Here is a 44353-nt window from a genome sequence, read left to right as displayed (position 1 = left end):
GCGAGATCCAGTGCCTGAGCGCCGGCGGCGACGTGCGCGCGGGCAATGCCGGCGCCGGCATGAGCGTCACCGCCGGCGGCGACATCGCCATCAAGGGCCGCAACATCACCATCGAAGGCCAGAACGTCAACATCAAGGGCGGCAACATCGGCAACAACTGAACACCCCGGTCACGAAAGCACACGGAGAACGCAGGCCCATGAAAAGCGCCATCAGACAGATCAAGCCGCAGGCGGATGCAGCAACCGTAACCCTCGCCACGGTGACCGCCGCGCACGAGGGCGAGGCCACCGCCGTGCAACCCCACGGCACGGAGGCCCCCCTGCCCGTGGCGGCCCACGCCAGCCATGTGCCGCCGCTGGAGCCCGGCGATCAGGTCATTGTGGCGTCCACTGCCGAAGGCCTTGTGATGATCTCGCGCCTGCGCCGCCCCGGCGAACGCCCGTCCCAGGGTTTCAGCGTCAATGAAGACGGCAGCCTCAGCGTCGCCAGCGACCGCGGCATCACCATCCGCACCGCGCGTGCCGCCATTGAACTGCGCGCGGACGGCCGGCTGTGCGTGGACGGGCGGGAGATCTACGCCGTCGCCGACGGCCTGCATCGGCTTCAGGGCGCCACCATCGAGCTGAACTGACATCCCATGGATCTGCCCTGCCGCGAAACCCATCTGCAGAGCGCCAAGGCCCTCTACCGCCAGCGTCTTGGCTGGCTGGATCTGCCCGTGGTGGCCATGCCCGCGATGCTCGATCTGGAGCATCGCCTGCGGGTGCACCTGCACGTGCTGTCCCGGTCGGTGGATCCGGACGAGGGCGAGCCCGGCGAGGCACCGGATCTGTTCGTGCATCTGGCCGCCCGTCTGGCGGCGCCGGATGAGGCCCTGCGCAAGGCGGCGGTGGAACTGGCCTGCGAGAAACTGGCCGAGCCGGGGCCGATGGCCGAGGCGGCCCGGGATGCGCTGGTGCTGTTCCCCCGTGCCGAGTCGCAGGAGATCCTGCAGGCGGCGTTTCGCGAGGCGGGCGAGGCACGGCTGGCGCTGCTGGACATCATGTGGGCGCACGGCATGTCGTTGCCGCCGCGCTTCTTCGAGCCCGCCAACCTCACCGCACTCCCGCCCGACGTGCACGCGGCGGCGTTGCATCATGCGGCCCGAAACCCCGAGACGAGGCGCTCCCTGTTTCAGCCCTACTATCTGCTGGTAGCCCTCGACGACGGGGCCGACCGCACGCCGCCCGACGTGTTGCGGGCCGCGCTCCAGGCGGGGCTTGTGCTGGGCGATCCGGACGCCCCCGATGCCGCGCGCACAACGCTCGAGCGCGAAACCGACCTCGGGGCGCGGGGCGCACTGCTGCGCCTGCTGGCGCTCGCCGGCGATCCGGGCGTCGTGGGTCTGCTGAAAGACCATATCGACTTTGACCCCCCCGAGGCACTCGCGCTGCTCGCGTTGCACGGCGGCCGCAGAGCGGTGCAACGGATCGTCGATGCGCTGGACGATCCGCGCTGCGCACAAGCCGCAGCCGAAGCCTGGACACGGGTCTCCGGGGAGACGCTGCCGCGCAAGCCGCGCCTGAGCGTGGTGGGTGCGCCGGCTGCCGACGGCGGATCCGCGGGCGAGCTGCCCGAGGCGGGGCCCGCGCGAGCCTCGTGGCGGCTCAAGGCGCCGGGGCTTGCGGGCGCGGATCGCTGGCATGGCGGTGAGCGGCTCAGCGTACAGGGCCTCGTGGATCGCCTGCAGGCGGAGGCGGGCGCGCAGAGTCTCGACCGCCTCGACTTGCTCGCCGTGCTGCTTGGCCGTCCGGTGGACCTGCATCCGCGCGCCTGGCATGCGNNCCGGATTGACGCCGCGCGCCTGGCATGCGCAGCGTATCGAGGTGCTCCGGCGTCTGCAGTCTTCGGACGAACCGGCGCGCGGCGTCAATCCGGGGGCCCGCGCCCATGCTTGAGCTGGCCAACCAGTCGCTCTGGGCCGCCGGCCTCTACCCGGGCTGGAGCGCCGCGCGCGAGGCGCAGCTGACCGTGGTGTTCAAGGCCGTCCACCGCTTCGACACCGACGGCACCCTCACGCCGGTGCTGCCCACGCCGCCGCTGATCGAGGCGGACAGCCACCACGGCGACCCGGAGACCACCAGCCTGTGCGAGGCCTCCGAGATCGCGCCGTTCAAGGAAGGCGCGGAGCTCTATCTCTACGGCACCGCCTACCCGCCCCGCGCCGATCTCAACGCCATGGAGGTGCGGGTCGGGCTGCGCCTTCGCGATGGCACGCAGTGGCAAAAGTCCGTGCGCGTGTTCGGCCCCCGGCACTGGTCGCGCTTTCTGCTGCACCACAACCTCAAGGTCACCGGCCCCGTGGTGCCCACACCGCTTCGCTACGAGTACGCCTTCGGCGGATCCAACCCGCGCGACGAGGACCAGGTCTGCGCCGCCAATCCGGCGGGCACGGGTTTCAACGTCCACGGCGGGCGCCTGATCAGCGACACGTTGCCGCGCGTGGAGATCGGCCCGCCGTTCATCGACGCGCCCACGCAGCAGGTTCCCCCGGCCGGCTTCGGGCCGTTGCCGCCCTTCTGGGAGCCGCGCGTGAGCGACGCGGGCGAACCGGTGGAGGACCCCGAGGCCTTCGGCGGTTGCCCCTGGGGCGAGGACCTGCGGCCCGGCGTGCACAACGCGGCGCCTGCGGACCAGCGTTTCCCGAAACCGTTTACTGGCGGCGAACTGCTCTCGCTGCGGGGCCTGTTCCAGGGTCAGCCGCCGCGCCACGACGTGCTGATCGAACTGCCCGCCCATCGGGCGCAGCTCTTCACCGTGATCGACGGGCGCACCGAGGCGCTGGAGCCCGTGTGCGACACCCTGGTGATCAACACCGACGAGCGCTGGCTTGCCATGATCTACCGCGCCGCCGTGCCCTGGCGGCTCGAGGACACGCGCCGGGGCTGGGTGATTCTGAAGGACCCCGACACCGGGGCGGATGTGCCGGTGCCTGGGAGAAAGGAGCGGCCGCCGCAGACGGCGGCCGGAGCATAGAGGCCTTAAGACCTAAGGAGAGAACCATGTTCGGAAAACACAAAGAACAAGTATCCGGCAACGCCATGGACAAGGTGGTGGGAAAGATCGGGACTCCGCTGGAACGTCATCTGCGGGAGATCCAGTCCTTCAGGCCCGAGGAGATCCGGGACGATGGCCTCTTCGAGGCCAAGGTCGTCAAGCCCGCCCTGCTGGCCGTCGTGGCCGCCACCAGCGGCGCCAACAAGCTCGTATCCGGTTTTGACGAACGCTTTTCGGCCGCACTGCGCCACGTGCGCGACGAACTGGTGCGCATCGACGGCGAACAGGTCAGCCTCGCGGACGACTACGCCGAGCGGCTCCCGGAAGTGCTCAAGGCGGGCTTCGCCCGGCCGGTGGCCTGAGCGGTGTCCGGCGCGGTCTCAAAATTGCCCGAAGGGCAAACCGCCGATGCCTTCGCGCTCGCGCCGGCCGGTGTCGCCATCACCGCCGTCGGTCTGCACTGCGGAGCGGGAGATCAGCCTTTCGGGCTGTTCGGTGTCGTGGCGGCCGGCCACTCACTGGCACGCGCCGACGAAAATCTGACGGCGCCCTTGCCCGGCGACGACGGCGACGCTGCCGTGATGCTGGCGCGAAGTCACCTGCCGGCGATGGATCCCGACGAACGAATGTTCAGTGCTCTGGCGCTCGCGCTGGACGGTGCGCTTGCACGCTGGCCGGCGCCCGTCGGGGAGGGCCGAAAGGTCCTTGTCCAGGTGCTTGTGCCCGGCCCGGATTCGGAGCGCGGCAGCATCCTGCATACCGATCGGTGGGCGCACAGGCTCCGGACCCGTGACGCCGGGCGCGAGTCTCTCGACGTTCGTATCGCACCGCTCCGGGGCTGTGCGACGCGCGCGCTGCTTCGTACGCTCGAAGCCTGGGACGAGGAGGGCTGGGACGCGGTGATCTTCGGGGCAGTCGACTCGCTGGTGGATGAGCTGACCTGCCGGGCGCTGGCGCGCGCGGGCCGCGCGCAGACGGTGAGAAGCGACGGCGTGGTGCCCGGCGAGGCGGCCTGCTGCCTGGTCCTGGAGCGCAAGCTCGAGGACGATGGGTCTGTGATGGCCTGGCTCGATGCCCTGGCCGTGTCCGACGAGCCCCACGCCGGCGCGCCCCACAGGCACCGGCTCGAAGGGCTCGGCCGCGCCATGCGTGAAGCGCTCGGCCACGCAAAGCGCCCGCTCGAGGATCTGGGTGCGCTGGTGCTCACGCTGGGATCGGACGCGTCCGCCCTGCTGGAGTGGTACCAGACCGAAAGCCGGCTGTGGCCCACGGAGTTGCCCGAGGCGGAGCGGGTGGCCGTGGCGCTCGGCGAAGCCGACGCCGTGCCTGCCCCGGAGCCCGCCGTTCCGGAGCGCCTCAACCTCAATCTCAGCCTTGGCGACATCGGCGCGGCCTCGCTGCCCGTGGCGCTCGCACTCGCCTGTGCGCGCCTGGAGTTCGAGCATCCCGTGGTCGACAACTGCATGGCCACGGAAGCGGGCGGATCGCCTCAGCGGGGCGCGGTGCTGCTCCGGCGGCCCCACGGCGCTCAGACCGGCGCCCGGGCCGCATGAACACGGAGCGCCGCGAAGCGGTGGATCGGCAGACAACGGCACGCTAAGGGAGGGGGAGGACCCATGTTCACATCAGCCATGAGCGGATCGGGCGGCGTGCAGTATCACGACGAAAGCCCCAACGTCTCGCTCTACAAGCAGGGCAGCAAGGCCTGGCGCACCAGCAACCGCGGCCTGATCAAGGCCGACCTCACCGCTTGGCAGAACGGCGCCATCGGCAGCGCCGAGGGTGTGGCCGTCTTTGCCGATGCCGGCGCCTCCGAGCGGGCGCTGCGCGCCTCGGTCAACGAGTTCATCGCGAGCGGCGGTCCGAGCGTCGAGGACGTGCTCAAGGCCTACGTGCCCGGCTACGTACCCGCACCGCCGCCGGACGATGAAGGGGGCGTGCGCATCGAGCCCCACACCGGCCTGCCTGCCGAGGATCCGGCCGCCGGCAAGGCGGACAATCTCGCCGCCACCATCGCCGACCTGATCGAATACACCCCCGGCATCATCGAGGTGCTCAGCCTGGAGGAACTGGCCGCGGCCGACACCTCCGGCAGCAACGTGGTCATCAACGGCCGCACCGCCGTGCACGCCGACTCCGGCGGCACGCTCAACACCGTCGACATCTGCAAGACCAAGCGCGGCAAGAAATGCCGCGCGGTGGTCTACAACAACGTGGCCAAGTCTGGCGACACGGCCAACGCGGCCGGTACCGTATTCATCGAAGGCAACCCCGCCTGCCACAAGTCCGCGGACTTTGCCAGGAGCAAGGGCGACGAGCCCGCCAAGTGCGGCGGCGGAGTGCGTTCCGGCACCATCAAGCAGAAGGCCGAGTTCATCACCGCATCCAACAACGTCTTCATCGAAGGCAAGCCCGCGGTGCGCCAGATGGACCTGATGGTCTCCAACAACCGCAACACCCCGCCCATGCCGCTCATGCAGGCCGGCGCGGGCAAGCCGCCGGAGGTGAATCTGATCGACAGCCAGGGTGTCGACGAGGGAGAGATGCCTGATGGTTCCGACTGGGACGTGGCGGGCGATGATCTGTACATGACGCGAGGCCGTTTCGGCCGGCAGGAGGCATGAGGGCCATGGGGGCACAAGGTGCAAGACATCATGAACTGGCCGCAGGCGATCACCCGACGAAATCAATACGCGGCGGCGGGGAGCAAAAGGACGGTCACCTGGAGCTGACCCTTCCTGCCCGATCCGGCCGCGGCCAGGCATTCCTCAAGCTCGCCGACGACCAGCACGGCCCCTATCTCATCCCGCTCGGCGAGACCCAAAGCCGCCCGATGGACGCACGGCGCATGACCGGGCGCAACGTCCTTGTCCCTGTCCTGCCCCGCTGCCACACCACTCCCGATCGCGACCCCGCTCACTGCGATCTGCCGCGCAAGGACGGCTACCTGTACATCTTCCGCGACGGCCATCTGTGGCGTGAGATAAGGGTGCTTGAGCGAGGCTACTTCTCCGACGTGAACCTCGCGTACCAGTCCGGAACAGACTGTCGCCCCGCCACCACGGAATCCGACACCGTCGTGCTGCTGCCCTACCGGGTGGACGGCGAGGTCGTATCCATCGAGATGTGCTACTCGGAGATCCAGTGGAGCTGGGCGCGCATCAACGCCATGGGCGGCATGGACCCGGAGGACTTCCGCCTGGACCCCGACAACATGCCCCCCATGCCCGGGGATCAGGGCATCAGCGAAACCGACGCTGCCGAGAACCGCCGCCTGCGCATGCAGCGCATCGACCTCACGGGCTATGAAAGCGCTTTCCCCGTCCGGGAGGCCGACGAAACCCACGCCCGCGTCGAGAACGTCGCCCACGCCAACCAGGAGCTTTTCCATATCCTGTTACACAAGGGCTGCAACATCCCGGTGGTGTATCTGGACGACCCCTTGGGCGTGGCGCGGCAGCAGGTGGCCAACTACTACCTCAAGGAGGCCGAGTTGCGCGTCCTCGTCGAGGAGATGGGCGAACACCCGGACTACGCCAGCGCGGTCATTGCCTATGCGACCTTCTTCGATCCCCTGCTCGCCGAGCGCGACATCGAGGACCCCGGTTACCTGACCGTTGGAACAGGGACCGAGAAGACCCCCATCGGCAGGGCGGCCGCCCACCTGGATCGTGCGCTGCTGGAGAACATCCTCAAGGTGGCGGAGCGGCGCGCGCTGCGCACGGCCCTGCGCGATCTCAAGGTTGACTACGTGCGCTGGCTCGATGAGCATGCGGAAGCGCTCAAGGCCGCGCTCATCGACTACGCTACCCGCGAGGGCCCCGAGTACATCGACCTCTGGGAGCTGACGGACACGCTCTTCTACAAGCCGCTCAGCTACGACCCGGCCGCCATCGACGCCGGCCACGATCTGCCCCAAGATTACGACGTGCCGGTTAACGACCCGGGGGCGGACTATCTGGCCCGGGCGCTGGACCCGGATCATCCGCACCACGGTTTGCTCTTCCCGAGTCGTGAGCAGGTGGACGAGACGCGCCCCGAGACGCCGGAAATTGCCGAAGCCGAACCCCCGCCCCCGGATGGCGCCTTTCGCCCCGCCGCCTTCGCGCTCGGCGTCGCGGCCAGCTCGCGTATGGCCGTCGCCCTGGCCGACGGCAGCCGTCAGGTCGTGCAACTGGGCGAAGCCGTCGTGGCCGATTTCGTCCGGGACTTCACCAAATGGCGCAAGCTGATGGACAGTGCCGAAACCCATCGCATCAGTACGCTGGTGCGGCTGGCCAAGGCCGCCAACATGCCGGATCTCAGAGGATTGCATCTGGTCGACCCCGGCGGTCCGCTGGACGGCAAGGTGGTTATCGGTGGCACTTGGGGCTCCGCGAAACGCCTGAACCGCAACGAACGGCGAGTGGCAAACGATCGCAGAGCGATGCGGGCGAATGCCAACGTCTTGCAGATTGTAGATCTGGAGAGAAACACCATCGTTGGCAGTCTCAACATCCGCGACATCGCATCGAACCGGGGCGGTGAACCCACGGTTATCGGAGCGGACCTCAGAAACCGAATCTGGTCCGACATGGACACGAACGGGGTGGCGCGAGCCAGGGCCCACGTGGCCGTGGTGGATGCCGCGGCGGCCAAACGTCAGCGCTTCTTCCGCCCCGATAACACGGCGTCTGATGCGCAAATGGGTCGGGGTTTGCGGGGAGCGGGCATGGCCTTGCCGCCGCTGGTGGCGGTGTTGCAGGGGGTAAACACGGGAATCTTGCTGCACACAGTTTTTGATGCTGAGAAGGAGTTAGGTGACCGCGCAGGAGCCGTGATTGGAGCCCTTATCGGCAGCGTTGCTACTGCTCACGCCAGTCTGGATGCAGTCGTCAAGATCAAGAGTCTCACCAATCACCGGCCCACCGGACTCTTGGAAAGAGTTGTGCGTCATCACGTCGCGCTGCGTCCTGATCTGCACCTGCAATCCTTCGCGGCTACCGGTGCGGGGATCGCCGCCGCCTTCTCGCTGCTTGCGATCTGGGAGACCGTGGAGCTCCATCGCAAGGGCGAGGGCCGGGCCGCCCTCGCCATGGGCATATCCGCCACTTCGGCGTTGGGGTACTCAGGCATTCTGATGGCCGGCGCCGTCAAGCAGACCGGGCGAGTGGCTGCCGGCACCGCTGCATCTGCCCTGCTCCGGGTGGGCGCCCTGGCGGGAGGCCCGGTGGGCTGGGCATTGCTGGGGGTCAGCGTGGTGGCGCTGGTGGCCTCCGCGATGCTCACGTACTCGCCGTTGGAGCGCTGGGCACGGTATGGCCCCTTTGCGGCACGAACGGACAACCGGCATACCCATGAGTACGAGAACCTGTCCCCCGAAGAGATGCACCAGGCGGCCATGAGCCTGCTCATGTCGCCCTCGGTGGTCATCCGCCGCGACAACGCCCACGGCTTTCAGGGCCCCGGCGGCTTCGTGGCGGATGTCGTGGTGGAGGCCTATGCCCCGGGCTTCGAGGTGGGCAGCAGCGCACTGGACATTCGCCTGACCGCTGCCAGTATGTTTGTGCGGCGGGAGGTGGGTCGCCAGCAGGCCGTCCGGCCGTACCTGGTCTCTCATTTGAAGGACCCGCGCAGCGGCGCGGTAATCGGGCTGCGCTACCATTACCAGGGCGATGGCAGCGGCACGCCACACCGCTACCGGGCCCGGGTGCACCATACGACGACCGATGGCCTGATCCTGCCGACGGTGCCCGGGCGGCGGGATGTTCAGGATGACGAGGTGATCATCAACACCGAAGTGCCCGGCTGGGCCTATGCCGAACAGCAGACCTATCGCGGATGACCATGACGAACAACGTCCACTACGCCGACACCGCCTACGACTCGACTCGCCCTCAGGAGGACCTGCCCGGCCAGAAGGGCGGTCCGCAGCTGAGCGGTACCCAGCGGCAGTTGCGTCGCCAGCCACTGCCCCACGGCGTGCATTGCGGGGAGTTTCTGGCGGTCTCGACTATGCCCCGGGGGCTAAAGGGTCACAAAAGGCCGGGCCCGGAGGCCCTCCATGAGCGCTATGTGGTCAAAGGGCCGAATAATCCGGCCATCCTGATTGAAATGATCACCAGGGTGGCAGCATTCTTTGGGGTCTTCGGAGGGGGGGGGGTAATAGTTATTAGTTTCGCGCCAGATGTATTTGGTTCGGTCGTGTGGTACGTCGCGACTACCTTGTTTCTTATCCTCCCCGGACTCTTATATTTCATTGGCAAGCTCATCCTCCGCCATAACCTCGTTGGCGATAAGAACAACACCCACTACAACCGCCGCACCGGCTTCGTCACGCGCACGTGGGACAAGGCACCCATGCACCTGCCGTTCGCGGAGTTTGACGGTTACATGTATATGATCCCCACCGGGGTGGGCAGCACGGGGTATGTGCTGAACGTGGCCCATCGCTACAGCGACGACGGGGACGAGAGCCTGAAGTTCTTTCTGCCATGGCAGGCGTCGCTGTGGTGGGAGTTCCTCCAGCAGTACATGGACATTTCCAAACCCCTGCCGGACATCCCGGAGATGGAGCCGTACCGCGCGCTTGATCCGGTGACGGCGGAACACGACCGGCGTACCGGGCGCCCACCGGACTACTGGGCCAGGATGAGCCCGGACGAGGTGGACCGGCGACATGCGGCGGCCTTCGCGGCGGCATCGAGCTACCCCTGGGGCAGGACCCGCGAACAGGCACTGGCCTCCGGCTGGCGTCCGTCGAGCGCCGTGCTGGAGGAAGAGAGGCGCATCGAGGGGGAGCGCCATGACTTCGCGTCCGTGCTGGCGGGACTGACCGCGGTGTTGTCCGAGCATCCGCCCGTGGCGCAGGCCCGCTGGCAATCGGACTTGGATCAAAACTCCGGTGCACTGCACTACCGGATCAGCCTCTTGCCCGCCCATGGCGTGGTCGGTGGCGCAAACGGGCTGGACCAGGCCAGGGAGGCCGTTCGGGAAGCTCTGCCACCCGAGGTGCAGTCCGTGGTGGAGATCCGCATTGACGAGACCCCCGACGGCGAGTTGTTTTACCGCCGGGCATCGTGAGCTCTCTGCGTCAAGCAGGTTTCCGGCGCGTTTGCCGAACGCGGTCCGGGGCACGATACTGCCCGCATATCTCGCCAGTTGGACACCAGCCGGCGAGCAGCTCGATCCCTAGCTGTGATCTCTCAATACGTTGTTCATCCGGGCTGAGCTGCTGGCAGGCCGGACCGGTTGTAGGAGCCCAGCCCTCTGGGCGAACGCAGCACTGGTACAACACCGGTTCGTTCGCCCAGAGGGCTGGGCTCCTACGACAAGCATCGCAGGACATGCTTCGCTCCTTCCCGAGAGCCTCCCACGCTTTACCTGTGAACAACCTGTTGGGGTGACACACCTAGAATATGAAGGGGTTTCCTTCGCGGGCTTCGCGCCTTTGCGAGAGAACATTTTCTTTTCTTCGTGCACTTCCGCGGGCTTACAGTGGTCCCGGAAGCGCTCCCGGCGTAGAATTCCAGCCCTTTTCCTGTGAAAACGGTCCGGTTGGATGGGATTCGAAGCAAGCTATGACGTGATCGTGGTCGGCGGCGGCCACGCGGGGACCGAGGCGGCGCTCGCCTCGGCGCGCTTCGGTGCGCGCACGCTGCTGCTCACTCACAACATCGAGACCATCGGCCAGATGAGCTGCAACCCGGCCATCGGCGGGATCGGCAAGGGGCATCTGGTCAAGGAGATCGATGCGCTCGGCGGGCTCATGGCCCGGGCGGCTGACCGGGGCGGGATCCATTTCCGCACGCTCAACAGCCGCAAGGGGCCGGCGGTGCGCGCCACCCGCGCCCAGGCGGACCGGGTCCGCTACAAGGCCGCGGTGCGCGCCGTGGTCGAGAACACCCCGAACCTCTTCATCTTTCAGCAGGCCGTGGATGACCTGATCGTCGAGGGCGGGCGTGTCGCCGGCGTGGTCACCCAGGCCGGTCTGCGCTTTCGCGCGCCGGCCGTGGTGCTCACGGTGGGGACGTTTCTGGGCGGGCGCATCCACGTGGGTGAGACCCAGCAAAGCGGCGGGCGTGCGGGCGACCCGCCGTCCATCGCGCTGGCCGCGCGCCTGCGCGAACTGGCGCCGCGCGTCGGGCGGCTCAAGACCGGCACGCCGCCGCGCATCGACGGCAAGAGCATCGACTTCACGCAACTGGCCGAGCAGCCCGGCGACGATCCGCGGCCGGTGTTCTCCTTCATCGGGTCCGTTGACGAGCATCCGCCGCAGACCAGTTGCTGGATCGCGCGCACGACGCAACGCACCCATGACATCATCCGCGGCGCGCTGCACCGCTCGCCCATGTACAGCGGCGCCATCGAAGGCGTGGGGCCGCGCTACTGCCCGTCCATCGAGGACAAGGTGGTGCGCTTCGCCGACAAGGACAGCCACCAGGTGTTCATCGAGCCCGAAGGACTCGACACCCGCGAGGTCTATCCCAACGGCATCTCCACCAGCCTGCCTTTCGACGTTCAGGTGGAACTGGTGCAGAGCATCCCCGGTTTCGAGCACGCGCACATCACGCGCCCGGGCTACGCCATCGAGTACGACTACTTCGATCCCCGGGACCTGAAGCCCAGCCTCGAGACGCGCTGCCTGTCCGGCCTCTACTTTGCCGGACAGATCAACGGCACCACCGGCTACGAGGAGGCCGCGGCGCAGGGGCTGGTGGCGGGGCTCAATGCCGCGCGCGGCGTGCGCGACCTGGAGCCCTGGTGCCCGCGCCGGGACGAGGCCTACATCGGCGTCCTCATCGACGACCTCATCACCCGCGGCACGTCCGAGCCCTACCGCATGTTCACTAGCCGCGCCGAGTACCGGCTCATGCTGCGCGAGGACAACGCCGATCTGCGCCTCACGCCGCTGGGGCGCGACATGGGGCTGGTGGATGATGCGCGCTGGGCGGCATTCAGCGCCAAGCGCGAGGCGGTGGAGCAGGAAACCGCGCGGCTCGCGCGCACGCGTCTCGACCCGGTCCGGATCGACGTGGCCGAGGTCGAGCGACTCATCGGCGGCCCGTTCAGCCGCGAACACACCTTGCTGGAACTGTTGCGCCGGCCCGATGTGAGCTATGCGGCGCTCATGGACCTCGAGTCCGCGGGGCCGGGCGTGGTCGACCCCCGGGTGGCGGAGCAGGTGGAGATCCAGGCCAAGTATGCCGGCTACATCCAGCGCCAGCAGGATGAGGTGGCGCGCCAGCGCCGCCACGAGGATCTGGCCCTGCCAGAGGACCTGGACTACGCTGCCATCCGCGGCCTGTCCATGGAAGTGCGCCAGAAGCTCGCCGCCCATCGCCCGCACACCCTGGGGCAGGCGGCGCGCATCCCCGGCGTGACGCCGGCGGCGGTGTCCCTGTTGCTGGTGCACGTGAAGCGACAGGGCCCCGAGCGCGCCCGGGCGTGAAGGACCTGCCCGCGCCGGCCCGGGATGCGCTCGCCCGCGGCCTCGAAGCCCTGCAATTGCCCCCCGATCTCCAGGGGCCGCTGACGGCCTACCTGGAACTGTTGCTGCACTGGAACCGGGCCTACAACCTGACGTCGCTCACGGACCCGACGCAGATGGTCACGCATCATCTGCTCGACAGCTTGGCCATGAAACCCTGGATTCATGGTTCGCGGATCGCAGATATCGGCAGCGGGGCAGGGTTGCCGGGCATTCCGTTGGCCATCGCCGACCCGGCGCTCGAAGTGGTGCTGGTCGAGGCGGTGGGCAAGAAGGTGCGCTTCCAGAAGCAGGTGATCCTGGAGCTGGGGCTTAAGCGGGTCGAGGCGGTGCAGACGCGTGTGGAAAACTACCGCCCGGAGAGGGCCTTTGATACAGTCATCAGCCGCGCCTTTGCCGCGACGCGGGACTTTGTCGCCCTGGCCGGGCATCTTGCCAAGCCCGACGGACGCCTGCTGGCCATGAAGGGCCGGGATCCGAAGGCGGAGCTGGCCGACCTGCCGGCACCGTGGACGGTGGAGGCGGTCCACGCGATCAGCGTGCCCGGCCTGAGCGCCGCGCGCCACCTCGTGCAGCTTCGCCGGACCCGCGACAGCCAGCAAGGTCAAAAGCCTTGACGCAAAGCCGCGATGACGCAAAGAAACGCTCTTTCAGGAAAGACCTTTGCGAACCTCTGCGTCTTTGCGTCAAGGCTTTTGATTTTTGCCAGGCATCATTCGTCGTAGGTCGGCCTTCAGGCCGACAGCGGTGGCTGCGTTGGGCAGCGGCGTCGGGCTGAAGCCCGACCTACCACATTGCGTGCGGTAACGGTTATCCGGGGGAACCCCATGGGCAAGATTCTGACCATCGCCAACCAGAAGGGCGGGGTGGGCAAGACAACTACCAGCGTCAACCTGGCCGCCTCCCTGGCGGCCACGCGGCGCAATGTCCTGCTCATCGACCTGGACCCCCAGGGCAACGCCACCATGGGCAGCGCCGTGGACAAGCACGACCTCGAGTTCACCAGCGGCGACGTGCTCCTCGGGCGGGTCTCCATTCGCGAGGCCATCCAGTACGTGGAGGCGGTGGGCTACAGTCTGCTGCCAGCCAACGATGATCTCACGGAAGCCGAGGTGGCCCTGATGCAGGCCGAACGGCGGGAGTTCCGACTGCGGGACGCCCTGGCGCCGGTGGTGGACGAGTTCGACTACATCATCGTCGACTGTCCGCCGGCCCTGAACATGCTCACGGTGAACGCGCTGACCGCCGCCCACGGCGTGGTGATCCCCATGCAGTGCGAGTACTACGCGCTGGAAGGGCTCTCGGCGCTGACCGGCACCATCGAGAGCATCCGTCGCTCGGTGAACCCGGGGCTGCAGATCGAGGGCGTGCTGCGCACCATGTACGACCCGCGCAACAACCTGGCCACCGACGTCTCCGCGCAACTGGAGCAGCACTTTGGCGAGCGTCTGTATCGCACCATCATCCCGCGCAACGTGCGCCTGGCGGAGGCGCCGAGCTACGGCCTGCCGGTTCTCCTGTATGATAAGCCCTCCCGTGGCGCCATGGCCTACCTGGCCCTGGCCGGCGAGATCCTGCGTCGCGACCGGGGCGAGTCCCCGGTACCCGCGGCCACGGGCAGCATCTGATACTGACAACCGACGGTGTGCGCGGCGCACCGCAAGAGCCGGGAATTCAACGAGCATGGCAAGACGCAGAAGCGGACTGGGACGCGGGCTGGATGCGCTGTTGAGCAGCGCGGGCGCCGCCCAGCGCGAGGAAGAGGAGGCCAACCTGCGCCAGATCCCGGTGGACCAGATCCGCCGCGGCAAGTACCAGCCCCGCGTGCACATCAGGCAGGAGGCCCTGGAGGAACTGGCCGCCTCCATCCGTGCCCAGGGGGTCGTCCAGCCCGTGGTGGTGCGTCCCATGGGTCAGGGCTACGAGCTGATCGCCGGCGAGCGCCGCTGGCGCGCCGCACAGCTGGCGGGGCTGCACGAATTGCCGGCGGTGGTGCGCGACATCCCGGACCAGGCCGCCGCGGCCATGGCGCTCATCGAGAACATCCAGCGCGAGAACCTCAACCCCATCGAGGAGGCCCGCGCGCTGCACCGCCTCATCCAGGAATTCGAGATGACCCATCAGCAGGCAGCGGAATCCGTGGGCCGCTCGCGCACGGGCGTCACCAACCTGCTGCGCCTGCTGGACCTGGGCGAGACCGCCCGCACCCTGCTGGACGAAGGCCGCATCGAGATGGGCCATGCGCGCGCGCTTCTGGCGCTCCCGGGCAACGCCCAGGACGAGGCCGCACGCAAAGTGGTGGCCAAAGGGCTGTCGGTGCGTGAGACCGAGCGGCTCGTCCAGCAGCTGCTCAAGACCAACGGCAGCAAGCCGTCGGCAAAGGCCCCCGCCAAGAATCCCGACGTGCGCCGGCTGGAGGAGGAGCTCTCCGGCAAGCTGGGCGCGCCGGTGACCATCGAATACAACACCAAGGGCAAGGGCCGCCTCGTGGTCCAGTACAACAGCCTGGACGAGCTGGACGGCATCCTCGCCCACCTCAAGTAGGAGGCCAGCCCCCGGGGCTGAATGGGGTGTTGCCCTGGCCGCGGCGGTTCGCGGCGGGGTCGCCGCTCCTACGGGGGGGTGTGGCGGGAGGCCCGCACTCGGGCCATCCGGGCATGATCCATTGACCGCAAACCACCCTCCGGCCCTTGATTTACGGGCTTTCCACGCCTTACCCGGTTTGACCGGGTCTTGGGCTCAACGTATAATCCCGCGCCTCCGTATTAGGAATTCCTGATGCCCTAAAATAAGGGTTTCAGACACGGCGAAGCCCCGGGCCACGGCGCCTGTGGGCACGGCGTGAAGGCATTGGGCGTGGATCTGACCAAGCGCACCGTTGGACGTCTGCTGACCCTGCAGTTCGCCGTGGCCGTGGCCGGTCTGGCGGTGTTTGCCGGCATGTATGGACCCTATGCCGGCTGGTCGGCATTCGCTGGCGGGGGAATCGGCTTCATCACCACCGCGTTCTTTGCGCTGCGCGTATTCGGCCGTGGCCCGGACCGCCCCCCCAAGGACATCGTGAGGACGTTTTACGTCGGCGAATCCCAGAAGATCCTGCTGACGGTGGTCCTGTTTGTTGCTGCGATCGCGTGGCTGGAACTGAGCTTCCTGCCCCTGTTCCTGACCTACATGGTCAGCCTCGCGGCATTCTGGATCGTCCTGTTGCCGGCATTGTCCGGCACGCAAGAATAGAAAAAACTCGAGGCTCGAGCGCACCATGGCTGTGGAATACGAGAACGCATCGGAGTACATCAAGCACCACCTGGGGCACCTTACGCTGGGAGAGAAGGGCTCGTTCTGGTCGATCCACGTGGACACGATGTTCTTCTCCATCCTGCTCGGCAGCATCTTCCTCTTCATCTTCATTAGCGCGGCGCGCAGAGTGACCTCCGGCGTGCCGGGCGGTCTGCAGAATTTCGTCGAGATCCTGGTGGGGTTCGTGGACCAGCAGGTCAAGGACTCCTTCCACGGCCGCAGCAAACTGATCGCCCCCCTGGCGCTGACCCTGTTCGTGTGGATCTTCCTCATGAACATCGTCAAGCTGCTGCCCTACGACCTGTTCCCCTACGTGGCCCACTTCATCGGGCTCGAATACCTGCGCATCAACCCGACGTCCGACGTGAACGCCACGCTCGGCATGTCCATCGCGGTGTTCTTCCTCATTATCTTCTACAGCGTGTACATCAAGGGCGCCGGCGGATTCTCCAAGGAGATGTTCCTCAAGCCCTTCGGCGTGTGGTTCCTGCCCTTCAACTTCGTGCTGAAGGTGGTCGAGGAGATCGCCAAGCCCGTTTCGCTGGCACTGCGACTTTTCGGAAACATGTACGCCGGCGGCCTCATCTTCACCCTGATCGCGCTGCTGCCCTGGTGGATCCAGTGGACGCTGGGTCTGCCCTGGTCCCTGTTCAAGCTGCTGATCATCACGCTGCAGGCGTTCATTTTCATGGTGCTGACCATCGTCTATCTCAGCATGGCGCACGAGGATCACTAGATTTCATGCCGGGCCGGCACATCCGGCGCGGGTATTTGACGACTGTTTTCTGAAACCTTGACTTGAACTTTCTCTGGAGGAAGTTATGGAACTCGCTCTCGCTATCTCTAACGTGCAGGGTATGACCGCCATCGCCGTGGGTCTGATCCTCGGCATGGGCGCGCTCGGTACCGCCATCGGCTTCGGCCTGCTGGGCGGCCGATTCCTGGAAGGCGCTGCGCGCCAGCCCGAGATGGTGCCGATGCTGCAGGTGAAGATGTTCATCGTGGCCGGTCTGCTCGACGCCGTGACCATGATCGGCGTGGGCCTGGCCCTGTTCTTCACCTTCGCCAACCCCTTCCTGGGCGCAGTGACCGGCTGACGAACCCGACAAGAGCCGCATCACCATTGCGTTTTGAACCGATTTCCCAGGGGGTAGCAACGTGAATATCAATCTCACGCTGCTCGGCCAGATGATCACCTTCGCCCTGCTGGTGTGGGTCACCATGAAGTACGTGTGGCCCCCCATCATCAAGGCGATGCAGGAACGCCAGCAGAAGATCGCTGACGGCCTTGCGGCGGCCGAGCGCGGCAAGCACGAGCAGGAGCTTGCCGAGGAGCGGGCCAAGAAGGTCCTCCAGGAAGCCAAGCAGCAGGCCAACGAGATCATCTCCCAGGCCCAGAAGCGCGCCAATGAGGTCGTCGAGGCCTCCAAGGACACGGCGCGCCAGGAGGCCGAGCGCATCAAGGCGTCCGCCGAGAAGGAGATCGAGCAGGAACTCAACCGTGCCCGCGAGGAGCTGCGCAGGCAGGTGGGCGTGATCGCCGTGGCCGGCGCCGAGCGCATCCTGAAAAAGGAAGTGGACGCCAAGGCACACGACGACGCCATCCGCGATCTGGCCGCGCAGCTCTAGGTGACCGCTCATGTCTGAACTCACCACGCTTGCACGGCCCTACGCCAAGGCGGTCTTCGAGGCGGCGCAGGCCGCCGGGAACCTGGCCGGCTGGTCCGACCAGCTCGGGTTCATGGCCGCCGTGGCCCACGATCCGGCCATGCGCGTTTATCTCGACAACCCCAGGCTCACCCGCGAGTCTGCCGCGCAGACCTTCATCTCCGTTTGCGAGGGCCACATCGACGGCCAGGGAAAAAACCTGGTGCGCATGCTGGCCGACAACGGGCGCATCGGCCTGTTGCCGGAAATCGCCGCGCTGTTCGAGGTGATGCGTGCCGGCGCCGAAGGCAAGGTGGAAGCGAAAGTCGTCTCCGCCCGGCCCGTGGCCGACGAGCAGAAGGCCGAGATCGCCGCGGCGCTCAGGAAGCGCCTGGGCCGCGACGTGGAACTCGTCTGCGAGATCGACGAGAACCTGATCGGCGGCGCCGTGATCCGTGCGGGCGACCTGGTTATCGATGGTTCAATGCGCGGGCGCCTGGAACGCCTGGCCGCCAGCCTGAGCCGCTAAGAGGATTCATTCCATGCAACTCAATCCGACCGAAATCAGTGAACTGATCAAGAAGCGCATTGCCGACTACGAGGCGGCCGCCGAAGCCCGCACCGAGGGCACCGTGGTCAGCCTCTCCGACGGCATCGTCCGCCTGCACGGCCTGGCCGACGTCATGCAGGGCGAGATGATCGAGTTCCCCGGCAACACCTTCGGCCTGGCGCTCAACCTGGAGCGTGACTCCGTGGGCGCCGTGGTGCTCGGCGACTACAAGCACATCAAGGAAGGCGACACGGCGCGCTGCACCGGCCGCATCCTGGAAGTGCCCGTGGGCGAGGCCCTGCTGGGGCGCGTGGTCAACTCCCTCGGCATGCCGGTGGACGGCAAGGGCGTCATCGACACGAACCAGAGTTCGCCCATCGAGAAGATCGCGCCGGGCGTGATCGAGCGCCAGTCTGTGAGCCAGCCGGTGCAGACCGGACTGAAGTCCATCGACGCCATGGTGCCCATCGGCCGCGGTCAGCGCGAGCTGATCATCGGCGACCGTCAGACAGGCAAGACCGCTGTCGCGGTGGACACCATCATCAACCAGAAGGGCACGGGCGTTAAGTGCATCTACGTGGCGGTGGGTCAGAAGGCCTCCTCCATCGCCAACGTGGTGAGCAAGCTGCAGGAACACGGTGCCATGGAGCACACCATCGTGGTGGCCGCCACGGCGTCCGAATCCGCCGCCATGCAGTTCATCGCCCCCTACTCCGGCTGCGCCATGGGCGAGTACTTCCGCGACCGCGGCGAGGATGCGCTGATCATCTACGACGACCTCACCAAGCAGGCCTGGGCCTACCGCCAGGTGTCCCTGCTGCTGCGCCGCCCGCCGGGCCGCGAGGCGTATCCCGGTGACGTGTTCTATCTTCACTCCCGCCTGCTGGAGCGCGCCTCCCGCGTGAACGCCGAGTACGTGGAGCAGTTCACCAACGGCGAGGTGAAGGGGAAGACCGGTTCGCTGACCGCCCTGCCCATCATCGAGACCCAGGCCGGCGACGTGTCCGCCTTCGTGCCCACCAACGTGATCTCCATCACCGACGGACAGATCTTCCTGGAAACGGATCTCTTCAACGCGGGTATCCGCCCGGCCATTAACGCCGGCCTGTCGGTCTCCCGTGTGGGCGGTGCCGCGCAGACGAAGATCATCAAGAAGCTCGGCGGCGGCGTGCGTCTGGCGCTTGCCCAGTACCGCGAGCTGGCGGCGTTCTCCCAGTTCGCCTCGGACCTGGACGAACTGACCCGCAAACAGCTCGAGCGCGGCCAGCGCGTCACCGAACTGATGAAGCAGGCCCAGTACTCGCCCATGTCCGTAGCCGAAATGGCGTTCGCGCTGTTCGCTGCCAACGAGGGCTACCTCGATGACGTCGAGGCGAAACAGGTGGTCGATTTCGAGCGCGCCATGCTGGATTTCGTGCGCTCCAGCAAGAAGGACCTGCTGGACAGGATCAACGAGAGCGGCGACTACAACGACGAGATCGAGTCCGCGATGCGGGCCGCCATGGACGAGTTCAAGGCCAACCACAGCTGGTAAGCGGGGTCCATCATGTCAGGCGCAAAAGAGATCCGCACCCAGATCAAGAGTATCAAGAATACTCAGAAGATCACCAAGGCCATGGAGATGGTGGCCGCCAGCAAGATGCGCAAGGCGCAGGACCGCATGCTGGCCACGCGTCCCTACGCGGAGAAGATCCGCCAGGTGATCGGCCACGTGGCCATGGCCCAGGCCGAGTACCGTCATCCGTATCTGGAGGAGCGCGAGGTCAAGCGGGTGGGGATGATCATCGTCTCCACCGACCGCGGTCTGTGCGGCGGCCTGAACATCAACCTGTTCAAGAAGGCCGTGGGTGCCATGCGCGAGTGGCACGGGCAGGGCATCGAGGTGGATCTCTGCCTGGTGGGCAACAAGGCGCTGGGTTTCTTCAAGCGTCTGGGCGGCAACGTGGTGTCCAAGGTCACCCACATGGGCGACCAGCCGCGGCTCAATGATCTCATCGGCACCATCAAGGTCATGCTCGACGCCTACGACGAGGGCCGTATCGACCGGCTCTTCCTGGTGGAGAACGAGTTCGTCAACACCATGACCCAGCGCCCGCGCGTCACCACGCTGCTGCCGCTGGTGCCCAGCGAAGAGGAAGAGCTCAAGCACCACTGGGACTACATCTACGAACCGGATACGAAGCCCGTGCTCGACACGCTGCTCACGCGCTACATCGAGTCCGTGGTCTATCAGGGTGTGGTCGAGAACGTGGCCTGCGAGATGGCCGCGCGCATGGTGGCCATGAAGTCCGCCTCCGACAATGCGGGCGAGCTGATCAACGAACTGCAGCTCGTGTACAACAAGGCCCGCCAGGCGGCCATCACCCAGGAAATTTCCGAGATCGTGAGCGGTGCCGCAGCGGTCTGACGCGCGCGCCGCCCAAACAGGATTTGCAGACTTAGAGGATCAACAAGATGAGTGCTGGACACATCGTTGAAATCATCGGCGCCGTGGTGGACGTGGAGTTCCCGCGCGAGGCCGTGCCCAACATCTACGATGCCCTCATGCTGGAGGATGGCGGCCTGACGCTCGAGGTGCAGCAGCAGCTCGGCGACGGCGTGGTGCGCACCATCGCCATGGGCTCCACCGACGGCGTGCGCCGCGGCGTGAAGGTGAGCAACACCGGCGCGCCGATCTCCGTGCCCGTGGGCAAGGGGACGCTCGGGCGCATCATGGACGTGCTGGGCAACCCGGTGGACAACGCCGGCGACGTGCAGACCGACGACCGCTGGTCCATCCACCGTCCCGCCCCTTCCTTCGACGAGCAGGCCGGTTCCACCGAGCTGCTCGAGACCGGCATCAAGGTGATCGACCTCCTCTGCCCGTTTGCCAAGGGCGGCAAGGTGGGCCTGTTCGGCGGCGCCGGCGTGGGCAAGACCGTGAACATGATGGAGCTGATCCGCAACATCGCCATCGAGCACAGCGGCTACTCCGTGTTCGCCGGCGTGGGGGAGCGTACCCGTGAGGGCAACGACTTCTACCACGAGATGAAGGAATCCAACGTGCTGGACAAGGTGGCGCTGGTCTACGGCCAGATGAACGAGCCCCCGGGCAACCGTCTGCGCGTGGCGCTCACCGGCCTGACCATGGCCGAGTACTTCCGCGACGAAGGCCGCGACGTGCTGATGTTCATCGACAACATCTACCGCTACACCCTGGCCGGCACCGAGGTGTCCGCGCTGCTCGGCCGCATGCCGTCCGCCGTGGGCTACCAGCCGACGCTCGCCGAGGAGATGGGCGTGCTGCAGGAGCGCATCACCTCCACCAAGAAGGGTTCCATCACCTCCATCCAGGCCGTGTACGTGCCCGCGGACGACCTCACCGATCCCTCGCCCGCCACCACCTTCGCGCATCTGGACGCCACCGTGGTGCTCTCGCGCCAGATCGCCGAGCTCGGCATCTACCCGGCCGTGGACCCGCTGGACTCCACCTCCCGCCAGCTGGACCCGAACGTCATCGGCCAGGAGCATTACGACACCGCGCGCGCCGTGCAGAACACCCTGCAGCGCTACAAGGAGCTGAAGGACATCATCGCGATTCTCGGCATGGATGAACTCTCCGAGGACGACAAGCTGCTCGTGGCACGCGCCCGCAAGATCCAGCGCTTCCTGTCCCAGCCGTTCTTCGTGGCCGAGGTGTTCACCGGTTCCCCGGGCAAGTACGTCTCCCTCAAGGAGACCATCCGCGCCTTTGCGGCCATCGTGGACGGCGAGTACGACCACCTGCCCGAGCAGGCCTTCTACATGGTCGGCACCATCGACGAAGCCGTCGAAAAGGCCGAGAAGCTCAAGTAAGCGACGGGGTATCCCATGGCCATGACCTTTCACGTCGACATCGTCAGTGCGGAGGAGTCCATCTACTCCGGCACCGCGCAGATGGTGGTGGCGCCCGCCGAGGGCGGCGAGGTGGGCATCCTGCCCCGACATGCCCAGTACATCGCCAAGCTCAAGCCGGGCGAGGTGCGGGTCAAGGTGAGCGAATCCGGCGAGGAGCATCACATCTTCATCTCCGGCGGCCTGCTGGAGGTGCAGCCCCACGTGGTGACCATCCTTGCCGACACTGCAGTGCGCGCCAAGGACCTGGACGAGGCCGAGGCCAAGGAGGCCATGCGCCGCGCCGAGGCGGCGCTCGCCGACAAGAAGGCCGACTTCGACTACGCCAAGGCCCAGGCCGAGCTCGTTGAGGCCGCCGCCCGCCTGCGCATGATCGAAAAGATGCGCCAGCACAAGGGCTGAAAACCGGCCCCATAGGGCGGCCCGCGCCCGCCCTATGCCACCTTTCTGTGAGGCAAAACGTTCTCTCGCAAAGAGCGCGAAGAACGCCAAGTAAGCCCGAATGAGAACGGCCGTGCGGGTGAGCTATGTGAGGCGCCTGCCCGGTCTGTGGACCAGGAGATGCTTTTTCGAGGATTCTTTCCGGTCTCCTTGGCGTACTTGGCGTGCTTTGCGAGAGAAACGCATTGCCTTTCGGTTTGGCGGTGTCACACCCGGCCCCGGTGATAACCGCTCCCCGGCGTGATATGTTTGCTCCAAGAGAACATCCCGCCGATCCCGACCCGTTCACCGCGCCCATGACCGACATTCCCAGCCCATGAGCCAGGCCCTCTCCGTCGTGATTCTCGCCGCCGGCCAGGGCACGCGCATGCGGTCTTCGCTGCCCAAGGTCCTGCATCCCCTGGCCGACCGCCCCCTGCTGGGCCACGTCCTGGACACGGCCCGGGCCCTGGACCCCGCCCGGCTGATGGTCGTGCACGGCCACGGCGGCGACCAGGTGCAGGCCCGCTTCCCCGAGGACGACATCACCTGGGTGCACCAGCCCGAACAGCGCGGCACCGGCCATGCCGTCAGCCTCGCGCTGCCCGCGGCCGGCGCGGACGACCGCATTCTGGTTCTCTACGGGGATGTGCCGCTGGTGCGCCCCGAAACCCTCGGTCGCCTGCTCGCCGCTCTGGACGACGGCGCCGATCTGGCGCTTATGACCACGCTCCTTGCCGATCCCACCGGCTACGGCCGCATCCTGCGCGACGATGCCGGCCGCGTGCTGCGCATCGTCGAGCAGAAAGACGCCAGCGAATCCGAACGCCACGTCAAGGAAGTGAACACCGGCATCATGGCCGCCGGCGCCCGGGCCTTCGCCGACTGGCTCTCCCGGGTCACCGACGACAATGCCCAGGGCGAGTTCTATCTCACCGACTGCGTGGCACTCGCGAACGGGGAGGGCAGGCGCGTGGAGGCCGCCGTGGCCCACGATCCGGTGGAGGTCATGGGCGTGAACGACAAGCGCCAGCTTGCCGAACAGGAGCGTGCCTTCCAGCGTCGCTGCGCGGAGGCATTGATGCGCGAAGGCGTCACCGTGATGGATCCGGCGCGCCTCGACATACGCGGCCGCGTAAACGCCGGCGCGGATGTCACTCTGGACGTGAACGTGGTCCTTCAGGGCGACGTGGAACTGGGCGAGGGCGCGACGATCGGCGCCGGCTGCGTAATCATCGACAGCCGCATCGGACCGGGCGTGAAGGTGCTGCCCCATTCCGTGATCGAAGGCGCCGTGATCGGCGCCGATGCCCAGGTGGGCCCATTCGCCCGCATCCGCCCCGGCACCGAAACGGCCGAGCGAGCCCGCATCGGCAACTTCGTGGAGGTGAAGAACACGAGCGTGGGCGAGGGCGCGAAGATCAACCACCTGAGCTACGTGGGCGACGCGGACGTGGGCCGCGACGTGAACATCGGCGCCGGCACCATCACCTGCAACTACGACGGCGCCAACAAGCACCGCACCGTCATCGGCGACCGCGCCTTCATCGGCTCCAACACCGCGCTGGTGGCCCCGCTCACTATCGGCGAAGGCGCCACCATCGGCGCCGGCACCACGCTCAACCGCGACGCCCCGCCCAACGAACTCACCGTGGCCCGCGCCGACGCACGCACCATCCGCGGCTGGAAACGCCCGGAGAAGAAACCTAAGGAATGAAAACTTTCGACAGGATTTACAGGATTAACATGATTGTGAGGATCAACGGCTTACGATCATTTTTTGCTTTCGCCTTTTCATCATGTAAATCCTGTTAATCCTGTCCAATCGGTTTTACGGTCCACTTGTATCTAGAGCCTTCCTATGTGCGGAATTGTCGGAGCCATCGCTGAACGCAACATCGTCCCCGTCCTGATGGAGGGCCTGCGGCGGCTGGAATATCGCGGTTACGATTCCGCCGGCATCGCCGTGCGCGAGGACGACGGGCATATCGAACGCATCCGTTCCGTCGGCAAGGTGAGCGAACTGCAGGCGCGCCTCGATACGCAGCCGCTCAACGGCAGCCTCGGCATCGCTCACACCCGCTGGGCCACCCACGGCATTCCCGCCGAGCGCAACGCCCACCCGCACATGAGCGGCGAACGCGTGGCCATCGTGCACAACGGTATCATCGAGAATTACGCGGAACTGCGCGCGGAACTCAGCGCCGCCGGATATCCCTTCTCCTCCGAAACCGACACCGAGGTCATCGCCCATCTGCTGGCGCAGTGCCTCGACGAGACCGGCGAGCTGCTGGCCGCCGTCAAGCTGGCCGTGAAGAAGATGGTGGGCGCCTACGCGCTGGCCGTCGCGAGCCCCGACGAACCGGACCGCATCATCGTCGCGCGCCTGGGCAGCCCGCTGGTCATCGGTGTGGGCGTGGGCGAAAACTTCATTGCCTCCGACGTCTTTGCGCTGCTGCCCGTCACCCAGCGCTTCGCCTTCCTGGAGGAGGGCGACATCGCCGAGATCCGGCGCGACTCGGTGCGCGTGTTCGACACCGACGGCAACGCCGCCGAGCGCCCGTTGCGCGAATCCACCCTCTCCGCGGCCACCGCCGAGAAGGGCCCCTACCGCCACTACATGCTCAAGGAGATCTTCGAGCAGCCGGGCGTGATCGCCGAGACCCTGGAGGGGCGCATCTACAAGGGCCGGCTGCTGGAGGAGAGTTTCGGCCACGAGGCCACGCGCCTCCTGGACGCCGCGAAGGGCGTGCACATCATCGCCTGTGGCACGAGCTTTCATGCGGGACTGGTCGCGCGCTACTGGCTGGAGGAGATCGGCGTGCCCTGCAGCGTGGAAGTGGCCAGCGAGTTCCGCTACCGCAGAGTGGTGGTGCCGCCCGAAACGCTGTTTGTCACGATCTCCCAGTCCGGTGAGACGGCGGACACCCTGGCAGCCCTTCGCGCCTCGAAGAAGATGGGTTATCTCGGCAGTCTGTGCGTGTGCAACGTCCCCGAAAGCTCGTTGGTGCGCGAGTCCGATGTGGCGGTCATGACCCGCGCCGGCCCCGAGATCGGCGTCGCCTCCACCAAGGCCTTCACCACCCAGCTGGTCGCCCTGCGCCTGATCACGCTCGCGCTCGCCCGCCGCACCGGCATGGACCGGGCGCGGGAAAAGGAACTGGTCGAGGAGCTGGAATCCCTGCCCCGCCAGGTGGAAGTGGCGCTGTCCCTGAGCGAGCCCATCGAGCAGATGGCCAACGCGTTTGCCGAGAAGACCCACGCCCTGTTCCTCGGCCGCGGCAGCTTCTACCCCGTGGCCATGGAGGGCGCGCTGAAGCTGAAGGAGATCTCCTACATCCACGCCGAGGCCTACCCGGCCGGTGAACTCAAACACGGTCCGCTCGCCCTGGTGGATGCCGATATGCCCGTCATCTGCGCCCTGCCCGACGACCCGCTGCTGGAGAAGGTGCTGTCCAACCTCCAGGAAGTCCGTGCCCGCGGCGGCGAACTGTTCCTCTTCAGCGACCAGCGCATCCGCATCGACCTGGACCACTACCACAGCCTCACCCTGGCCGACATCTGCCCCAGCACCGCGCCGATCGTCTATACCGTCCCGCTGCAACTGCTGGCCTACCACACGGCGGTGCTCAAGGGGACGGACGTGGACCAGCCGAGGAACCTGGCGAAGTCAGTCACGGTGGAGTAGCGCTGTTATCAGGTCATTCCCAACTCCCGAACCACGGCAATCGACCGAACATGCCTGTCGATGTTGATTGCGGCTTCCGTTGAGAGCGGCAGGTCCGCCCTGCGCGCCGGCCAGATATCGAGGAATGCCTGAACCGTCTCCCGCGCGGCATCCAGAACGGGCTTCTTCGGCAATCCCGCCCTGGCTGCAAGATACTGCAGTTCATCGACCCCAAGCTCGGCCATCCTTTTGGTTCGGGCGTACTTCAGGGCCATGGTGCCGTCAGCGATGTAGGGGATCGTGGAAACAAAGTCATATCCCGGCGCGAGCGCCGGTGTGCGGCCATCGGGATAGATCAGTGACCAGTTCTTCAGATGCATGTCGGCATTGCCGATCAGCGTGTTGAATACAAGGCGGCGGATGAATTCGGTGATGCCCGGCTCCCCGATCTCCGCCCAGATCACCTGCGCGATGTTGCGGTAACTGGCCTTCCCGTACTTGTCGTCCGGATAGACGTTGAAGACCTGGGCAAAGTCCTCCACATGGATGGGTGTGCCATCCGTACTCCGATCGAACCGCCTGACTGCGAGGGCCTGCCCGCCGAGCCTCTCCATGCCTTCGGGCAGGTTGCCTATCTGTTCCACCGGGTGAAGTGCAATCTCGGGAATGTCCATCCCGATTTCGTGCGCAAGGCTCATCATGGCGAACTCGTTCTCGGGGACACGATCGAACGTCGCGGAAGGCAGCTTGACGATCCAGGCCCCACCGACACCCTGGGAGGGAATCGTCAGCCCGCCCGTCGCGCCCATCACCGCCGAGAACTTGAGCTGCACGCCGGCGAGAGAAAAGCGCAACGCCTGTTCGCCATCCGGAGCCTTGCCTTCATCCCCTTCCTCCCTGTCCGGCCAGGATTGACCCTCGGCCGGCCGGACGCTGACCGCGCCGGGCAGATCACGTCCGAGCACCCAAAGCAGGAAGAACTCCCGCTGTGGCTTCACACCGGCGCGTGCGGCGAGGTAGTCGCGCATGGGCCCTTCGGGCAGGAGGTTGGAAAAAAACGGCGGCAGCCTGGTCTGCCGGACCGGCGTATCCGTGATGAGGTTGCCGAACTCATCCTTGAAGGAGAGGCTCAGCGTGGGCCGGTCCGGATCGTCAATATAGGCCTGCGAGAAGGCAAAGAGATTGCGGTCATGCCCGACCTGTGTGAGCGTTCCAATCCGGCGGCCGTGCAAGAAGACATCGAGAACCGAGACCTCAGCCATCGCCTTGCCCCTCGTCCTCGTCCAGGCGATAGGCCGGTGCGGGTGATTCAGAAACCCGCGATGGGTCGGCGCGCTGCGCGTGCCCGACTCCGCGGATCATGCTCTGAACGGCCGGCACGAGCCCGCGCGGGATCAGCATCGGTTCGAGGTCGAGCACCCGTGCAAACTCCATAAGGCTGGAGATCCTGATATCGATCCGACCGTTCTCGATCTTCGAGATGTGGCTCTGGGGCATGCCCACTTTCTCAGCCAGCGCGCGCTGGCTGAGCCGCCTGCGCAGCCGTGCCGCCTTCAGCTGGCGGGCGAGTTCCTCAATGTTGTAGTCCATATGATATGCCCCACTATATTGCCTGCTTAAGACGATATCGCATGATATATCACATGGAGTCACGTGGGGCAGCGCCGATATATGAGAATATATCGCACCGCCCACCGTATGTGCTTTGGAATATAATCGGCAATCGTGTCACAGCTCTGCCCGGCCGGCGAACTCGAGCATGACCCGCTGGTAATCGCCGACATGCCCGTCATCTGCGCCCTGCCCGACAACCCGCCGCCGGAGAGGATGCCCTTTAGCTCGCAGACCGAACCACACTTCTACCTCGGCCGCCCATCTACGTGCTGTGACGAGCGTAGGAGCGGCGACCCCGCCGCGAACCGCCCGGACCCGATTGACCTCCGCCTTCGGCCCGAGGTCGGGCCTCCTGCATCCGGGCAACAAACCGCGCCTGCGCCGTGGTTAGGTTATTCTGTCGAGTCAGGATCAGGCTATTCTGCGAGGGCTTCTCGGAAGAGGTGGCTTCACATGAAAGCGAAGCAGTCAGTGATTGCAACCGACGACCAAGCCGAGCCGCCACGCTCTGCCCTGCGCAAGAGGAGCCACGCCATGGCAGCCACGACCAGACGCACCACAATCCGTTTCGACCAAGGGCTCCACGAGGCCCTGCGCCTGAAGGCGGCCCAAACTCACCGCTCGATCTCTGCCATCGTCACTGATGCGGCACGGGTGGCGCTGCTCGAAGATGAGGAAGACCTGGCGGCCTTTGACGAGCGAGGAGCGGAGCCCGTATTGACCTACGAGGATCTGGTCAACGAACTGAAGGTACATAGCAAGTTGTAGGCTTGCCCTCCGAAGTCCGTTGTCAAAGACCTGCGGCGCATTATCAACGGTGATGTCACGCCGATATTCTACAGGCCGCCAGCGCACCACCCCGGCCTGCCCGCAGGAAGAGCTGTGGATCCGCCAATGAATTTGACGAGGCCGGAGTAACGGAAACTGGTAACGGACATGACGACCACTAGAAAGCGACCTTGGACCCGTCACGAACTCCTTATAGCGTTCGGCCTCTATTGCCAGATCCCATTCGGCAAGCTCCACAAGGAGAACGCGGAGGTCAAGCGGTTTGCCGCGCTACTGCGCAGGACGCCGTCCGCACTGGCTATGAAACTTACCAACATCGCAAGCCTCGATCCGGCAATTACGGCAACCGGTCGTAAAGGTCTCCCGGGGGCATCGGCGGCAGACCGCAGTATGTGGCAGGAGATGCAGAGCGACTGGAGTCGGTTCGCGGCCGAGTCAGAGGCAGCCATTACGGCCGTTATGCGGGACGCGGAACCCGACGCTTCCGCAGTGGATCATGAGCAGGAAGAACCCGACTACCGCGGAAGGGATGCTGCTGTACAAACCACGGCTAGGGTCGGTCAGGGGTTCTTTCGAAAAGCGGTACTCAGTGCCTACAACTACCGGTGTTGCATCACGGGGCTTGCTGTGCGGGAACTGCTGATCGCCAGCCACATCGTTCCTTGGCGACACGACGAATCAAACCGGCTCAATCCAAGGAACGGATTGGCGCTTTCTGCTCTCCATGACCGCGCGTTTGACCTCGGACTCATAACCCTAGATGAGAATATGAGTGTTCAAGTTTGCTGTAAGGAAGCAAATGCCGGCGATGCTTTCTACGTGGATGCACTCCTACGGTATGAGGGCCGCCAGATCACGCTGCCCGAAAAGTTCCCTCCTGAAGAGCGGTTCCTTGCATACCATCGAAGCCATGTATTCCTTCATTCCATGTAAATTCGGCCAGCCAACGCCTTCTCGTCAGGATTCTCGAATACTGGACTGGACCTTATTCGCGTTGAGGGCTCGTTATCGTGCAATCGAAAGGCCGATCAGATGAGCTCTGGGAGAGGGTTTTCCGGTACTATCCATGTCGTAGTTGTCTCAGACCAGCGGACTTCTTCTATGCTTCAACCACCATATGACTGCGGTCGAACCCATGAATGTGGTCGCTGATTGCCCGTTCTGCACTTTGAATCCGGAGCGGATCGTATCAGATGATGATCTCGTGATCGTTATACGGGATGGTTATCCGGTCTCACCTGGCCACACTCTCATCATCCCAAAACGGCATGTAAAGTCGATCTTTGAAGCAACAGCCGCAGAACGCGAAGCCCTTCTGCAAGCGCTTGATGAAGAGAAAAGTGTGCTCGATAAAGAGTTCAGCCCCGCCGCGTATAACATCGGTATTAATGACGGGTTGGCGGCGGGTCAGACTGTTCCGCACCTTCACATCCACCTTATCCCCCGTTTCGAGGGAGACTGTGATGATCCCCGCGGCGGAGTTCGCTGGATATTCCCTGACAAGGCGAGGTACTGGCGCGACTAACCTATGGCGAGACCGACTGAACGTGAACAGATTGGGTTCCTGAGAAATCTGCAGCGTCTTCTTGCGGAAGGGAACTTCGTCGCCACCTATAAGTACGCCTTGTTGCTGGCCCTGGCCGATATTGCCGTAGAGCATGGTGCTGATTCGGATGACGAGTTGAGAGTGCCGCTCGAAGTTATCGCCGAAAAGTTCATTCAGTACTACTGGCCGCAATCGCGACCGTTTCCTCGTACATCTCCCGCTCAAGTCTTGCAGCAAAATACCGGCCAACAAGCCGCCATCATCAACGCCATTGTCAAAGTTCAGAATGCCAACAGTGGTAGCCTGGCCAGGATACGAAGCCAGCCGAACGTTTGGGCGCGGTTGGTCCGTAAAGTTGCCGCCGTGATCAAAGAAATGCCTCTGTGGCGACTTCAGCTGATCGGCGACAAGCCCAGCATATTTCTCTACCCGCATTCTCTGGAAGACAATGCTATTCGGCTGCTTCCAGGCGTCGCGTACAATTTTCGCGCGTTTCACCCTTTGATCACAAACATGATACAGGGTGCCTGGATTGCCGCAGTGAGGCGCCTGGACCGGAACCAGCCAATTCTGGGTCAGCGTGTCGATCTTGTAGAGTTCATGTTCGGCAGCGAACGGCAGAACCTCGCCGCCTACAGACAGCTACTACTGGAGATCGACGGTCCACGGTGCTTTTACTGTGAACGACAGCTTCGTGCAGCGCCCGACGTTGATCACTTCATCCCGCGTGCCCGTTATCCCGTCGATTTGGGACACAATTTCGTGCTCGCGCACCCAAGCTGTAACCGTGCGAAGTCCGATCACCTCGCGGCCTTAGATCATTTACAACGGTGGCGCTACCGGAACGAGCATCAGGATGGTGAACTAGCTGAGGCGTTTGACAGGCGAGGCCTATTGCATGACCGCGATGCCAGTTATCAGATTGCCAGATGGGCATATGCTCAGGCTGATCTGCAAAACGGTCTTCTCTGGAAACAAGGCAGCGAACTGACCAGCCTTTCGCCTGCTTGGCGGGCCATTCTCAGCGCATAGCCAGGTCTCCGATTTCCTCGAGAACCCGGGGCAGCTCAGACCACGTTCTCCACGCCAATTCCCGCAGCCAGAAGCGGGGAAGAAACCGTGGTCTCACCCCGGTTCGCGTCCCGGTAATAGCTGCGCATGGTGCAAGTAGTCAGAAACTGCGTGCGCTACGTCTCCTGGAAGGACCGCAAGGCGGTGTGCCGGGGCCTGCGCCAGATCTACCATAGCCCCACTGCCGAGCAGGCCGAGGTGCAGCTCGCTGCCTTAGAGGCCGCCTGGGGCGAGCGCGATCCCAGCATTGGGCCGATCTGGCGCCGGCACTGGGCGCAGGTGATGCCCGCTGTTTGATTATCCGCCCGAGATCCGCAAGGTGACCTACACCACCAACGCCATCGAATCGCTACACAGCGTCACTCGCAAGGCCACCAAGAACCGGCGTGTCTTCCCCAGCGATGCCTCGGCGAAGAAGGTGCTATTCTTGGCCGTGCAGAGCGTCTCAAAGCGCTGGACCGGGCCATCCAGAACCGGAAGGCCGCCATGCATCGATTCGAAATCGAACATGGCGGGCGAATCCGCGATGCTCAGAGATAGGCGCCTATCCAAGACGAATTACACACTCGCGAGACGTTCACACCCTTACCCCTTGGCCCTTTTTCCAAATGAGCATCAAGCAGAATCCCTTCTCGATATATGACTTTCTCGGCTACTTCACGCCTGGTGCGGTCTTTATTTATGGCGTACTTCTTGCCGTCGGCCACATAGACCCTGATCACACCCCCTTCTCCTATGTTGAGAGGTTTCTCGGGTTCAATAGAGCTGAAGCGTATATCCCATTCATCTTGTTTGCCTACGTTATCGGTCACTTTCTGAGTTTTGTCTCGTCCATATCAGTAGAGCGCTATGCAATCTGGGCGCACGGATACCCATCGAAGTATTTGCTAGGCTCCGAACATCCGCGATACTTCCACGCCGAGGGGAAGCCCGTCCTTAGATTCAGCATCAGGCTGGTGGTGGCTATATTGCTAGCTCCTATATCCATTCTAGACTGGGCTTTAGGGAAGAAAATTGGGTTAACTGAATTGTATGCAAAGCCGTTGGACCCGTTGCTTTGCGAGGTTCTAAACAAGCGAATTGAGAGCCTGATCGACCAACATGCAGTCGTCACCGACCGCAGTGATCACGGTTTTCCGAGTGATGTTGATTTCTTTAGATATGCCTATCATTACGCGGTGGAGAATGCACCAAACCATATGGAGAAGATGCAGAACTACGTGGCTTTGTATGGCTTCCTAAGGACTCTGACTCTAATTTCTCTCCTCTTGTTCTGGGCCATTCTTTGGCACTCACTACTATCTAGTATCCCCTTGGCGTACATCGCCATTTGGTTAAGCACATCCGCAATCGTAACGTACTTGTTCTTTATGGGATTCGTGAAGTTCTATAGGCGATTCTCCTTGGAGGCACTTATGGCGATGGCTGTAACCTTCCATCCCAGGCGTACTCGCGACGCCCCGGCAGAATGATTCCTCTTTAAGTATCAGCGGCCGTCCTCTTACGCCTTATGCACCACGATAAGAAACGCCGATCCCGAGTTCCGACTCGTGGGCTCGACGGAGCAAGAAATGGGAATCCGTTCAATGACCCCTGAGCGCAGGGTTCCGGATTCCGCCTCCATAGTCGTCGTGGATCTTTGCCCACCAGACAGCGCAAAATTAGGGTCAGAGAAGATCTGAGACGCCGGAAGCATATCCTGATTTCTCAACTCAAGGAGAAATCTGGGGACGATGTTTCTATCAAAGTTAACAAAGAGAGGCCAGCTCCTTAATAGGGCTTCAGTCTGTGACTTCCAGGTTCCGATCCCAATCCCGAAGTTTCTAAGCGCTGGGAGGTTGCGGCTATCGTCATCTGGCGGTAGAAGTCGGAGCCGATTAATCATCACCTCACGTGATACCCCGAACCATCTGCGAGCCTTGGAAATGTCGGTGACCGACAGGGTCCGTCGAAACGAGGAAAGGTAGTTCTTAAGAGACTTGGCAGAGCATAGGAGCAGGGGCGAGAATCGTTCTGTTTCCGCCTCTATCGCTTCAACAACGTCACTCCCGTTTTTACGACCAACTGCTGCTCCCCTTAGTCGCATACCAAACTCCGAGGGCCTAAAGGCCAAAGAGTGCACGAGCTCATGCGCCACGGTATTTCGTAGACGACTCGGCAGCGGATCATTCGCGCTTTCTTGCTGCACGTCCTGTTCATTGAAAGCGTAGGTCTCACTGTCTAACAAGACCACCCATTTATCCCCACCGAACCGCCTCGCGTGCTCTGGATTCACCGACGCGAGCATCCCTTCCACCAACATAGGGTGGGCAACTAGTTTCGCTTGAAAGCGGTCCAGGAGGTTCCTGATAGGTACAAATCCCGACCCATCCGCCGCCGCATTACCGATTCCGGTGCAGACCTTGGCGAACTGTTCTAGGTCGGATCGTGACAACATGGAGATAGGTCGCTTGCGGAACTATGCGACTCAACTACGAACCTTCTCTGCGAGATTCTCGATCTTTCTAAGTTTTCGCTCTGTAAAAGGATCCCGCTCTCGGTTGAACTGAGCGCTCAATCCAGGGATAGTGGACAAATCATACCGCTGTAAGGCCTCTAGGATCATCCCGCGTTCTTCTGGGGTGCGAGACTCATTCCTAGAAATGAAATCACGGTGGTGACTTCGTATCTTGCCACGTTCCAGTGCCGGAATGTACTGACTGAATATCAGGCGACAGCGTCTACGAAATTCAACCTTGGACACAGACGGGAGTGAGGCTTTGCGTGACGCAGCAAAACCCGTGCTACTCTTTGCCGGATCATTACCAACACTGTCTTCGGCAGACGCCGGCAGCGGCGCATCGGCGCCCTCAAAAGCCAATCGTGCATAGGGATTCTGTAAGCGGCTGAGATAATCACGCTCCTTCTGACTAAGTTCGACATGCGTAACGTGCTCAAGGTGATCGCTCCCGTCTTCTGTATGCCCTGTCCCTAACCAAGCATACGGGTTCCGGAGACGCTCAACATACCGACGGCGAGTTTCGGGGACACCGTCGGCCCCTCTGCCAAGCCGAGGGGTTTGGCGATGCTTATGCATATTGTCATCATGGTTTTTCACGTATGACATGCTACGCCCTGTGGCAATCATGATCAACGATCCGGAAGGATAATGGGGTCAGACCAGGGCAACTGGCGGATTAGTATGATGAAGAGCTCGCTTCACGCTCCACTTTGCACCTAAGCCGCCACCTGCTTCTGATCCTCAATGATGAGGCCGCGACCCAGGACCGATAGGGCCGCCACGACGCCATCCAGCCGGGAGGCGTGGTCTGGATCCACGAGGCGGCGGACCGCGGCTTCGGACACCCTCAGGCGGCTGGCCAGGGCCACATTGGAGACCCCTTCTTCACGCATGGCGACACGCAAGGCCAGTTTGGCGGCCACAAGCGGTGCTACGGGCACCAGGTACTGGCCCCGCTTCGCCTTCGAGGGCCGGGGCAACTCTTTTCCTTCGAGCACGTAGCCTGCCAGGGCGGCACCCAGTGCCTCGCTCATTTCTTTCAAGGCTTCCTGCTGGTTTGCACCGTCGGCGATCGCCTCCGGCACATCCGTGGCGACAGCGACATGGCGACCATCCTCATCCGGTTCGATCGCTACGGGGTAGACGTAACGCATTTGTATGGCTCCTAGCAGGCTGTTGAAAAAGTCTCCGGTGGATGCCAGGCAAGGCGGAAAGCGGCGAAAAAGCGCAGTGTACATGCGAGTACATGAGCATTTTGAGCCGCTTTCCAACGCAGCATGGCGCCGCCCGAGAGTTATTCAACAGCCTGCTAGAGTTCGTGGGGAGCGATTCCGAGTTACATACACATGGCCTTCAGGAGTCCTCTTCCGATTTCCTTCCGGCGGTCCTTCAATGTCGTGAAGCGATCGCCATAGTAGAGGCGACCATGACTGCCCTTTCCATGAGGCTCGAATCGGACGTCGGTTCCTGACCGGCGTCCGAGGCGCTTCACGCGCTTCTCGAACTCGAATCCATTCATGCGTTCAGTGTCGTACAGATATGTACGATATGCAATCGCCGGTATTGGGGAGGCCTGGGGTCGGACCACGGCAACATCTTAATCCCTCGGCCGGACGCCCCCGGGGAGGTCCCTCTTTCAAGGCCTTGGCGTACAGCTGGAACGTGACACCTGGCAGCGGAGCGAGTCGTGCGCCACACTTTTCAGATCAGGACATAGAGGTAAGGTTATGGCATCCAACGAGAACGAGGTCCGGGTCGGTGCACAGGGTCGGGTGGTCATACCGGCGGCGCTGCGCAAGGCCTTGAAACTGAAGCCCGGGGAACGGCTGGTGGCCCGCAAGGTGGGGGAAAGCCTGGTCCTTGAACGACGGGAGGCCGTGGAGCGGCGGCTTCGCGAACGGTTCAAGCATATCCCCAAGGGCGTGAGCCTGGCTGATGAACTGATTGCCGAGCGGCGCGCCGAGGCGGCCGCAGAGGCCGGGGATGCATGAGCGTTGTGCTCGATGCTTCCGCCCTGCCGGCCTTTCTGCACGAGTAGCCGGGGAGTGACCCGGTGGCTCATGCCCTGGAGGGTGCCAGTGTCTCGGCCGTGAACAGGTCAGAGGTGCTGCAGAAGTCCCTGCATCGGAAAGTTGAAATCGAGGGCATGCGGCAGGAGTTCATCGAGGTGGGTGTCTCCTTCGAGCCATTCACGCCACAGCAGGCGGAGACCGCCGCGCGTCTCTGGCCCCGAACCCGGCGTCACGGCCTGTCGCTGGCTGACCGCGCCTGTCTGGCATTGGCGATGGACAAGGCCCTGCCGGTTCTGACCGCAGATCGCGCGTGGAGTGAGCTTGCACTGGATATCGAGATCCGGGTGGTGCGTTGAAGCTCATTTTTCCCTGGTTTTCTGCGCTGACACTGGCACGATTGAATCGGTGGGATACTCTTCCACATGCTCAAGGAGAACGGAAGAGAACGGGGTGGGACCACGGCAACATCTTGATCCCTCGGGCGAACGCCGTGTTTTCGGGCTGCAATTCCCGCTTAGAAGGCCATTTTCGGGGACGAAGGTGGCGCTCTAACGCCCACGAGGTCCGGTGGGCGCCGCAATAGTGGATGATGCAATGGGACATCCACGCCGTTGAGGTTATGGATGTCCCGTTCCTGCATTGCTTCCCGGTTCTGGACGAGGCGTGTTGCGTGGCGCCGCAATACGCCTGTAGGTTATGCCGGATTTGTCACCTCCACGGATGGTCCACAATGAAGGCCAAGGATCTGATCAAACGCATTGAGGCAGACGGCTGGGTTCAGGTGCGGCAGCGCGGCAGCCACCGACAGTTCAGGCACCCCCTGAAGCCGGGAACCGTGACGGTAGCCGGAAAGCCTGGTGTTGATGTCCCTCCCGGCACACTGAATAATGTGTTGAAACAGGCGGGATTGAAGAAGTAGGAGGCTTTCATGCGCTATACCGTGATCCTCGAGAAAGGACCCACGAGCTGGGGCGCGTATGTACCGGATCTGCCGGGATGCGTCGCCGCCGGCGAGACCAGGGAGGAGGTCCTGGAGCTTATCCGCCAAGCCATCGAATTCCATCTGGAAGGCCTGAGGCAGGAGGGTCTGCCCGTACCTGAACCGCACTCCTATGGTGAGGTGGTTGAGGTGGACGCCGCGTAGCCGTGTGTAGTGTTCACTCAACAGCTGCAGGTCGGATCGCGGCAACATAGCGATATTCGGGCAAGCGGTTCCGTTCTCGGCTGGAAGACAATTACGGCCTTGCGGTGCCTGCTCATAGGGCGTTCGCTTCGTGCTGGCGCCTCATCGACTGCCAGGATGTCCGCCGGGTCGGCCAGGTGCCTACCCGGCGATTCCCTCTACCGTAAGATGCCGCACGTCGGTTCGCTGACTCGCTCGGACACGGCTGCCGGCATTTCCTGCCCCCGGGATTCCCCGGCTATCATTTCGGCACCCGCTGCTTCCAGGGGCGTCTTCACGCAAAGCCAATCCTAAATCGCCGCCGCGGCGGCCTTCACCAAATGGGTAACCTGATCATGGACCGGACCATCAACCCCGAAACACTGAAAGCCGAACTCGCCGACAAGTACATCCTGGATGTGCGCCGCGTGGCTGACCGCGACGCCTCGACGGAACAGCTCGCGGGCGCGGCCTGGAAGGATCCGGAGAAGCTCGCCGAGTGGGCCGACCAGTTGCCCCGCGATCGCGATATCGTCCTGTATTGCGTGCGCGGCGGCTCTGTTTCGAACAGCGTGCTGGATGCGCTGCAGGCACGGGGCCTCAAGGCCCGCTTCATCGAGGGCGGCATCGAAGGCTGGAAGGCGGCCGGCGGTGAGGTGGTTGCCAGGGGCTAAGCGGCCCGTCCGTGAAGCTCCCGCAGGATGGGGGCGGCGGCCCGATTCGCTCCGCCATACCCGGGAAGAAGCGCGCCGTAGGTCGGCCTTCAGGCCGACAGCGCAAACGCTGTCAGTCGGGCTGAAGCCCGACCTACAGTCCAGCCCGGACAGCGGCTTCCGCCGGTAAGAGGGAGGCCCGGGGTCGGACCACGGCAACATACTGATATCTTGGGCGAACGCCCAGTTTTCGGGCTGCGGTTTCCGCTTAGAGGCCCATCTCCCGGGGCGAAAATGGCGTTCTAACGCCCACGAGGTTCAGTGTCCCGAGATCCGCCACGCGCCCACTTGCACTCAAGCTGCCACCTGCTTGTGATCCTCGAGACGGCCTTGCGACGGTTGCTCAGGAAGAATCCGCCCCTTTCACCGAACACCCGGCGACAGACCACGGTTTCTCCCAAGGCATGGTCTGTCGCCGGGATTAGCCGGATATGCCCGGATCACTGCGGTGTGATGATGTAGGACCCCCGTCCGTTGAAGCTGGAGTCGGTGCCTCCGAACACGGTGAACGAGATGCTGACCTGGACGCCGTGCCCCTCCAGCCGGTAGCCGACGCCCACCTCGCCCTCGTCGGCCTCGGGCAGCGGGTCGGCATGCATCACCTCCCAGCCGTGTTCGGTGATGCCCTGGGTGAAGTCTTCATGGACCTCCCGGAGGGTGTCGCTCAGGCGGACGGTGAAGGTGATCTCGGGATCGTAATGCTGGACAGAGCCCGGATTGAGCCCCTCCGGGACCGGCAGCACCGAGGCCAGGCCGTCGGGCAGCTCGAGGCCGCGATCGGCGGCGGTGGGAATGCCGCCCTCGGCGGCTGTCGACTCGGCATTGCCGTTGCCGCCGCAGGCGGCCGTGAGCAGGGCCGCCAAGGCGACGAGTGCGAATATGTGAAATGGGGTTGGTGTTCGCCTGGACGTCATTTCAAAGTCTCCTCGTTGTTGTGCCGCCATTGAAGCTCATGCCGCCGACGTAGCCCTGGCGCCGGCGGTGGGCTGTCTCAGGCACTGATTGCAACCGGCGGGTTGTCCCGTGCCTGGCGGGCCCTGCGCTCTCTCCCCGCGGCGGATCGGGGCCTATCCCGCTTGTCTCAGCAGGGACAGCATAACCGGAGAACGGCCATGGTTTCCTGCCCCTGCCTGCTGCGGGAAGGTCTGCGGCAAGCGGGAATGACAAGGGGCAGGCCACGGTATTTGCTTGCCCGCTCCCGGTCAGCCCGGACAGTGCACCTGTGCGGACGGCGGCTTCCGCCGGTAACGCGCCCCGCCATCACCCCTGCGTCCCCGGGGTCTGCGACACGCGCCATAAACCGTGCGTCTTGCCGATTCGGTCCACCTCCTGCTGGAAGAGATCCACGAAGCGCTGCTGAAATCGGCGCACGTACTTCTGCTTCGGCCACGCGATGCGGGTGACCTCCCAGGGAAACAGGTGGCGCAGGTCCCGCCTGCCCAGATCCGCATCCTGGTCGGGCTGGAAGGCGAGGTCGGCGATGATGCCGATGCCCATGCCTTCGCGCACGTAGGTCTTGATCACGTCCGTGTCTGCGGCGCTCAGCACCACCTTCGGCTGCAGGCCCACCTTGGCGAAGCTGGTGCTGAAGGTGCGCCGGCCCGTGAACCCGAATACGTAAGTGATGAGCGGGTATTCGCACAGGGCCTCCAGCGAGACCGGCTTGCGCGCAAGCACCGGGTGGTCGTGGGGGGCGATCAGGCAGCGGTTCCAGCGATAGGCGGGGAAGGCGGCGAGGTCAGGGTTGTCGCCGATGGCTTCGGTGCAGATGGCCAGATCGATGCGGTCGGCGAGCGCCATCTCCACGAGCTGCGCGGGCGTGGCCTGGTGGATCTGCACTTCCACGTCGGGGTAGGTGGCAGTGAAGACTCTCAACACGGGCGGCAGCACATAGCGGGCCTGGGTGTGCGTGGTCCCGATGCGCAGCACGCCGCTGGACTCCTCCACGTGATCCTGACCGATGGCCTGGATACTGGCAGTCGCTGCCAGCACGTTGCGTGCGTGGCGCACCACCTCTTCGCCCGCCCCGGTCAGACCCACCAGCCGCTTGCCCTGGCGCAGGAAGAGTGGCGTGCCCACTTCCTCCTCCAAATGGCGCAGGTGTTGAGACACGGCGGGTTGCACAAGGTGCAGCGCCTGAGCGGCGCGGGTGACGCTCAATCCCCCGTCCACCAGTGCGATCAGGGAGCGCAGTTGCCGTAGTTCCATATCATAGCCAGTGATAGACACACATAAACTATTATTTCACTTGATATGCGAAAGGGGAAATACTCACCTCAGGTCTTACCCCAAATCACCCTGCGCGCCTAAGCCGCGCACGACCGAGGTGGCACCATGGCAACAACCGCACTGCACACAACCGACCGCCTCCGCGCCGAGGCGCCGGAGGCCCTGGAGGCACTCTTCGACGAGAGCGGCTTTCTGAGAGACCCCGCGCTCTGGACTGAGGAACTGGCCGAGAGACTGGCCTGGGAGGCGGGCCTCGGTGCGCTTACGGAACCCCACTGGCGGGTCATCCGATATCTCCGCGCCAGGTTCCATGCCCTGGGCGGCATCCCGAGCATGCACCGGGTCTGCCGGGACACGGGCCTTTCCCGAGAGGCGATCCATCAACTCTTTGGCAGCTGCTTTCGCGTTTGGCGCATCGCGGGGCTGCCCGACCCGGGCGAGGAGGCGAAGGCGTACATGTAGGGGGTCGACCCGCACAGTTCATCAGGGGGGCCGCCGTCCCGGCGCGATGATTGCGGCCTCCCGACCTGTCTCGCTTGCCTGCAGGCCAGGCTTCAGCCCGACGAGCGATGCCTGACAGGCCGCGGCTGTCGGCCTGAAGGCCGACCTACAGCGACGCCTCTCCTCCCGGAGGCGGCGCGAGACAGGCCGGGAGACCACAGTCATATGCGTCCCGGCAAAAAAATCCTCCGTCCCCATTTCTGTTCCAGGCCAGGCTTCAGCCCGACGAGCGATGCCTGACCAGGCCGCGGCTGTCGGCCTGAAGGCGGACCTACAGCGACGCCTCTCCTCCCAGAGGTGGCGCGAGACAGGCCGGGAGACCACAGTCATTTGCGTCCCAGGAAAAATTCCTCCGTCCCCATTTCTGTTCCCACGAGCAAGAAAGGGGACGGAGGGATTTATTCCGTGGTCAAGAGTTAATCCCTCCGTCCCCTTTTTGGCTGAAGTTCTCTTCACCGCCTTGCCAACCCGGAAGGCGACTACCTGTCGGGAAGTTTCGGCAACCCGGGCCGGTTCGTGACCCTCACCGGCAACCGGCGGGGCAACGTCGATACGGCATACTCCCGGGTTCCGCCCTGCCCGGGTTCGACGCCCGGCTGACCTGTGCCAAGTGGGTTAGCGATCCGAGATCGGGACGTAGTCGCGCTTGCCCGGTCCGTTGTAGAGCGTGAGGGGGCGGATGAGGATGTTGCTCTGCAGCTGCTCGATGCACTGGATCACCCAGCCGGGGACGCGGCCGATGGCGAAGATGGGGACGTAGAGGTCCATGGGGATGCCGTGCAGCTTGTAGATAACGCCTGAGTAGAAGTCCACGTTCACGTTCAGGCCGTGGCGCGAGTAGGGTTTCATGGCCTCGACCACGGACTGCAGGATCTCGTACCACTCGGGTGAGCCCATCTCCTCGCTGAGCGTGCGCACGCCCTCGCGCAGATGGCGCGCGCGCGGATCCTCGGCGCGGTAGACCCGGTGGCCGAAACCCATCACGGGCTCGCGCGCCTTTCGCTTCGCCTTGACATAGTCGGCCGCTTTTTCGGGGCTTCCGATCTCCTGTACCATCTTCATGACGTCCTCGGCGGCGCCGCCGTGGGCGGGGCCTGCCAGCGTCGAGATGGCGGTGACGATGGCGCCGTGCAGGTTGGCCTGGGTGCCGACGGTCACACGTGCGGCGAAGCTCGAGGCGTTGGAGCCGTGCTCGGCGTGCAGGATGAAGTCGACGTCCGCGAGACGCGCGGCGTCCTCCGAGGGTTTCTTGCCCTTGAGCATCCACAGCCAGTTGGCGGCGTGCCCCAGCTCGGGGTCGGGGGCGACAGGCTCGCGGCCGTTGCGGATCTGCTCATGGGCCGCGACGATCATCGGCACCTGGCTGGTGAGGCGGATGCCGTTGGCGATAAACGCCTCGTCACTCACCCGGCGGCTGTCGGGCTCCAGTGCCGCTAGGGCTGAAACGGCGGTACGCAGCACATCCATGGGGTGGCCGTCCTTTGTGGCGGCGATGATATCGTAGACCTGCTGCGGCAGTTGCCGGGCGCCCTTCAGGCGGGCGTCAAATTCGGCCAGTTCTGTTTCGTTGGGCAGTTCGCCGTGGATGAGCAGATAGGCCACTTCCTCGAAGGTGGACTGCGTGGCGAGGTCGTGAATGGAATAGCCGCGATACAGCAGTTCGCCCTTTGAGCCGTCGATGTGCGAGACGCCGGAGCGCTCGAAGTAGATGCCCTTGAGTCCGCGGTTGATCTTGACGTCTTCGCTCATGACTGGCTCCTGTATGAAATGGTGGAGGGTTTCATGCCGGTTCTGGAGAATGCCTTCTCCCTGACGCGTGAACGCATGCGCGAAGGCCGTGCCCGCGTCGTCTTCCCGGAGATCGATGAGCCCCGGGTCGCCGAGGCTGCCGAGCGCATGCGCGAGCAGGGCCTGTGCGAACCGCTTGCCCTGGCCGAGCCCTCGGATGCGCATGTGGCCGTACTCGTCGAGGCGCGCGGCATGAAGGAAGGCATCGCGCGCCGCATGCTCGCCAAACCCCTGTACCTGGGCGCCGCCATGGTGGCGGCGGGCGAGGCGGATGCCATGGTGGCGGGCGCCGACAGCCCGACGAAACGGGTCATCGAGGCCGCGGGCATCGCCATCGGCCTCTCGGAGGGTGTGCGCACGCCCTCTTCGTTCTTCCTCATGGTATTCCCGGACGGGCGCGAGATGGTCTTCGCCGACTGCGCGCTGAACGTGTTGCCGGACGCCGACGAGCTGGCCGATATCGCCAAGTCCTCCGAGGCGTCGGCGAGAGCGCTGCTCGGGTCGGCGCGCGTGGCGCTGTTGTCGTATTCCACGGGCACGTCGGGCGCCGGCGAGAGCGTGGACCGGGTGCGCGCGGCCGCCGAGGCCACGGGTTTCACGGGCCCCGTGCAGGCCGATGCGGCGCTCAACCCGCGCATTGCCGAAAAGAAAGGCGTCGGCGCGGGGGACGCCAATGTGCTGGTCTTCCCGTCTCTGGATGCGGGCAACATCGCGTACAAACTCTGTCAGGAGCTGGGCGGTGCCCAGGCCGTTGGCCCGTTCCTTCAGGGGTTTCGCCGACCCGTGTGTGATCTGAGCCGGGGCGCGACGGTGGACGACATCGTTGCGGCTACCGCCGTCACCGTGTCCATGGGATAGGGTGCCTGAACGACCGGATCGATCAGGCTTATGCCCTATACAAGAGGATAATTCCCGCCCGCCTGTCCGTCCACTGGCCCGGGAGCCCGTCATCGATCGTTGCATGAAGCATCCCGTGCGCCCCGTGCAGCCTGACCCGGATGCCTCAAGTTGATACCCTGTTGGCCAGTTCCGCCTTCGGGCGGTGGATCGGGCACAGGCGGACCACAACCTTGCGGCGACTCCTGGCAATCATACTGGCCTCCATTCTGGTGGCGCCGATGATTCCCTCGGCGCTACAGGCCGACGAGTACCTCACCCCTGTCCGCGTGCAACTCAAGTGGTTCCACCAGTTCCAGTTCGCGGGCTTCTACGCGGCCGTGGAACAGGGCTACTTCCGTGAAGCCGGGCTGGACGTGACGCTCCTGGAGGGCGGACCCCACGTCAATCCGACGCAGGAGGTTCTGGATGGCCGGGCGGAGTTCGGGGTCGGGACGTCCGGGCTGCTGATCACCCGCAGCCGTGGCCTGCCGGTGGTGGCGGTGGCCGCGATCTTTCAGCATTCCCCCTACATCCTCATCGCGCGCGACGACCCGGAGATCACGTCGCCTCGGGATCTGGAGGGCAGGACCATCATGGTGGAGCCCTACTCCGAGGAGCTGCTCGCCTACCTGCACCGGGAGGGCGTGGACTCCGACCGCATCAACATGATCGAGCACACCGGGGATCCGCTGGAGGTGGTGGACGGGGAGGTGGTGGGCATGACCGCCTACCTGACCACCGAGCCGTTCTTTCTCGCCCGCGCCGGCGAGACGTACCGTGTCTTCGATCCCAAAGTGGCGGGCATCGACTTCTATGGCGATACGCTGTTCACCATGGAGGACTACGCCGAACGGAACAACAACCTCGTCGTCGCATTTCGCGAGGCGCTGGTGCGGGGCTGGACTTATGCCTTCAATCACCAGGAGGAGATCATTGCTTTAATCGAGCGAGAGTACTCGCCGGAATCCGGACGGGATTTCCTGCGTTTCGAGGCGGACAACATCCGGCGATTGCTGATCCCCGACCTCATCGAGATCGGCTACATGAACCCGGCCCGCTGGGCGACGATCGCGCAGGAGTTCGAGGCCGCGGGCCTGATGCAGAGGCCGGTGGACATCGATGCCTTCATGTTCCACCCTGCGGAGCCTGCCGACTGGCGCTGGCTCCTCTACACCCTGCTGATCAGCGGACTGGTCATGGCGCTGAGCGCCATCGTGCTGTTGAAGTTTTATTCGCTCAATCGCGCGCTGCGCGCCGAGGTGCATTCGCGCAAGCTGCTGGAGGTGGAGCTTCGCGAGCGCGCGCTCACCGATCCCGTGACCGGCACGCTCAATCGCCACGGCTTCCTGGAGGCCATGGCGCGTGAGATGGAGCGCGCCGCACGGCACGATGCGCCGCTGTCACTCCTGGAACTGGATCTGGACCATTTCAAGCGCATCAACGACACCCATGGTCATGCCGCAGGCGATCGCATTCTCAATTTCGTGGGCGCCATCTGTCGTGCAGAGACCCGGGGCATCGACATCACCGCCCGCATCGGCGGAGAGGAATTCATGATCACCCTGCCGGACACCGATTCGGGCGGTG

The 44353-nt window shown here is 64.4% G+C and carries 40 protein-coding genes and 2 pseudogenes; 36 read left to right on the top strand and 6 right to left on the bottom strand.

All coding sequences use genetic code 11. The annotated features are described in order from the left end of the window. The first annotated feature begins 199 nt into the window (after positions 1 to 199). From B1C78_RS02605 to glmS, 22 genes are all read left to right on the top strand, one after another. Positions 200 to 634 (top strand): hypothetical protein, encoded by a 435-nt coding sequence (locus tag B1C78_RS02605; RefSeq protein WP_077277581.1) that lies wholly within the window; start codon positions 200 to 202, stop codon positions 632 to 634. Between the two features lie 1298 nt (positions 635 to 1932). Further along, on the top strand, positions 1933 to 3018 hold the full coding sequence (locus B1C78_RS02600; protein ID WP_175628208.1) for a DUF2169 family type VI secretion system accessory protein: 1086 nt from the start codon (positions 1933 to 1935) through the stop codon (positions 3016 to 3018). A gap of 26 nt (positions 3019 to 3044) precedes the next feature. Then, complete coding sequence (locus B1C78_RS02595; protein WP_077277579.1) at positions 3045 to 3401, top strand: hypothetical protein; 357 nt, start codon at positions 3045 to 3047, stop codon at positions 3399 to 3401. Positions 3402 to 3425: 24 nt separating this feature from the next. Next, positions 3426 to 4592, top strand: coding sequence for a hypothetical protein (locus tag B1C78_RS02590; protein ID WP_077277578.1), 1167 nt, complete (start codon positions 3426 to 3428; stop codon positions 4590 to 4592). Positions 4593 to 4655: 63 nt separating this feature from the next. Next, the gene (locus B1C78_RS17560) at positions 4656 to 5663 is read left to right on the top strand and encodes a DUF4150 domain-containing protein (protein ID WP_217697987.1); all 1008 of its coding nucleotides are present in this window, start codon (positions 4656 to 4658) and stop codon (positions 5661 to 5663) included. A gap of 5 nt (positions 5664 to 5668) precedes the next feature. Beyond that, positions 5669 to 8863 (top strand): toxin VasX, encoded by a 3195-nt coding sequence (locus B1C78_RS02580; RefSeq protein ID WP_077277577.1) that lies wholly within the window; start codon positions 5669 to 5671, stop codon positions 8861 to 8863. A 2-nt stretch (positions 8864 to 8865) separates the two neighbouring features. After that, complete coding sequence (locus B1C78_RS02575) at positions 8866 to 10101, top strand: hypothetical protein (RefSeq protein WP_139349780.1); 1236 nt, start codon at positions 8866 to 8868, stop codon at positions 10099 to 10101. Between the two features lie 478 nt (positions 10102 to 10579). Next, positions 10580 to 12469, top strand: coding sequence for a tRNA uridine-5-carboxymethylaminomethyl(34) synthesis enzyme MnmG (mnmG, locus tag B1C78_RS02570; RefSeq protein ID WP_077277575.1), 1890 nt, complete (start codon positions 10580 to 10582; stop codon positions 12467 to 12469). Next, complete coding sequence (gene rsmG, locus B1C78_RS02565; protein WP_077277574.1) at positions 12466 to 13125, top strand: 16S rRNA (guanine(527)-N(7))-methyltransferase RsmG; 660 nt, start codon at positions 12466 to 12468, stop codon at positions 13123 to 13125. The genes mnmG and rsmG overlap by 4 nt, the downstream gene beginning before the upstream one ends. Before the next feature lie 210 nt (positions 13126 to 13335). Next, a complete protein-coding gene (locus B1C78_RS02560) occupies positions 13336 to 14136 on the top strand; it encodes a ParA family protein (RefSeq protein ID WP_077277573.1) in 801 nt (266 codons plus the stop codon). A 55-nt stretch (positions 14137 to 14191) separates the two neighbouring features. Then, positions 14192 to 15052, top strand: a complete 861-nt coding sequence (locus B1C78_RS02555; RefSeq protein ID WP_077277572.1) for a ParB/RepB/Spo0J family partition protein — start codon at positions 14192 to 14194, stop codon at positions 15050 to 15052. A gap of 312 nt (positions 15053 to 15364) precedes the next feature. Beyond that, entirely contained in the window at positions 15365 to 15742 is a 378-nt protein-coding gene (locus B1C78_RS02550) for an ATP synthase subunit I (protein WP_077277586.1), read from the top strand. Between the two features lie 25 nt (positions 15743 to 15767). After that, positions 15768 to 16541 (top strand): F0F1 ATP synthase subunit A, encoded by a 774-nt coding sequence (gene atpB / locus B1C78_RS02545; protein ID WP_077277571.1) that lies wholly within the window; start codon positions 15768 to 15770, stop codon positions 16539 to 16541. Between the two features lie 85 nt (positions 16542 to 16626). After that, a complete protein-coding gene (atpE, locus tag B1C78_RS02540) occupies positions 16627 to 16902 on the top strand; it encodes a F0F1 ATP synthase subunit C (RefSeq protein ID WP_077277570.1) in 276 nt (91 codons plus the stop codon). Between the two features lie 61 nt (positions 16903 to 16963). Continuing rightward, entirely contained in the window at positions 16964 to 17434 is a 471-nt protein-coding gene (locus tag B1C78_RS02535; RefSeq protein WP_077277569.1) for a F0F1 ATP synthase subunit B, read from the top strand. 10 nt (positions 17435 to 17444) lie between these two features. After that, on the top strand, positions 17445 to 17981 hold the full coding sequence (locus B1C78_RS02530) for a F0F1 ATP synthase subunit delta (protein WP_077277568.1): 537 nt from the start codon (positions 17445 to 17447) through the stop codon (positions 17979 to 17981). A 13-nt stretch (positions 17982 to 17994) separates the two neighbouring features. After that, positions 17995 to 19536: a F0F1 ATP synthase subunit alpha gene (gene atpA, locus B1C78_RS02525; RefSeq protein WP_077277567.1), complete on the top strand. Its 1542-nt coding sequence runs from the start codon at positions 17995 to 17997 to the stop codon at positions 19534 to 19536. 12 nt (positions 19537 to 19548) lie between these two features. After that, positions 19549 to 20409, top strand: a complete 861-nt coding sequence (atpG, locus tag B1C78_RS02520) for a F0F1 ATP synthase subunit gamma (RefSeq protein WP_077277566.1) — start codon at positions 19549 to 19551, stop codon at positions 20407 to 20409. Positions 20410 to 20456: 47 nt separating this feature from the next. After that, positions 20457 to 21836, top strand: coding sequence for a F0F1 ATP synthase subunit beta (gene atpD / locus B1C78_RS02515; RefSeq protein WP_077277565.1), 1380 nt, complete (start codon positions 20457 to 20459; stop codon positions 21834 to 21836). A 15-nt stretch (positions 21837 to 21851) separates the two neighbouring features. Next, positions 21852 to 22277 carry a F0F1 ATP synthase subunit epsilon gene (locus B1C78_RS02510; RefSeq protein WP_077277564.1) on the top strand — a complete coding sequence of 142 codons (426 nt, stop codon included), beginning with the start codon at positions 21852 to 21854 and terminating at the stop codon, positions 22275 to 22277. Positions 22278 to 22632: 355 nt separating this feature from the next. Next, on the top strand, positions 22633 to 24012 hold the full coding sequence (gene glmU, locus B1C78_RS02505) for a bifunctional UDP-N-acetylglucosamine diphosphorylase/glucosamine-1-phosphate N-acetyltransferase GlmU (protein ID WP_077277563.1): 1380 nt from the start codon (positions 22633 to 22635) through the stop codon (positions 24010 to 24012). A 144-nt stretch (positions 24013 to 24156) separates the two neighbouring features. Beyond that, a complete protein-coding gene (gene glmS / locus B1C78_RS02500; protein ID WP_077277562.1) occupies positions 24157 to 25983 on the top strand; it encodes a glutamine--fructose-6-phosphate transaminase (isomerizing) in 1827 nt (608 codons plus the stop codon). 8 nt (positions 25984 to 25991) lie between these two features. On the opposite strand, the gene B1C78_RS02495 is transcribed toward glmS, so the two are convergent. Together B1C78_RS02495 and B1C78_RS02490 are read right to left on the bottom strand one after the other, a co-directional pair. Continuing rightward, positions 25992 to 27224, bottom strand: coding sequence for a type II toxin-antitoxin system HipA family toxin (locus B1C78_RS02495; protein ID WP_077277561.1), 1233 nt, complete (start codon positions 27222 to 27224; stop codon positions 25992 to 25994). Beyond that, complete coding sequence (locus B1C78_RS02490; protein WP_077277560.1) at positions 27217 to 27552, bottom strand: helix-turn-helix domain-containing protein; 336 nt, start codon at positions 27550 to 27552, stop codon at positions 27217 to 27219. Before B1C78_RS02490 ends, B1C78_RS02495 begins: the two co-directional genes overlap by 8 nt. A 558-nt stretch (positions 27553 to 28110) precedes the next feature. On the opposite strand from B1C78_RS02490, the gene B1C78_RS02485 reads away from it, so the two are divergent. The 6 genes and pseudogenes from B1C78_RS02485 to B1C78_RS02460 all read left to right on the top strand — a co-directional run bounded on the left by B1C78_RS02485 (position 28111) and on the right by B1C78_RS02460 (position 32454). Beyond that, positions 28111 to 28344 (top strand): CopG family transcriptional regulator, encoded by a 234-nt coding sequence (locus B1C78_RS02485; RefSeq protein ID WP_077277585.1) that lies wholly within the window; start codon positions 28111 to 28113, stop codon positions 28342 to 28344. 168 nt (positions 28345 to 28512) lie between these two features. Next, complete coding sequence (locus B1C78_RS02480; protein WP_077277559.1) at positions 28513 to 29298, top strand: HNH endonuclease; 786 nt, start codon at positions 28513 to 28515, stop codon at positions 29296 to 29298. 184 nt (positions 29299 to 29482) lie between these two features. Then, a complete protein-coding gene (locus B1C78_RS02475; RefSeq protein WP_245795277.1) occupies positions 29483 to 29890 on the top strand; it encodes an HIT family protein in 408 nt (135 codons plus the stop codon). 3 nt (positions 29891 to 29893) lie between these two features. Further along, on the top strand, positions 29894 to 30943 hold the full coding sequence (locus B1C78_RS02470; protein ID WP_077277558.1) for an HNH endonuclease: 1050 nt from the start codon (positions 29894 to 29896) through the stop codon (positions 30941 to 30943). Between the two features lie 120 nt (positions 30944 to 31063). Beyond that, a pseudogene (locus B1C78_RS18030) lies at positions 31064 to 31522 on the top strand (transposase); the annotation flags it as partial. 68 nt (positions 31523 to 31590) lie between these two features. After that, the gene (locus B1C78_RS02460; RefSeq protein ID WP_077277557.1) at positions 31591 to 32454 is read left to right on the top strand and encodes a hypothetical protein; all 864 of its coding nucleotides are present in this window, start codon (positions 31591 to 31593) and stop codon (positions 32452 to 32454) included. Between the two features lie 1744 nt (positions 32455 to 34198). Here the strand turns inward: B1C78_RS02460 and B1C78_RS02455 are convergent. After that, complete coding sequence (locus B1C78_RS02455) at positions 34199 to 34636, bottom strand: type II toxin-antitoxin system HicB family antitoxin (protein ID WP_077277556.1); 438 nt, start codon at positions 34634 to 34636, stop codon at positions 34199 to 34201. A 573-nt stretch (positions 34637 to 35209) separates the two neighbouring features. On the opposite strand from B1C78_RS02455, the gene B1C78_RS02445 reads away from it, so the two are divergent. The 5 genes and pseudogenes from B1C78_RS02445 (at position 35210) to B1C78_RS02425 (ending at position 37330) form a co-directional block, all read left to right on the top strand. Then, positions 35210 to 35473, top strand: a complete 264-nt coding sequence (locus B1C78_RS02445) for an AbrB/MazE/SpoVT family DNA-binding domain-containing protein (RefSeq protein ID WP_077277554.1) — start codon at positions 35210 to 35212, stop codon at positions 35471 to 35473. After that, positions 35470 to 35850: pseudogene (locus B1C78_RS02440) on the top strand (PIN domain-containing protein). Before B1C78_RS02445 ends, B1C78_RS02440 begins: the two are co-directional and overlap by 4 nt. 374 nt (positions 35851 to 36224) lie before the next feature. Beyond that, positions 36225 to 36413 carry a type II toxin-antitoxin system HicA family toxin gene (locus B1C78_RS02435; RefSeq protein ID WP_077277583.1) on the top strand — a complete coding sequence of 63 codons (189 nt, stop codon included), beginning with the start codon at positions 36225 to 36227 and terminating at the stop codon, positions 36411 to 36413. A 9-nt stretch (positions 36414 to 36422) separates the two neighbouring features. Next, complete coding sequence (locus B1C78_RS02430; RefSeq protein WP_077277553.1) at positions 36423 to 36638, top strand: type II toxin-antitoxin system HicB family antitoxin; 216 nt, start codon at positions 36423 to 36425, stop codon at positions 36636 to 36638. Between the two features lie 374 nt (positions 36639 to 37012). After that, positions 37013 to 37330 (top strand): rhodanese-like domain-containing protein, encoded by a 318-nt coding sequence (locus B1C78_RS02425; protein WP_077277552.1) that lies wholly within the window; start codon positions 37013 to 37015, stop codon positions 37328 to 37330. Between the two features lie 479 nt (positions 37331 to 37809). Here B1C78_RS02425 and B1C78_RS02420 read toward each other — a convergent pair whose 3' ends face one another. After that, positions 37810 to 38283 carry a hypothetical protein gene (locus B1C78_RS02420; RefSeq protein WP_139349779.1) on the bottom strand — a complete coding sequence of 158 codons (474 nt, stop codon included), beginning with the start codon at positions 38281 to 38283 and terminating at the stop codon, positions 37810 to 37812. Positions 38284 to 38629: 346 nt separating this feature from the next. Continuing rightward, on the bottom strand, positions 38630 to 39577 hold the full coding sequence (locus tag B1C78_RS02415) for a LysR substrate-binding domain-containing protein (RefSeq protein ID WP_077277550.1): 948 nt from the start codon (positions 39575 to 39577) through the stop codon (positions 38630 to 38632). A 126-nt stretch (positions 39578 to 39703) separates the two neighbouring features. Between B1C78_RS02415 and B1C78_RS02410 the strand changes: the two genes are divergently transcribed. Beyond that, on the top strand, positions 39704 to 40060 hold the full coding sequence (locus B1C78_RS02410; RefSeq protein WP_077277549.1) for a TusE/DsrC/DsvC family sulfur relay protein: 357 nt from the start codon (positions 39704 to 39706) through the stop codon (positions 40058 to 40060). A 654-nt stretch (positions 40061 to 40714) separates the two neighbouring features. On the opposite strand, the gene B1C78_RS02405 is transcribed toward B1C78_RS02410, so the two are convergent. Further along, complete coding sequence (locus tag B1C78_RS02405) at positions 40715 to 41848, bottom strand: citrate synthase (protein ID WP_077277548.1); 1134 nt, start codon at positions 41846 to 41848, stop codon at positions 40715 to 40717. A gap of 33 nt (positions 41849 to 41881) precedes the next feature. On the opposite strand from B1C78_RS02405, the gene B1C78_RS02400 reads away from it, so the two are divergent. Both B1C78_RS02400 and B1C78_RS02395 read left to right on the top strand, forming a co-directional pair. Further along, a complete protein-coding gene (locus tag B1C78_RS02400) occupies positions 41882 to 42745 on the top strand; it encodes a phosphate acyltransferase (protein WP_077277582.1) in 864 nt (287 codons plus the stop codon). A 212-nt stretch (positions 42746 to 42957) separates the two neighbouring features. Continuing rightward, positions 42958 to 44353: GGDEF domain-containing protein (locus B1C78_RS02395; RefSeq protein WP_175628207.1), on the top strand; the 1396-nt coding region annotated here is incomplete at its 3' end.

It is taken from the genome of Thioalkalivibrio denitrificans (assembly GCF_002000365.1).
Classification (GTDB): Bacteria; Pseudomonadota; Gammaproteobacteria; order Ectothiorhodospirales; family Ectothiorhodospiraceae; genus Thioalkalivibrio_A; species Thioalkalivibrio_A denitrificans.
This window is presented reverse-complemented; position numbering and strand designations above follow the sequence as displayed.

Coding starts and splice junctions, on each gene's coding strand:
- mnmG (WP_077277575.1), top strand. CDS start 10,580: ATGGGATTCGAAGCAAGCTATGACGTGATCGTGGTCGGCGGCGGCCAC.
- B1C78_RS02580 (WP_077277577.1), top strand. CDS start 5,669: ATGGGGGCACAAGGTGCAAGACATCATGAACTGGCCGCAGGCGATCAC.
- B1C78_RS02530 (WP_077277568.1), top strand. CDS start 17,445: ATGTCTGAACTCACCACGCTTGCACGGCCCTACGCCAAGGCGGTCTTC.
- B1C78_RS02415 (WP_077277550.1), bottom strand. CDS start 39,577: ATGGAACTACGGCAACTGCGCTCCCTGATCGCACTGGTGGACGGGGGA.
- B1C78_RS02600 (WP_175628208.1), top strand. CDS start 1,933: ATGCTTGAGCTGGCCAACCAGTCGCTCTGGGCCGCCGGCCTCTACCCG.
- B1C78_RS02510 (WP_077277564.1), top strand. CDS start 21,852: ATGGCCATGACCTTTCACGTCGACATCGTCAGTGCGGAGGAGTCCATC.
- atpE (WP_077277570.1), top strand. CDS start 16,627: ATGGAACTCGCTCTCGCTATCTCTAACGTGCAGGGTATGACCGCCATC.
- atpA (WP_077277567.1), top strand. CDS start 17,995: ATGCAACTCAATCCGACCGAAATCAGTGAACTGATCAAGAAGCGCATT.
- B1C78_RS02430 (WP_077277553.1), top strand. CDS start 36,423: ATGCGCTATACCGTGATCCTCGAGAAAGGACCCACGAGCTGGGGCGCG.
- atpG (WP_077277566.1), top strand. CDS start 19,549: ATGTCAGGCGCAAAAGAGATCCGCACCCAGATCAAGAGTATCAAGAAT.
- B1C78_RS02480 (WP_077277559.1), top strand. CDS start 28,513: ATGACGACCACTAGAAAGCGACCTTGGACCCGTCACGAACTCCTTATA.
- glmU (WP_077277563.1), top strand. CDS start 22,633: ATGAGCCAGGCCCTCTCCGTCGTGATTCTCGCCGCCGGCCAGGGCACG.
- B1C78_RS02485 (WP_077277585.1), top strand. CDS start 28,111: ATGGCAGCCACGACCAGACGCACCACAATCCGTTTCGACCAAGGGCTC.
- B1C78_RS02575 (WP_139349780.1), top strand. CDS start 8,866: ATGACGAACAACGTCCACTACGCCGACACCGCCTACGACTCGACTCGC.
- B1C78_RS02425 (WP_077277552.1), top strand. CDS start 37,013: ATGGACCGGACCATCAACCCCGAAACACTGAAAGCCGAACTCGCCGAC.
- B1C78_RS02490 (WP_077277560.1), bottom strand. CDS start 27,552: ATGGACTACAACATTGAGGAACTCGCCCGCCAGCTGAAGGCGGCACGG.
- atpD (WP_077277565.1), top strand. CDS start 20,457: ATGAGTGCTGGACACATCGTTGAAATCATCGGCGCCGTGGTGGACGTG.
- B1C78_RS02445 (WP_077277554.1), top strand. CDS start 35,210: ATGGCATCCAACGAGAACGAGGTCCGGGTCGGTGCACAGGGTCGGGTG.
- B1C78_RS02460 (WP_077277557.1), top strand. CDS start 31,591: ATGAGCATCAAGCAGAATCCCTTCTCGATATATGACTTTCTCGGCTAC.
- B1C78_RS02475 (WP_245795277.1), top strand. CDS start 29,483: ATGACTGCGGTCGAACCCATGAATGTGGTCGCTGATTGCCCGTTCTGC.
- glmS (WP_077277562.1), top strand. CDS start 24,157: ATGTGCGGAATTGTCGGAGCCATCGCTGAACGCAACATCGTCCCCGTC.
- B1C78_RS02405 (WP_077277548.1), bottom strand. CDS start 41,848: ATGAGCGAAGACGTCAAGATCAACCGCGGACTCAAGGGCATCTACTTC.
- B1C78_RS02400 (WP_077277582.1), top strand. CDS start 41,882: ATGCCGGTTCTGGAGAATGCCTTCTCCCTGACGCGTGAACGCATGCGC.
- B1C78_RS02555 (WP_077277572.1), top strand. CDS start 14,192: ATGGCAAGACGCAGAAGCGGACTGGGACGCGGGCTGGATGCGCTGTTG.
- B1C78_RS02420 (WP_139349779.1), bottom strand. CDS start 38,283: ATGACGTCCAGGCGAACACCAACCCCATTTCACATATTCGCACTCGTC.
- B1C78_RS02435 (WP_077277583.1), top strand. CDS start 36,225: ATGAAGGCCAAGGATCTGATCAAACGCATTGAGGCAGACGGCTGGGTT.
- atpB (WP_077277571.1), top strand. CDS start 15,768: ATGGCTGTGGAATACGAGAACGCATCGGAGTACATCAAGCACCACCTG.
- B1C78_RS02470 (WP_077277558.1), top strand. CDS start 29,894: ATGGCGAGACCGACTGAACGTGAACAGATTGGGTTCCTGAGAAATCTG.
- B1C78_RS17560 (WP_217697987.1), top strand. CDS start 4,656: ATGTTCACATCAGCCATGAGCGGATCGGGCGGCGTGCAGTATCACGAC.
- B1C78_RS02595 (WP_077277579.1), top strand. CDS start 3,045: ATGTTCGGAAAACACAAAGAACAAGTATCCGGCAACGCCATGGACAAG.
- B1C78_RS02455 (WP_077277556.1), bottom strand. CDS start 34,636: ATGCGTTACGTCTACCCCGTAGCGATCGAACCGGATGAGGATGGTCGC.
- B1C78_RS02495 (WP_077277561.1), bottom strand. CDS start 27,224: ATGGCTGAGGTCTCGGTTCTCGATGTCTTCTTGCACGGCCGCCGGATT.
- B1C78_RS02605 (WP_077277581.1), top strand. CDS start 200: ATGAAAAGCGCCATCAGACAGATCAAGCCGCAGGCGGATGCAGCAACC.
- B1C78_RS02560 (WP_077277573.1), top strand. CDS start 13,336: ATGGGCAAGATTCTGACCATCGCCAACCAGAAGGGCGGGGTGGGCAAG.
- B1C78_RS02410 (WP_077277549.1), top strand. CDS start 39,704: ATGGCAACAACCGCACTGCACACAACCGACCGCCTCCGCGCCGAGGCG.